At 63.5% G+C, this 54,874-nt stretch carries 58 protein-coding genes (2 of these 58 running past the window's edge); 38 read left to right on the top strand and 20 right to left on the bottom strand.

The annotated features are described in order from the left end of the window. Positions 1–322 carry the 3' portion of a copper homeostasis periplasmic binding protein CopC gene (gene copC / locus EPB08_RS07870; RefSeq protein ID WP_130618496.1) on the top strand. 59 nt of this gene lie to the left of the window's left edge, so 322 of the gene's 381 nt are visible here — the last part of the coding sequence; the start codon falls outside the window, past its left edge; its stop codon occupies positions 320–322. A 7-nt stretch (positions 323–329) separates the two neighbouring features. Beyond that, positions 330–1,256 (top strand): copper homeostasis membrane protein CopD, encoded by a 927-nt coding sequence (gene copD / locus EPB08_RS07865; RefSeq protein WP_205746304.1) that lies wholly within the window; start codon positions 330–332, stop codon positions 1,254–1,256. 103 nt (positions 1,257–1,359) lie between these two features. Here copD and EPB08_RS07860 read toward each other — a convergent pair whose 3' ends face one another. Next, positions 1,360–2,187, bottom strand: coding sequence for a helix-turn-helix transcriptional regulator (locus tag EPB08_RS07860; protein ID WP_130618494.1), 828 nt, complete (start codon positions 2,185–2,187; stop codon positions 1,360–1,362). 540 nt (positions 2,188–2,727) lie between these two features. Between EPB08_RS07860 and EPB08_RS07855 the strand changes: the two genes are divergently transcribed. The 3 genes from EPB08_RS07855 to EPB08_RS07845 all read left to right on the top strand — a co-directional run bounded on the left by EPB08_RS07855 (position 2,728) and on the right by EPB08_RS07845 (position 5,020). Continuing rightward, positions 2,728–3,165 carry a FixH family protein gene (locus tag EPB08_RS07855; RefSeq protein WP_165418439.1) on the top strand — a complete coding sequence of 146 codons (438 nt, stop codon included), beginning with the start codon at positions 2,728–2,730 and terminating at the stop codon, positions 3,163–3,165. 22 nt (positions 3,166–3,187) lie between these two features. After that, entirely contained in the window at positions 3,188–4,453 is a 1,266-nt protein-coding gene (locus EPB08_RS07850) for a cytochrome-c peroxidase (RefSeq protein ID WP_130618493.1), read from the top strand. A 111-nt stretch (positions 4,454–4,564) separates the two neighbouring features. Next, positions 4,565–5,020, top strand: a complete 456-nt coding sequence (locus EPB08_RS07845; RefSeq protein WP_130618492.1) for a hypothetical protein — start codon at positions 4,565–4,567, stop codon at positions 5,018–5,020. On the opposite strand, the gene EPB08_RS07840 is transcribed toward EPB08_RS07845, so the two are convergent. The 4 genes from EPB08_RS07840 to EPB08_RS07825 form a co-directional block, all read right to left on the bottom strand. Then, positions 5,008–5,262, bottom strand: coding sequence for a hypothetical protein (locus EPB08_RS07840; protein WP_130618491.1), 255 nt, complete (start codon positions 5,260–5,262; stop codon positions 5,008–5,010). The genes EPB08_RS07845 and EPB08_RS07840 overlap by 13 nt on opposite strands. A gap of 54 nt (positions 5,263–5,316) precedes the next feature. Then, the gene (locus EPB08_RS07835; RefSeq protein WP_130618490.1) at positions 5,317–5,784 is read right to left on the bottom strand and encodes a nucleoside deaminase; all 468 of its coding nucleotides are present in this window, start codon (positions 5,782–5,784) and stop codon (positions 5,317–5,319) included. A 110-nt stretch (positions 5,785–5,894) separates the two neighbouring features. Further along, positions 5,895–6,365, bottom strand: coding sequence for a cyanase (gene cynS, locus EPB08_RS07830; RefSeq protein ID WP_130618489.1), 471 nt, complete (start codon positions 6,363–6,365; stop codon positions 5,895–5,897). Between the two features lie 31 nt (positions 6,366–6,396). Continuing rightward, positions 6,397–7,056: a carbonic anhydrase gene (locus EPB08_RS07825; protein ID WP_130618488.1), complete on the bottom strand. Its 660-nt coding sequence runs from the start codon at positions 7,054–7,056 to the stop codon at positions 6,397–6,399. Positions 7,057–7,172: 116 nt separating this feature from the next. Between EPB08_RS07825 and cynR the strand changes: the two genes are divergently transcribed. Together cynR and EPB08_RS07815 are read left to right on the top strand one after the other, a co-directional pair. After that, positions 7,173–8,069, top strand: a complete 897-nt coding sequence (cynR, locus tag EPB08_RS07820) for a transcriptional regulator CynR (protein WP_130618487.1) — start codon at positions 7,173–7,175, stop codon at positions 8,067–8,069. 273 nt (positions 8,070–8,342) lie between these two features. Next, positions 8,343–8,795, top strand: coding sequence for a VOC family protein (locus tag EPB08_RS07815; RefSeq protein WP_130618486.1), 453 nt, complete (start codon positions 8,343–8,345; stop codon positions 8,793–8,795). 290 nt (positions 8,796–9,085) lie between these two features. Here EPB08_RS07815 and EPB08_RS07810 read toward each other — a convergent pair whose 3' ends face one another. Then, positions 9,086–9,364: a hypothetical protein gene (locus EPB08_RS07810; protein WP_130618485.1), complete on the bottom strand. Its 279-nt coding sequence runs from the start codon at positions 9,362–9,364 to the stop codon at positions 9,086–9,088. A gap of 156 nt (positions 9,365–9,520) precedes the next feature. On the opposite strand from EPB08_RS07810, the gene EPB08_RS07805 reads away from it, so the two are divergent. The 10 genes from EPB08_RS07805 to EPB08_RS07765 all read left to right on the top strand — a co-directional run bounded on the left by EPB08_RS07805 (position 9,521) and on the right by EPB08_RS07765 (position 16,548). After that, a complete protein-coding gene (locus tag EPB08_RS07805; protein ID WP_165418438.1) occupies positions 9,521–9,994 on the top strand; it encodes an SRPBCC family protein in 474 nt (157 codons plus the stop codon). Positions 9,995–10,100: 106 nt separating this feature from the next. Next, entirely contained in the window at positions 10,101–10,520 is a 420-nt protein-coding gene (locus EPB08_RS07800) for a VOC family protein (protein ID WP_229238252.1), read from the top strand. Positions 10,521–10,619: 99 nt separating this feature from the next. Next, on the top strand, positions 10,620–11,024 hold the full coding sequence (locus EPB08_RS07795) for a hypothetical protein (RefSeq protein WP_165418437.1): 405 nt from the start codon (positions 10,620–10,622) through the stop codon (positions 11,022–11,024). A gap of 143 nt (positions 11,025–11,167) precedes the next feature. After that, positions 11,168–11,920: a hypothetical protein gene (locus tag EPB08_RS07790; RefSeq protein WP_130618481.1), complete on the top strand. Its 753-nt coding sequence runs from the start codon at positions 11,168–11,170 to the stop codon at positions 11,918–11,920. Positions 11,921–12,254: 334 nt separating this feature from the next. Continuing rightward, entirely contained in the window at positions 12,255–12,827 is a 573-nt protein-coding gene (locus EPB08_RS07785; protein ID WP_130618480.1) for a hypothetical protein, read from the top strand. A 246-nt stretch (positions 12,828–13,073) separates the two neighbouring features. Beyond that, the gene (locus tag EPB08_RS07780; protein ID WP_130618479.1) at positions 13,074–13,448 is read left to right on the top strand and encodes a GFA family protein; all 375 of its coding nucleotides are present in this window, start codon (positions 13,074–13,076) and stop codon (positions 13,446–13,448) included. A gap of 171 nt (positions 13,449–13,619) precedes the next feature. Further along, positions 13,620–14,378 carry a hypothetical protein gene (locus EPB08_RS07775; RefSeq protein ID WP_130618478.1) on the top strand — a complete coding sequence of 253 codons (759 nt, stop codon included), beginning with the start codon at positions 13,620–13,622 and terminating at the stop codon, positions 14,376–14,378. A 435-nt stretch (positions 14,379–14,813) separates the two neighbouring features. After that, positions 14,814–15,893, top strand: coding sequence for a GGDEF domain-containing protein (locus EPB08_RS07770; RefSeq protein WP_130618477.1), 1,080 nt, complete (start codon positions 14,814–14,816; stop codon positions 15,891–15,893). Positions 15,894–16,013: 120 nt separating this feature from the next. Continuing rightward, a complete protein-coding gene (locus EPB08_RS21040; RefSeq protein ID WP_165418436.1) occupies positions 16,014–16,154 on the top strand; it encodes a hypothetical protein in 141 nt (46 codons plus the stop codon). A 106-nt stretch (positions 16,155–16,260) separates the two neighbouring features. Then, positions 16,261–16,548, top strand: coding sequence for a hypothetical protein (locus EPB08_RS07765; RefSeq protein ID WP_130618476.1), 288 nt, complete (start codon positions 16,261–16,263; stop codon positions 16,546–16,548). Between the two features lie 317 nt (positions 16,549–16,865). Here the strand turns inward: EPB08_RS07765 and EPB08_RS07760 are convergent, their stop codons facing one another. Beyond that, the gene (locus tag EPB08_RS07760) at positions 16,866–19,391 is read right to left on the bottom strand and encodes an ATP-binding protein (protein WP_165418435.1); all 2,526 of its coding nucleotides are present in this window, start codon (positions 19,389–19,391) and stop codon (positions 16,866–16,868) included. A 405-nt stretch (positions 19,392–19,796) separates the two neighbouring features. On the opposite strand from EPB08_RS07760, the gene EPB08_RS07755 reads away from it, so the two are divergent. Continuing rightward, positions 19,797–20,252: a hypothetical protein gene (locus EPB08_RS07755; RefSeq protein ID WP_130618474.1), complete on the top strand. Its 456-nt coding sequence runs from the start codon at positions 19,797–19,799 to the stop codon at positions 20,250–20,252. A 637-nt stretch (positions 20,253–20,889) separates the two neighbouring features. Continuing rightward, complete coding sequence (locus tag EPB08_RS07750) at positions 20,890–21,201, top strand: HigA family addiction module antitoxin (RefSeq protein ID WP_130618473.1); 312 nt, start codon at positions 20,890–20,892, stop codon at positions 21,199–21,201. Between the two features lie 22 nt (positions 21,202–21,223). Here EPB08_RS07750 and EPB08_RS07745 read toward each other — a convergent pair whose 3' ends face one another. Then, complete coding sequence (locus tag EPB08_RS07745; protein WP_130618472.1) at positions 21,224–21,880, bottom strand: glutathione S-transferase family protein; 657 nt, start codon at positions 21,878–21,880, stop codon at positions 21,224–21,226. A 310-nt stretch (positions 21,881–22,190) separates the two neighbouring features. Further along, a complete protein-coding gene (locus tag EPB08_RS07740; protein WP_165418434.1) occupies positions 22,191–23,384 on the bottom strand; it encodes a winged helix-turn-helix domain-containing protein in 1,194 nt (397 codons plus the stop codon). A 763-nt stretch (positions 23,385–24,147) separates the two neighbouring features. Between EPB08_RS07740 and EPB08_RS07735 the strand changes: the two genes are divergently transcribed. Genes EPB08_RS07735 through EPB08_RS07725 form a run of 3 tightly spaced genes read left to right on the top strand, consistent with a single transcriptional unit; the run spans position 24,148 to position 25,908 of the window. Then, positions 24,148–24,510, top strand: a complete 363-nt coding sequence (locus EPB08_RS07735) for a PadR family transcriptional regulator (RefSeq protein WP_130618470.1) — start codon at positions 24,148–24,150, stop codon at positions 24,508–24,510. Then, a complete protein-coding gene (locus EPB08_RS07730) occupies positions 24,510–25,433 on the top strand; it encodes a sensor domain-containing protein (RefSeq protein WP_130618469.1) in 924 nt (307 codons plus the stop codon). Before EPB08_RS07735 ends, EPB08_RS07730 begins: the two co-directional genes overlap by 1 nt. A gap of 31 nt (positions 25,434–25,464) precedes the next feature. Beyond that, complete coding sequence (locus EPB08_RS07725; protein WP_229238251.1) at positions 25,465–25,908, top strand: DUF1579 family protein; 444 nt, start codon at positions 25,465–25,467, stop codon at positions 25,906–25,908. Positions 25,909–26,125: 217 nt separating this feature from the next. Here the strand turns inward: EPB08_RS07725 and EPB08_RS07720 are convergent, their stop codons facing one another. The 3 genes from EPB08_RS07720 to EPB08_RS07710 form a co-directional block, all read right to left on the bottom strand. Next, the gene (locus EPB08_RS07720; protein WP_130618468.1) at positions 26,126–27,328 is read right to left on the bottom strand and encodes a DUF1501 domain-containing protein; all 1,203 of its coding nucleotides are present in this window, start codon (positions 27,326–27,328) and stop codon (positions 26,126–26,128) included. Between the two features lie 9 nt (positions 27,329–27,337). Beyond that, positions 27,338–28,894, bottom strand: a complete 1,557-nt coding sequence (locus tag EPB08_RS07715) for a DUF1800 domain-containing protein (RefSeq protein ID WP_130618467.1) — start codon at positions 28,892–28,894, stop codon at positions 27,338–27,340. A 240-nt stretch (positions 28,895–29,134) separates the two neighbouring features. Next, positions 29,135–29,422, bottom strand: a complete 288-nt coding sequence (locus tag EPB08_RS07710) for a hypothetical protein (protein ID WP_130618466.1) — start codon at positions 29,420–29,422, stop codon at positions 29,135–29,137. A gap of 104 nt (positions 29,423–29,526) precedes the next feature. Here EPB08_RS07710 and EPB08_RS07705 point away from each other — a divergent pair, with 104 nt between their 5' ends. Then, the gene (locus EPB08_RS07705) at positions 29,527–30,135 is read left to right on the top strand and encodes a class I SAM-dependent DNA methyltransferase (RefSeq protein WP_130618465.1); all 609 of its coding nucleotides are present in this window, start codon (positions 29,527–29,529) and stop codon (positions 30,133–30,135) included. A 460-nt stretch (positions 30,136–30,595) separates the two neighbouring features. Here the strand turns inward: EPB08_RS07705 and EPB08_RS07700 are convergent, their stop codons facing one another. Further along, on the bottom strand, positions 30,596–31,921 hold the full coding sequence (locus tag EPB08_RS07700; RefSeq protein WP_130618464.1) for a carbohydrate porin: 1,326 nt from the start codon (positions 31,919–31,921) through the stop codon (positions 30,596–30,598). 111 nt (positions 31,922–32,032) lie between these two features. Next, positions 32,033–33,883, bottom strand: a complete 1,851-nt coding sequence (gene typA / locus EPB08_RS07695) for a translational GTPase TypA (protein WP_130618463.1) — start codon at positions 33,881–33,883, stop codon at positions 32,033–32,035. 404 nt (positions 33,884–34,287) lie between these two features. On the opposite strand from typA, the gene EPB08_RS07690 reads away from it, so the two are divergent. The 3 genes from EPB08_RS07690 (at position 34,288) to EPB08_RS07680 (ending at position 37,275) form a co-directional block, all read left to right on the top strand. Next, positions 34,288–36,066, top strand: a complete 1,779-nt coding sequence (locus tag EPB08_RS07690) for a D-(-)-3-hydroxybutyrate oligomer hydrolase (protein ID WP_229238250.1) — start codon at positions 34,288–34,290, stop codon at positions 36,064–36,066. Between the two features lie 116 nt (positions 36,067–36,182). After that, a complete protein-coding gene (locus tag EPB08_RS07685; protein WP_130618462.1) occupies positions 36,183–36,689 on the top strand; it encodes a peptidylprolyl isomerase in 507 nt (168 codons plus the stop codon). Positions 36,690–36,846: 157 nt separating this feature from the next. Beyond that, the gene (locus EPB08_RS07680) at positions 36,847–37,275 is read left to right on the top strand and encodes a YidB family protein (protein ID WP_130618461.1); all 429 of its coding nucleotides are present in this window, start codon (positions 36,847–36,849) and stop codon (positions 37,273–37,275) included. A 54-nt stretch (positions 37,276–37,329) separates the two neighbouring features. Here the strand turns inward: EPB08_RS07680 and EPB08_RS07675 are convergent, their stop codons facing one another. Beyond that, positions 37,330–37,587: a GlsB/YeaQ/YmgE family stress response membrane protein gene (locus EPB08_RS07675; RefSeq protein ID WP_130618460.1), complete on the bottom strand. Its 258-nt coding sequence runs from the start codon at positions 37,585–37,587 to the stop codon at positions 37,330–37,332. A 402-nt stretch (positions 37,588–37,989) separates the two neighbouring features. Between EPB08_RS07675 and EPB08_RS07670 the strand changes: the two genes are divergently transcribed. Both EPB08_RS07670 and EPB08_RS07665 read left to right on the top strand, forming a co-directional pair. Further along, entirely contained in the window at positions 37,990–39,189 is a 1,200-nt protein-coding gene (locus tag EPB08_RS07670; protein WP_130618459.1) for an aminotransferase class I/II-fold pyridoxal phosphate-dependent enzyme, read from the top strand. A gap of 75 nt (positions 39,190–39,264) precedes the next feature. Next, the gene (locus EPB08_RS07665; protein WP_130618458.1) at positions 39,265–40,251 is read left to right on the top strand and encodes a malate dehydrogenase; all 987 of its coding nucleotides are present in this window, start codon (positions 39,265–39,267) and stop codon (positions 40,249–40,251) included. Between the two features lie 89 nt (positions 40,252–40,340). On the opposite strand, the gene EPB08_RS07660 is transcribed toward EPB08_RS07665, so the two are convergent. After that, entirely contained in the window at positions 40,341–40,814 is a 474-nt protein-coding gene (locus EPB08_RS07660; protein WP_229238249.1) for a YybH family protein, read from the bottom strand. Between the two features lie 72 nt (positions 40,815–40,886). After that, positions 40,887–41,909, bottom strand: a complete 1,023-nt coding sequence (locus tag EPB08_RS07655; protein WP_130618457.1) for a MerR family transcriptional regulator — start codon at positions 41,907–41,909, stop codon at positions 40,887–40,889. Between the two features lie 116 nt (positions 41,910–42,025). Here EPB08_RS07655 and EPB08_RS07650 point away from each other — a divergent pair, with 116 nt between their 5' ends. Together EPB08_RS07650 and prpE are read left to right on the top strand one after the other, a co-directional pair. Continuing rightward, positions 42,026–42,367 (top strand): hypothetical protein, encoded by a 342-nt coding sequence (locus EPB08_RS07650; protein ID WP_130618456.1) that lies wholly within the window; start codon positions 42,026–42,028, stop codon positions 42,365–42,367. A 128-nt stretch (positions 42,368–42,495) separates the two neighbouring features. Then, a complete protein-coding gene (prpE, locus tag EPB08_RS07645; protein WP_130618455.1) occupies positions 42,496–44,385 on the top strand; it encodes a propionate--CoA ligase in 1,890 nt (629 codons plus the stop codon). Positions 44,386–44,391: 6 nt separating this feature from the next. Here the strand turns inward: prpE and EPB08_RS07640 are convergent, their stop codons facing one another. Continuing rightward, entirely contained in the window at positions 44,392–45,606 is a 1,215-nt protein-coding gene (locus EPB08_RS07640) for a citrate synthase family protein (protein WP_229238248.1), read from the bottom strand. Positions 45,607–45,746: 140 nt separating this feature from the next. Here EPB08_RS07640 and prpB point away from each other — a divergent pair, with 140 nt between their 5' ends. The 7 genes from prpB to EPB08_RS07605 all read left to right on the top strand — a co-directional run bounded on the left by prpB (position 45,747) and on the right by EPB08_RS07605 (position 52,746). Further along, positions 45,747–46,634: a methylisocitrate lyase gene (gene prpB / locus EPB08_RS07635; protein ID WP_130618454.1), complete on the top strand. Its 888-nt coding sequence runs from the start codon at positions 45,747–45,749 to the stop codon at positions 46,632–46,634. Between the two features lie 79 nt (positions 46,635–46,713). Continuing rightward, positions 46,714–47,859: a bifunctional 2-methylcitrate synthase/citrate synthase gene (prpC, locus tag EPB08_RS07630; RefSeq protein WP_130618453.1), complete on the top strand. Its 1,146-nt coding sequence runs from the start codon at positions 46,714–46,716 to the stop codon at positions 47,857–47,859. A gap of 450 nt (positions 47,860–48,309) precedes the next feature. After that, the gene (locus EPB08_RS07625) at positions 48,310–49,350 is read left to right on the top strand and encodes a hypothetical protein (RefSeq protein WP_130618452.1); all 1,041 of its coding nucleotides are present in this window, start codon (positions 48,310–48,312) and stop codon (positions 49,348–49,350) included. 131 nt (positions 49,351–49,481) lie between these two features. Further along, the gene (locus tag EPB08_RS21260) at positions 49,482–49,901 is read left to right on the top strand and encodes a hypothetical protein (protein WP_229238247.1); all 420 of its coding nucleotides are present in this window, start codon (positions 49,482–49,484) and stop codon (positions 49,899–49,901) included. Beyond that, positions 49,898–50,584 carry a C39 family peptidase gene (locus tag EPB08_RS07615; protein WP_130618451.1) on the top strand — a complete coding sequence of 229 codons (687 nt, stop codon included), beginning with the start codon at positions 49,898–49,900 and terminating at the stop codon, positions 50,582–50,584. Before EPB08_RS21260 ends, EPB08_RS07615 begins: the two co-directional genes overlap by 4 nt. A gap of 10 nt (positions 50,585–50,594) precedes the next feature. Further along, positions 50,595–51,185 (top strand): hypothetical protein, encoded by a 591-nt coding sequence (locus EPB08_RS07610; RefSeq protein WP_205746302.1) that lies wholly within the window; start codon positions 50,595–50,597, stop codon positions 51,183–51,185. Positions 51,186–51,285: 100 nt separating this feature from the next. Next, positions 51,286–52,746, top strand: coding sequence for an acetate kinase (locus EPB08_RS07605; RefSeq protein WP_205746301.1), 1,461 nt, complete (start codon positions 51,286–51,288; stop codon positions 52,744–52,746). A gap of 42 nt (positions 52,747–52,788) precedes the next feature. Here the strand turns inward: EPB08_RS07605 and EPB08_RS07600 are convergent, their stop codons facing one another. Beyond that, entirely contained in the window at positions 52,789–53,400 is a 612-nt protein-coding gene (locus tag EPB08_RS07600) for a glutathione S-transferase N-terminal domain-containing protein (protein ID WP_130618450.1), read from the bottom strand. Between the two features lie 57 nt (positions 53,401–53,457). Next, complete coding sequence (locus tag EPB08_RS07595) at positions 53,458–54,141, bottom strand: TerC family protein (RefSeq protein ID WP_130618449.1); 684 nt, start codon at positions 54,139–54,141, stop codon at positions 53,458–53,460. A gap of 290 nt (positions 54,142–54,431) precedes the next feature. On the opposite strand from EPB08_RS07595, the gene EPB08_RS07590 reads away from it, so the two are divergent. Next, on the top strand, positions 54,432–54,874 hold the beginning of the coding sequence (locus EPB08_RS07590; RefSeq protein ID WP_130618448.1) for a bifunctional 2-methylcitrate dehydratase/aconitate hydratase. 1,009 nt of this gene lie beyond the right edge of the window; the window shows 443 of its 1,452 coding nt (coding positions 1–443); its start codon is at positions 54,432–54,434; the stop codon falls past the right edge of the window.

The following is a 54,874-nucleotide window of genomic DNA, read 5'->3' as shown; positions in this document are numbered from 1 at the left end:
TGGCGCTGTGTTTGCCCATCCCAAGATCGTCTCCACCACGCCGACCGATCACGCCGAGGTCAGCGCACCATCGACGATCGAGATAGCGTTCTCGGAAACATTGATGACCCAGCTCTCGGGCGCGGATCTGACCATGACGGAGAAATCCGGCACGACGGGGTCGACAAAGATTGAGGTCAAGACCGCGGCATCGGCGGATGCGAAATCGTTGGTGATTACCCCGGCCCGGCCCCTGAGCCCGGGAACCTACCGAGTCGACTGGCATGCGGTATCCACCGATACACATGCCGTGAAAGGTTCCTTCAGCTTCCGCGTGAAGTGACCCGTTGATGTTCGATGGCTTGTTGGTACTCAGCCGCTTCGCGCTCTATATCGGCCTCATGCTGGCCTATGGTGTGCCGCTGTTCGTCCTTCAGGTCATGGGCATCAACACGTTGGCCTCGCCCGTCGTTCGCCGGGCCATGCGCGTGGCGGCTGCGGCAACGCTAGTCGGCTTGCTGGCATCGGCGACGGCGCTCTGGGCGATGGCGCAATCCATGAGTGCTACCAGCGATCCAGGCGCCGTGTGGTCCGTGGTGCGAACGCTGCTCACCCAGACCACCGTGGGGATGACGTGGAACCTCCGCGTCGCGCTCCTTGTCGTGTGCCTGTGGCTTGGCGTGGTCACCGGCATCCAGGCCCGCATCCGCGTAGCCGCGCTCTCGGTGCTTGGCGCCGTGGCCTTGGCGACGCTCGCATGGGCAGGTCATGGTGCGATGAACGACGGTGCCGTCGGCTGGCTTCATCTCGCTGCTGACATTGCGCATCTGCTTGTTGCCGGCGCCTGGGTGGGTGCTCTGGTCTCCCTCACGCTTATTGCCGGGACCGCATCACGCCAAGGCGGGCGAGAGGCAGTCGTTCTGCTGTCGAGCGCAGCGACCGGGTTTGCCCGAATGGGCACGCTGATCGTGGCGGTGCTGATCGTCACTGGAGCGGTGAACTACACCCTGATCGTGGGCCCGACCCTGTCTGGATTGGTCGAGGCCCCATACGGCCGTCTCCTGCTGATAAAGCTCGGACTGTTTGCGAGCATGCTCGCGCTCGCCGCGACCAATCGTTTTCACCTGGCACCGGCACTCAGTAAGGCGGAACACGACGCAGATGTCGCCGGCGCCGTGTCGGCCCTCAAGCGCAGCATTTACCTCGAAACGACGTTGGTGATCTCGATTCTCGGCCTCGTCGCCTGGCTGGGTACGCTCAACCCGGGAGGAGGGTAAGCGCTAGACGGGCGGCGAGGTGCCGCGTTGTTGCTGGTCCGCTCTACTTTCGTCATGCCGGGTTACCAGCATTCTGCCCGCATGAAATCCATGGGTGACACTGTCACGGGGGCGTCGTGCCCTTGATGGCAGTGGCCTTCTCGAAACCGATCATGGTGGGCGCTACCCCGAACATGCGCCTGCAGGTGCGCGTGAAGTGCGCAGCGTCGGAGAATCCGGCGGCTTGTGCAGCATCCGTCCAGGACAGGCCCTTGGTGGCCTCGACCACAGCGAGTTCAGCGCGTGCCCAAAGCAGCCAGGCGCGGAACGAGGTACCTGTCTGGGCAACGAACAGATGCCGGAATCGCCCCGGGGAAAGGTGGACCGCCGCCGCGACATCCTGCAGTCGGATGGGTGAAGCCAGATGCGCGCGCATCCATTTCAAGGCGGCAGTGATGCGTGAATCGGATCGCGTTGCAACTTGCGGATTTCCGGCAATGCGGCAGATCGCGCCCTTCGCGTACTGGGCCAGGCGCAGGTCGGGTGCACCCGCCAGGTATTCGTTTCGCAGGTACGTTGCCGCCGCCTCGGATTCCTCGTCGGACAACAGCGCGACATCGCTTCCGGCGAATCGCTTTCGCAGGGCGGCGCCCTGCAGGGAGTTGGGTTCGACAAACAGCATGGCGACGGTGGAGCCGCAGCCGTCGAAGCTGTGCGGCCGATCAGGCATGGCGACCATGCCGGCCGTTTCACGCGACTCCGGCCAGGATCGTGCATGGACACGAAAACGCCCTTCGAGCGACAGCGATATCTGGATCGCATGGTGGGCGTGCTCCGGCACCATGCCTACCTGGCGCGCGACCCAAAGGCTGCCGCCGGGCCAGAGGACGATTCGCCCGATGCCAGCCAGCATCCGCTTCCTGGCATCAGTGACAGCTTCAAGTTCGGCCACGACCTTCCCCCGGAGTCAGCCCCAATATTCAAGACCCGCCACCGGAGAGTAAGGAAACTTTGTCGCGCAGGCCAATACCGGCCCGCCACAATCCGGAGGCACTCCCATGAATACCGAAACCAAGACTTGTTCCTGCAATCCCTGCGTGGGCGCTGGCTGCGATTGCGGCTGCCAGACTGCCATCTCGGCCGCGTCCACTTGCGGTTGCGGCTGCCAGCAGGGTGCGCCCTGCGGCTGCGAGCCGAACTGAAGCCTCGAAACCCCCTTTGCTACGAACCGCCGCCTCGTCCCGATCCGGAGCCTGGCGATCCGGCACTCGATGCCGTCCCTGCCGACTCACTGGCAAGGCAGGGTGAGCTACAGCGCGAGCGGAAGGCTCATCCACGGTCTCGTGGGTGAGTGCCTCATGACGCCGACCATGTCCCGGAACCGCAACCGGGCAGTACAGAAACTTTTTCTGCCGAGTTCCCCGAACGTACCGTGCTGTCATGGCCCGTCGGGGGAGATGACTGTGCTCGGCTCATTACGGACGCCACTTCCATGATCCTCCGCACCGCAATCTCACTTCTCCCGCTCGGTTTTGTAGTCGCGGCTCACGCCATGTCGATGCCGGGCGATCTCGACACCGGGATGAAACATGCGACGGCCCACCACGCCTTCGTGGCGGAGCTGGAGCCGCCAGCGAACCCGGCGGCCATCAACCAGATGCACAGTTGGCGCGTCAGGGTGACGTCACCCGACGGGCAGCCGTTGCACCAGGCCCGCATCACGGTCGATGGCGGGATGCCCCAGCATGGCCACGGCCTGCCGACCCACCCCAAGGCGACGCGTGAGCTCGAGGACGGTACCTACCTGCTGGAAGGCATGAAGTTCAGCATGACCGGCTGGTGGGAAATCAAACTCGCAATCGAAGCTGGTGGCGTCGGTGACACGGTGACGTTCAACACCGTCGTCGACCCGCAGGCCTCGGTGCGCTGAGCGCCACGGCGAGTCGAGCGATATGAAACGTCCATGGTCGATCAATGCGCTCTTCGCGCTGGCGGTGCTGATTCCTCTTGCAGTGGTGATGGGGCTCGCAGCAACGCCGATGCGCGCCACCAATGCGTGGGGCGCTGCAGACCTGCAGGTCCTGGGAGGGCTGATGATTGACGCGCTCCCTCCGCCGCCTTTCGATCCTTCGAATGCGTTCGAGGAACAACCTGCCGCGATCGAACTCGGCAGGCAGCTCTTCGGTGACGTTCGCCTCAGCCGGAATGGTGCGGTCGCATGCGCGAGTTGCCATGACTCTCGCAAGGGATTCCAGGATGGCCGGCCTGTGGGGCAGGGGGTGGGGACCGGGCGTCGCCGGGCCATGCCTATCGTCGGCGCCGCCTACAGCCCGTGGCTGTTCTGGGACGGCCGCAAGGATAGCCTCTGGTCTCAGGCGCTCGGCCCGCTCGAGGATGGCGTGGAGCACGGTGGCAACCGCACGCACTATGTCCATCTTCTGTCGACCCACTACGCACGGGAGTATGAAGCGATCTTCGGAGCGCTTCCCGACATGAGCGGTATACCGCTCGATGCCGGTCCGCTGGGAACGCCTGCGCAAAGGGATGCCTGGGCACAACTGGATCCGGCGGAACGGGTGGCCATCAGCCGGGCGTTCGCCAACATGGGCAAGGTCCTGGCGGCCTATGAGCGGACGTTGAGGCATGGCCGCACGCGGTTCGATAGATATGTACAGTCCGCGCTGCATGGCGATGCGACCGAAGCATCCCTGTTCACCGCGCAGGAGGAGAACGGCCTGCGTCTCTTCATTGGGCAGGGGCAATGCATCAGTTGCCACAACGGGCCGCTGTTCACCGATCAGGGATTCCATAACACCGGAGTGCCTGCGCGAAGTGAGGCAGTGCCTGATCATGGACGTCGCGCAGCGCTGGCCCTGGTGAGCCAGGATGAATTCAATTGCCTCGGGCCGCACAGCGATGCGCTCCCCGGACAATGCGAGGAACTGCAGTTCATGTCCGAGGATGACCCGGCGCTCGATGGTGCGTTCAAGACGCCGGGTCTTCGCGGTGTGGTACAGCGGGCCCCCTTCATGCATGCCGGTCAGTTCGGCACGCTCGAGCAGGCCATTCGCCACTACACGCAGGCCCCAGAAGCTCCCGTTGGCCGATCCGAGCTCGTGCACGGCCGCGCGCCGATCAGGCTGTCGGAAGATGATGTGCGCGACTTGGCGGCATTCCTCGGTACTCTTTCCGAATCGGGGGAAGGCGCCTCCTCGTGAGCGGGGGCAAGTGGTCGCCCATCTTGGGCATGGGATTCGACTTCAAAGTGCGTTGCGGGCCGGGAGCTCGACGCGCATGTGTTCAGCCTTCAACTTTGGAGAGCATGTGACATGAGCATCGCCATCGGTATCGCCATGGCCGTGGCCATGTGCCTGGCTGCACGATTCATTGGATTCGACCGTGATCGCGCCTTTTATCCCGTTCTCCTGATCGCCATCGCGTCCTACGACCTGGTCTTCGCGGCGCTCACCCAGGATGCGGGCGTCATCGTGGCCGAATTCCTGCTGGCAATGGTTTTCATCGTCATGGCTGTCATCGGCTTCAGGAAATGGCCGGTGCTGGTGCTGCTGGGGTTGGTTGGTCACGCGGCAGCGGATGTCGTGCATCCGCATATGATCGCCAATGGAGGAATTCCGGCCTGGTGGCCCGGATTCTGTGCTGGGTTCGACGTGGCCACCGCGGTGGTGTTCGGGTTCCTCCTGTACGCCGCTATCCATGCCGAGTCCCACGAAAAAATAGATCCGCTTTCCAAAGTGGCCGTCGAGAGATCAGGTCAAGCTAAATGATTCCACCTCTGTTGGCTTCCATCCTTCGAGACTTCTGTCATGTCGAATGGTATGAAATGACCGAGTTGAAAGCGCTTGCCCTCGAAGGAGACGCCCGGTATGACGTGGCGCTCTTCAGGAGGGAACTGGCTGATTGCATCCTGAGCCATCCAGCGATTCCTGTCGTCCAAATCAACAGCCTTACGGGCAACGAGTTCGAGACGCAGGATGAGGCCCGTCAGTGGCTGGTAGAGATTCAACATGGCCTGTTCGGGACATAGATCGACCGCTTCCAACCGAAAGCGGTCGTCACTACCTCATTGCGCGTTGAGTTCCTTCCAGCGCTGATACACCTTGATCGCGGCGTCGTCCTTCTGCTCGACCATGGGCATGCGCCTCTCGCCGATCGGCTTGCTGAACTCGGTGTAGAACGTGTCGAGTTCGAAGTACTTGCGATCGTCGCGGTAGAACGGTGCGTAGTCCTCGCGCGTGGTGATGTAGATCACCTGGCGCGGGCTGCAGTAGTACATCGAACCCAGGCACATCGGGCACGGGCTGGCCAGGATGTAGATGTCGCAATCGGTCAGATGCTCGGTGCCCAGCTTCCTGCAGGCTTCGCGGACGGCCAGGATTTCTGCGTGCGCAGTCGGGTCCTTGGTCTGAGCCACCATGTTCGGACTCTCGGCGACGATTTCGCCATCGCGAGCAATCACCGTCGCGAACGGGCGTCCACCTTCTTCGACGTTCTTCATGGCCAGTTCGATGGTGCGCTTTACAAAATCCATGGGTTACCTCAGCAAGACGAGCCAAGCGGACGCTCGGCGATAGATAGTGGCGTTCGTTCGCAGCCGGGCAACACCGCACGACGCGGGTTGCCCGGTTGCGGGCAGAGAGATCAGAACGGCTTGGTCGGAAGGTACTTGCCGTCGAGCGTGATCACGGCGCGGGAGCCGCCTTCCGGATCGTCGACCTTCTGTACGTCGAGCTTGAAGTTGATTGCGCTGATGATGCCGTCGCCGAACTTTTCATGGACCAGCGCCTTCAAAGTCGTGCCGTACACCTGCAGCATCTCGTAGAAGCGATAGATGGTGGGGTCAGTCGGCACGCGATCGGGGATGCTGCCTCGCAACGGGATCGTCTGCAGCAGCGCCGTGGCGTCCTCATCGAGGCCCAGCTTCTTCGCAACGATCGCGGCGGCGTCAGCCGGCAGGGCGTGTTGACCAAGCAGTGCGGCCGTTACGAAAGCGATGCTCAGGCCCGTGCCCTGCGTGATCTGCTCAAAGGACAGATCCTTCTTGAGTTTGGCAGCGATGATGGCTTCGGAGAGCGCCTGGCGGGCGGACTGGGTGTGTTGTGACTGGATCATGGAACGGAGGCTCCTGGTGGACGCGGGGGAATTACGCTGCAGTCGCCTGCGAAACGGGCGTGGCGCAGGCGTGGGGATGCTGTGCGAGAGAGACGAAGCGGCCGGTGGTGCCATCCAGCGCGTCGATGCTGCCGGTCTCGATGTCATAGACCCAGCCGTGCAGGGCGAGGCGGCCCTCTTCGAGTGCAAGGCGCACGGCAGGATGCGTCTTGATGTTGGCGAGCTGCGCTATCACGTTCTCGCGGACCATCGACTGCACGCGCTCGATAGGTGTCTTGTGCTGCCTCGCCTCATTGACCACGCGGGCCGAATCGGCATAGCGCAACCAGCTCGCGACGGCCGGCATATGGTCCAGACAGGTGCAGGAGGCGATGGCCGTCATTGCGCCACAGTCGGAGTGGCCGCAGATCACGACGTCCGACACTCGCAGGGCCGCGACGGCGTATTCCACCGACGCCGACACACCGCCCGGCTCCGGCCCGTAGGAGGGCACGATGTTGCCGGCATTGCGAATCACGAAGAGATCGCCGGGCTCGCGCTGGGTCACCAGCTCCGGTACGAGGCGACTATCGGAGCATGAAATGAACAACGCGCGCGGTGCCTGTCGCGTGGCGAGCTCCCGAAACAGGCCAGCCCGCTTGGGGAAGGCGTCGCGCTGGAACTTCAGGAACCCTTCGATGATGTCTTTCATGGCTGCTGCTCCTGGCCCGGGTGGGGCGATGGAGCGCAAGTTACGCGCGGCCGAGCATAAGGTAAAAGACTGATTTATTATGTATGTCATAGGAATAACTTATGTAGTGAGCGTCCATGCTTTCACGACACATCCACTACTTCCTGGCCGTAGCCGAGCACGGTGGGTTCACCCGTGCGGCCGAAGCACTCCATGTCTCGCAGCCGGCGCTATCGCAGCAGATAAAACTGCTCGAGGAAGCGCTTGGCGTACCGTTGTTTGAACGGACCGGCAAGGTCACGCGCCTGACCGATGCCGGCGAGGTGTATCAGCGCTACGCGCAACGCGCGCTGATGGATCTCGAGGCCGGCAAGCGCGCACTGCACGATGTGCAGGATCTCAGTCGCGGCGCGTTGCGCCTGGGCATGACGCCCACTTTCACCTCGTACCTGATTGGCCCCTTGGTCGAGGCATTTCACCGGCGGTACCCCCATATCGTGCTGACCGTGCGCGAGATGCCGCAGGAACGCATGGAGGAACTCCTGAGCAATGACCAGCTCGACGTGGGCATTGCCTTCGATGAGGTGCGATCTCCCGATATCGAGGCCACGGCCCTGCTGGTGGAAACACTGGCGCTCGTCGTGGGCAAGGAACACCCCTATGCAGGCAAGCGGACCATCGGGCTGCAAGCCTTGAATGACGAGTCGTTGGTGCTGCTTTCGAGCGAGTTCGCTACGCGCGAGCAGATTGATCGCTATTGCCTCCAACACGCCGTACAGCCGCATGTCGCGATGGAAGCCAATTCGATTACCGCCGTGACGGAGATCGTGAGGCGCACCAGTCTTTCCACCTTGTTGCCGGCCTCGGTGGCCGAGCAGCATCCCGACCTGTCCGCCATTTCGCTCAACCCCAGCCTGCTGAAACGCACGGCAGTGCTGTTGAGGCGGAAGGGCGCGTACCAAAGCGCGGCGAGCAGGGCGTTTGTGGACCTGACGCTGGAGCATTGGCCCGGGCGCAAGAAGCGACGCGCCTAGCCCGACGTCGCTGGCAGCTGGTTAGTGCCTCTCGGTTCAACGTATCTGGAAAGCGGTATCGGGATGGGGTCCCCTCATGGCGTCGGATGGCGATCTACGCTTCGGTCCGCGGCAGGGAGAGGGACGATGGCTGACCTGAAATGAATTCGGGAGTACTTTCTCGAAGCCGAAGAGCCATGGGCCGTGTTTCGGTACGAAGAACCACTCGCCTTCGATCCAGGCGGGCGCGCCATGCATGGGGATTGGGAAAGGCACACAAACTGGAGGATTTGGATGAAGCGGCAATCGATTTTCCTGCTTTGCGCAACCGTTCTTTCCATTCCCTGCCTGGCGCTGGCCGAGTCGCCGCCGCCAGCAGGACATATCACCGGTGTGGGCGGTATCTTCTTCAAGGCGAAGAATCCCAAGACCCTCGCGGCCTGGTATCGCGATGTTCTTGGCATGCCAGTGGAAGTCTGGGGCGGTGCGGCTCTCCGTTACGACGCGCCGAATCACCCGCCGGCACTGGCATGGAACATGTTTCCCGCGACAACGAACTACTTCGCGCCATCGACCAGCGGATTGATGATCGACTACGCCGTGGATGACATGGATGCGTTGCTTGTGCGCCTGCAGTCCAAGCATGTCACGGTCCTCAAGCGCGACGACAACGACCCCAATGGCCGCTTTGCCTGGATCCTCGATCCCGAGGGCAACAAGGTCGAGCTCTGGGAGCCCAAGCGCTAGGTGCGCCGGGGTTGCCCTCTACCCAGCGTGGCACGTGCATCAAGGGCGAATAAATAAGGGTCGAGGTTGATCGGTGTTGCGGGCCGAGAGATGCTTGCGTGGCATGATCCGTGTTTATTCGATCAGCGCGTCTAATCAGCTTTTTGCGAGCTTTACCGCGGCCATGAGAACGCCGCCAGACACATCCCTCGATGCACCGGCGGCGTCTATCGCCCAAGCCACTGGCTTCGACGGCGAGCGGGCAGGGCCGGCACGGTTGACGTTACGGCCGCCCTGGCTGGCATTCCCCGTCATTCACGCAACTGATGACTATCCGCGGCGGAGAGGTCGAGCTCATAGATACGCTTGAGGTCGGTGATCTTCTTCAGCGTGGCGGCAGAGAAGGGCGGCTTGTTTTCCAGTGCGTGCAGGGCAATGCCTTCCAGCAAGTCACCCAGCGACAGATCAAGCGACTCGGCCAGGCCCTTCAGCACCTTGAGCAGGCGCTTTTCCAGGCGCACGCCGGTCTGGATCCGTTCTATCTGGCGGGCCGGCGAGTGGGCGGTCGTCCTTTTTTTTGCGGCGGGCATGAAAGGATCTCTCTATGACAGCGCATGAGTATAGGCTTGCGCCGAAGTTTTCATGTTGGTAACTTGGTACCAAGTTACCATAGTAGGGTGTGTGCCGCCATGCCGCGACTCCCAAATAGGATGGCCTGCCTCCTACGGGGCAGCTGCATGCTGGGGTTGGCACTGGCCGGCACCGGCGTCGCCATGGCCTCCGAACCTCATTCCAATACCCGTCGCTTTCACCTGGACGCCCCCTGCGCGCGCGTCTTCCCGCTATTCACCGCCGTTGGCGAAAAGCAATGGGCGGAGGGGTGGGATCCGATGCTGTTGAGTGGAAGCGAACATCGGGGCAGTGCATTCCAGACACGCCACCCCGACGGCCAGGTCACCACATGGATCGTCACCGAATACGACCCTGCTGCGGGTCGTGTCAGCTATGCGCGTCTGGCGGAAGGCTCCAACATCGGGCTGGTCGATGTGCGCTGCACGAAAGACGGCAACGGCAGCGCTATCGACGTGACCTACACGCTGACCGGCTTGACCCCCAAGGGCGAGACTTTCGCAGCGAACTTCACCGCAGACGCGCATTACGCAGCCATGATCGACGAATGGCAGGGCGCACTGGTGAAGGCGCTGGTGGCAAAGCCCTGACGCTCATGGAGAAATGGGTTCCTTGATCGGATGAAACCGCTACCGTGGTAGACATCAAGGATCAGACCACCGGCAGATAGAGAGGAAGAGCATGGTGCTTAAGCGAATGGACAACGTCCTCATCGTGGTCGATGACCTGGACGCCATGAAGTCGTTCTTCACCGAACTGGGACTTGAGCTTGAGGGTCAGACAACCGTTGAAGGGCCTTCGGTCGGCAGCCTGATCGGCCTCAAGGACGTCCGGGCCACCATCGCCATGATGCGCACTCCCGATGGACAGGGCATCGAGCTGGACAAGTTCCACAGGCCCGACGCGGTCAGGTTCGGGCCTATAGACGCGCCGGTGAACGCACTAGGCCTGCGCCGGATCATGTTTGCTGTTGACGAAATAGATGCTGTCGTCGCGCACATGCAATCTCACGGCGCCGAACTCATTGGCCAAATGCAGTACGGGGCCTCGTACCGCCTCGCCTACATCCGCGGGCCTGAAGGCATCATTGTCGGGCTTGCCGAGCATCTTGGCTGAGTAACGGTAGTTCGCCCGCGCGCACGCCAATCACTGTGGCCTAATGGACTGTAGCTGCCCGATGCCTTGCCGCCGGCCGCCGGGATTGCCATGCTGAGGGTGTCCGCATTCGACCCGGAGCGGACCTTTGCCGTTGAGCGTCAGGCTTCATGGAATTCAGAGAAATATCCGGACTTTCACAGGTGCAAAATGATCAAGTACCCCGTTGTAGACATAGGCGAGCTGCGCAGGGTTGTGAACGATCTTTTGGACCACGTTGAAGCCATAAACGGCCCCGAACTTCGACTTGACCAGGATTACTACTGGGACGTCGACAGCGATCTCTTGTATGACATGACCAAAGATGTGCCAAAGGCCGATCTAGTGGGAAGTCTTGGTGACAGCTGGGAATTCCTACTTAACTTGCGAAAGCAAGGAGGTGACATCAAGGTCGAGGGTCCTTCGCTCATGCTTATCCATGCGGCGCCACTATTGCGCTACATCGGAGAGAAGGTCGGTCAGTAGGAAGTACTAAAGGTCCGCTCTCGACCCGGAGCGGACGAAAGGGCGCATGGGTTCGTCACCTGGATTAGGCGAGTGGTCCGCTTTCGATCCAGGGTGGATGGGAGCGTAGGTTTCATGCCGTGGAAACGGCGAGGGGGGGGGCAGTGCGGCAGAAGTTTTTCGTCGCGGGAATCACCTTGTTGGCTGGAGCGTCGATCATTCCGGCGACGGACGGTCATGCCCAGGTCGCTGACTCGGTATCCAGCAATTACGCCAAGGCGATCTTTACGGTCATCCAGTGGCACTGGGAGCGTTATTCCTTCAGCGCCGAACTGGAGCCGGGCTCAGCCTGCACGGCGCGGATCATCCAGTTGCGTGGAGGCGACATTCAGAGCGTCGAGATTTTGCCGGAGTGTGATTTCAACGAGGTAGGTCGCACGGATCTCGTCGACGCTGTGCGCCAATCCGGACCTCTTCCTTACCACGGCTTTGAGAGCGTCTATCAGCGAGAGATCCAGATTGTCTTCCATCCTGCCACCGCCAGTGATCGCGAGGCTAGGGCGGCAAGCCAGGCGTCAGAAGCCCAGATAAAGAATGATTCCGCCGAGTCGGACAAAAAGTGGGAGGCAACGGTGGGGCTGCCCATGCGGCGTGCTGAGTACGCCAGGCGATGTTCCTTTCATCTTCTGTGGGAGATGCCAAGGTTCAAGTTGCAGCATCCTGTCGAGGTTGTCGTTTCCGTCGATGAGTCCGGTAAGGTGGTGCGTGCGACAGGAGCCAAGGGCGAGCCGATAGACCAGCCATTGCTCGCGGCGCTTAGTGCTACGCCACCTTGCGACCATGTTCCGGCCGATCTGATGTCGGGGGCAGACACCCTCACGGTGGGGCCCATGACGGTGCGTAATTCCGGGGAATGATTCACCTGAGGCAGGGCTTGTCCGGCCTTGATACTTCGGTGGGTCGATCGGTGAGAGAAATGGGGCCAGAGGGCTGATAAGAGATTCAGTGATCGCAACATTGAGTCAATGCTGGCGCTTAATGTCCGCTATCGACTGCGGATTCAGCCGGTCGTTGCAACACTCCTACTGCTCGCGCAGTCTTCAGTGCGTTGCAACGACCGGCTGAATCCGTAACCCAAGGCAGACAATCCGCCGCTTTCGGTTCCTTGATCGCAGGCTCTGACGGCTTGATTGTCGTGACAGCTAACTGGGTGCTAACGTCTGCCGCACCCAACCCCGCAAAGGAAAACGCATGACCTCCGTATCGCCGGAAGCCGTTGATGTGCGTCTGACCCAGCTTGAGCGTTCGTTGCGACGCGCACGCTGGGGTATGGTCGGTTTGCTGTTGCTTGTGGTGGCGATGTTCCTGGCTTGGTACGGCGTTGGTGGCATCGTCCAGCGCGAGATACGTGTCCACCACATTTATGCCGTGGATGACGCGGGTACGGTGCGCGTGCGAGTTGGCGAGGATCCGGCGGGCGGGAACCGTAAGAGCCGCGTAGCCGGCTTGGTCGTTTACGACACCACCGGAATCGAGCGTGGCGGCATGGCCACCATGGCCAATGGCAGCGTGGCGATAGGGCTGGATGCGCAGCATTCCGAAAAAGGCGTGCCCCGCGACCGCATCGGCATGATGGTCGACGGCAAGGGCAACACGGTGTTCATACTGGAGGACGGCCAGGGTGCCCCCATCGTGACGGCCAAGGGGGCTGCCGCCAACGGTGGTGCCTTGCAGGTTTCAGAGGCCACGCCTGATGGCAAACAATTGCAGGTACGCACGCTAGGTGTGCACGGCGACACGCAGTCGACTGAAAGTGGCGAGTGACCAGCGCTTTATCCTCGTCGCCAGCGACGTGGGTCGGGAGTCAGGCAAGGGGCCGTTGTGGCGGCTCCTTGCTGTTCGTTGCAGCCCAGTATCCGCTACTGGACCTTGGCGGACAGTTTAGAAGCCAGGCTTTAGCGGGAGGTCACCTCAGCGATTGACAGAATTTGGGTCGTCGCTTGTGTGCTGCAGGAGTTTTCCACCGCGCTTGCGCTCAAGCAGCTGCCATTATCCCTGGGAGGTCACGCCATGGAGTACCTTGCTCGCTGCCATTGCAAGCGCGTGCACTTTTCGTTCCGCAGCACCGAGATCACGGCAGGCAAACGCTGTAACTGCTCACTGTGCATACGCAGAGGCGCGGTGCTGTCGCCGACCTACATTCCGGACGCCGACTTCACGCCGCACGCCGATGAGAGCGACCTGGCCGTGTACCTCTGGAACGACGAAGTTATTCGGCACTATTTCTGCAAGACGTGCGGTATCTATACATACGGTGTCGTTACTGGCGAGGACGGCAAGGACCGTTACCGAGTCAACCTCGGTTGCGTGGAGGGCCTCGACACGCTCGCGCTCGACATCACGATCGTCGACGGTAAGGCATTGCCACTCGCTGATGCGTCTTGAGTCCCCTGGCGCCGAGTAAAGCGAGGTCAACGGCATCGGCGAGCGCGGCATGTCCGCACGACGTTGTGCTAGCAGGATCGATCAGATAGCTATCCGCTTTCAATGTTCTCGGCAATGTCCGCTATCGACTCAAAGTGGCATTTGGGGGCCACGGATGATCAAGGGAAGGGTATGAAAGAGCGCGTCAAGGATGATGTACTCACGCTAGCGGCCATCGGAATACTCGTCTCGATGGTTGCATCGTTGGCCCATGAGGCCATCGGGCATGGCGTGGGCTGCGCGGTAGATGGCGGGCGCATTTCTCTTATTACATTTCTCGTATTCCGATGCGCGGGAGCTGGCACGATGGCCGATGGTGGCGGCCCGGTTGGCGTGCTTCTGGCAGGGTGCGTAGCGTTGACGTCAGTGCGCGTCTTTCAATCCAAGGGGCTTACGGGGCGTCTGTTCCTGCTGAACTTCGGTGCTATCACGCTGCTTTGGGTTTGCGGCCAGGCTATGGAAGAGGCCTTTGATGGTAGCGACGACTGGGGACACGTCGCTCATGACCTTGGCTGGTCCAGCCAATGGCATTGGCTGCTGGCCCTGGCCGGCCTGCTTGGCTACATCATCACCCTGCGGATGGTCAGCCGCCTGGGCAGCGTCCTGGCGAATGGACGCCCGGCGCGGTTGCTTCTTCCTTATGCGACGGCAACGCTATCGGCTGTCGTGCTGGGTGCTCTCTGGCACGGTGGTCGCGCTGCTTCGGCGCTGGACGGCTTTCTTTCCTTCGGAGTTGCGCCTGTCGGGCTTTTGCTCATCGCTAGACGGTTAGCACCTATGGAGCCGGCGCCAAACGTGGTTTCCCGTAGTGTCGGATTCGTCATTTTCGCTGGGGTCATCTGGCTAGCCTTTGCCCTGACCGTGGCGAGGGGGTGGGGGCCGCTTTCGTGATGTCTGGCGCTTTTTGATAGGTCCGCCTTCGACCCATCGAGGACATCATGCTTTTGGTGGGCGAACCACGCAGATGGCCACCGGCGCCAGTAAAGCGCTGGAGAAGTTGTATGGCACGAGGGGACGCTCCGGATTGCGAGAATCAGGTCGCGCCTGGCTACCTGGGTTAGCGGCGACCCTCTGGGGCGGATGCGTAGGGGGCCTTTGCCAACGTTCCCGCCTTCGAACCATGGCTGCCCACGCAGTGTAGAGTGGATTGGCCGCTGCCCCTCCTTTACTGCGCCATACCAAGACACCATCATCGCGGAGGCGCCTCTGCCCACCGGGAGCTCGGCGGGTGCTGCGTCGATCACACGCGTCACAATCCCTGTCTATCCTGCTTACTGCGCGTCTACTGCGTGGGTGGCGACCACCTGACCCAGGCTGTACCGATCCATGAATCACCCGAGTTCCACCAGAACTTCCACGTATGGCTTCGAGCGCAGCTTGCCGATGGCCATCATCGTGTTGGCGCTGCTGAGCACGTCCTGTGGCTGGTGGATCATGGGGGCGCAAGGCCTGCTTTCTCCCGTGCTGCGCGGGATGTTCGGCACCTGCACCGTGGTGCTGGTGGTCCTGTTCGTAGTCGCATGGCGACGGTGGCTGGAAGCTCGCGCCATTGCGCTGGCCTGCCTGCTGTTCGCCGCCACGATTTGCGCGCTGTGCATGGCCTTGCGCCTGTATTCTCCCCGCTACGGCGCGGGACTGGACTTGCAGCCGCTGTATCTGTGGATCCCGCTCATCTATGTGTTCGCATTCACGCTGACGGGCCACAAAAGCAGCCTGGCCATTTCACTGGGCGTGCTTGTGCTGTTCGTTCTCATCAGCCTGCATTACCTGGTGCGTGACATACATGCGCCTTATGCCAACTTCACCGTGCAGCTGCATATCGTTTCCGCGGCGCTGGTTGCCTCCCTGTATTTCTTTTCCAGCTTTCAGCGGCGCTACCGGCTCGCGGAGCGCACGGTTGGCCAGCTCGCGGAGCTGTCCAATACCGACGAACTCACCAAGCTGAGCAACCGGCGCCGCATGGCCAGCCTGATTGATGCCGAGCTGGGGCATCTGCGGGAACGAGGGGCGATGTTCGCAGTGTTGCTGTTCGACATCGACCACTTCAAGGTGGTCAACGACCGCTACGGCCACGGCACGGGCGACGAGGCGCTGATTGCGCTGGCCCAGCGTGCCGCACAGGTGTTTCGAGGCATGGACACCCTGGGACGCTGGGGAGGCGACGAGTTCGTGGCACTGGTTCGCAACGTCGATGTCGCAGAGGCGCTCCACATTGCAGATGTACTTTGCCGGCACGTGGCGACCGAACCGATGGACGGAGGCCACGCCATCACGATCAGCTGCGGGGCTGCGATGGCCCTGGAAACGGACAACGTCGACAGCGTGCTGCAGCGCGCCGATGCAGCGCTATACGCGGCCAAGCGCGCCGGGCGCAATCGCGTTGAGGGCATGTCGCCAACGGTCTGAGTCGTGGCTTTCATGGCCGGCTTGCTGTTGAAGCTCAAGCTTGGCTAGATTTCCGCAGGCTGGAGGCCATTGCAGGCCCTCAGCAATGCCTACGGAGCCAAGCCATTCGGAGCGGGTTGAATGAAGCTGACATGGAAAGTCGTGCTGAAAGGGCTGATTCGCTTGCTACTGTTAGTCCTCGGCTGCGTCATTGCCGGCGGTGTGGCGTACATGATCCTCATAAAGCTGCTCATGGCGGCGCACCTCAAGGCGCTGCAGTAGTCCGCTGCCCCATGTCCACCTTCGAAACAAACGACATCGCCGACACACTCATGCGCGCATCTGCTAAAACCCCAGTCCTGGTCCGACGCACGGGAGGGACGTCACGATGACCTACAAGCAGCCACCGCTTAGTCGCGGCGTGTACCCCCAGAAAATGAACTGGCTATGGCGGCTGGTCTGCGAAGCGGGCTACATCACCGTCGATGACGTGGTGTCAGCCTTGCGCGCGAAGGGCTTGGAGGTGGAGCAGGGCCGAGCCATGGGCTGGCTTCGCGCCGAGGGTGATGACGGGTATTTCCCGCTGAGCATCGCCGAGCTGGAACAGAACCTGCGGTCCATCCTTTCTGCGCGTGCGGAGGCCACGCAGCCCGGCGAGGCCAGCGATGCGGAGTAATCGCGAAACGCAGGATAGGAAGTGATTTCGCAAGGGGGCGTGGGCGCGCTTTCGAGGGTAGGTCAATCGGGGGCAGCGGCCGGACCCGAAGAAAAAAGCGATGGACCAGGTGATCGCGCGTCGAGTTGGTGCCGCTGAGATTGGGACATGCGGCTTCGGAGAAGACAGGATCTATCCTGTCGCGCGCCACGTACAGGGAAATAGCGGGTTCCCCCGTCTTCGAGCCAATCTTGGGCAAGTCATTGAGACCTCGGTCCTAAGCTCCGTTTTCGACCCATGGCAGGCCCCGTAGGGGCACGACCGGCCCCAGGGATACTTCATCCGTCAGCCTGATAGACATCCAATGGGTTCCGCACGGCGCTGGCGCTAACCACGTCTTCAAGGGTTGCGCGTGCTTCGGACGCGATGTCCTCGAAGCGCGCCGAATATCCTTCCTGTTGGGTCTGTGCAAAGGCTTTGCCAAGTTGGCGGCGGGCCCTTTGCTCGGCAATCGCCTGAGCCTTGCGCCACTGCGGCATGAGGGGAGCGGCGCTGGACTTGCGCACACGTGCGGCGGCAGCCATGAAGCGTGCTGCGCGCTGGGCTTCTCCGCGCTCGCTCGAGAGGTAGGCCGCGCCCTCGACGCAACCTGCGACGCCGCGCCAGTGTCGCAGGCCGATGAACGCATCGAGATCCGCGAGCCAATCGCCTGCTGCGCCTCGCAGTTGCCCGAGATAGAAGCGCTGGAGAGCACGGTTTTTCAGGATATACGCGCGCTGGAATAGATCCCTCCCTAGCACCGACACCGCACCGTAGGCCTCGCCCAGGCAGGCCTCCGCTTCGGCATGGCGTTCGGTCAGCGCCAGCGAGATGCCATGCCCAAGCAGGGCCATGGAGCGTAGCCAAAGGTCGCCCTGTTCCTCAGCGAAGGCCTGGGCGGAGGCCGCGCAGGCCTCGGCCTGCACCAGATCTCCACAGGTGGCGAGCTCGAACGAGAGCACCGCCTGGCCGGCGGCGGCGAGCGACTGGATTTCCAGGCGGGTTGCCAGGCCGATGCCTTCGCGAAGTAGCGGTCCGGCATGCTCGTGGAGTTGCGACTGGTGATTCACGGTGCCGCAGGCGATGAGGGCCTTGGCGCGCTGGCGGGTCTGCCCCTGTCCGGCGTTCAGGGCCCGGTCGATGCGCCGCGCGGCGTCGTCGTAGTGGGAGCACATCCTGTAGTACCAGCAGAGATTGCCGCTCATGGTCAGCGCGTGCTCGACCCGGTCCTGGCGTGACATGGCGTAATCGAAGGCCACATGCAGATTTGACCATTCGCGCCTCACGCGATCGCACCAGAAATGTTCGCGATCGCTGTTCATCGCACGATCGACGTACTCCGTGAATTGAACAAAGTGGGCCAGGTGTGCGTCCCGAACGAGCGGTTCCTCGCCGCTTTCGGCAAGCTTCTCCCGAGCGAACCATTTCACGCTGTGCAACAGGTGATAGCTGGGTGGATGCATGGTGGTATCCGCCACCAGCAACGACTTGTCCACCAAGCCGACCAGCAGCTCCAGTACTTGCTCCTCGTTCAGGCCAAACACCTTTCCGACCGCGTTGGCGCCGGTCATCGTGCAACCTCGCGCGAAGACACTAAGGCCGGCGAGAAGGTATTGCTCGTCCTTGGACAGCAGTGCAAAGCTCCACTCGATCAACGCGTGCAGGGTTTGATGGTGCGCTGGCCTTCCGGGACTCGCTTCGGCAAGGTTGAGCAGGTGCGCCTTCATGCGTTTCAGCAGCTGCTCCGGATTCAGCAGCCGAAGATGCGCCGCTGCGATTTCCAGCGCCAGCGGAAGACCATCCACGCGGCGACAGATCTCGGCGACCGCGGCCGCGTTCGCCTTGGTCAACGAAAACCCCGAGGCGAAAGAACGCAGACGTGTCAGCAGGAGCTGTACTGACGGCACCTGCGCGAGACGAACAATATCCTCGTCGGTCGGCCATTCGCCCGAACCGGGTACGTCCAGCGGCAGCAGCCAATAGAGTGATTCGCTCGCACAGTTCAGGCGTTGCTGGCTGGTCACGAGCACGTGCGGCCCCACGCTGTCCTCGAGCAGTGCTTCGACGACCTTGCCGAGGTGGGCGGCGACTCGCTCCCCGTTGTCCAGCACCAGAAGCACATGACGCTCCCTCAACAGCTCAATCAAGCTGTCCATCAGTGCGTCGGTGCCGGCCGGGTTATGGATCTCGAACATGCCCGCCAATGCGTGTGTCAGTCCTTCTTCGTCGGTCAGCGAGGTGCAGTCGACCAGCCAGACGCCATCCGGGAAGTCCGCCGTGATCCTTCGTGCGACTTCCAATGCAACCTGGGTCTTGCCCACGCCGCCCGCGCCGGCGATGGTCACCAGCCTGCTGTCGACCACCAGTCGCTCGAGGCTGGCGATGTCGTGCTCGCGAGCTATAAGCGCGTGGGGCCCGACCGGGAGGCGACCTCGTATCGGCGGTGCGAATTGCAGTGTCGCTGCTCCCTCTGCCTCCGCGTTTATCAGAGGCGCGATGAAGCGATAGCCAAGGCTGTGGACGGTCTGGATGTAGCGTGGCTGCTCCTGGTCGTCCGCCACGGTTCGCCGCAACTGCGAAATGACGCGACTGAGTGTGGAGGGTGTCACGCAGCTGTGGCCCCAGACGGCGTCGAGAAGGTAGTCGCGGCTCAGCAGCTGGCCAGGGTGTGTCAGGAACTCGACCAGGACGGAGAAGACCTTTGGTTCGACTTCCAGCTCACGATCGCCGCGCAACAGGCGGTGGGCGCCCGTGTCGACAACGATGTCTCCAAAGGCGTACTCAGCTGGCTTGTCGCCCTTTCCCGAATGCTCGCCGATGCCCATGATCTGGCACACCCTATGTGGAGCCCGCTTTGGCGATGCGGGCAGAGACCCCACCTCGATGCTCGCGTCACACCTGCCGACATTCAGAGCCTGCGAATGGCAGCAAACCACTATGCGCTCACCCTGATTTGGTCGGCTATCGGCCAAGAGGGGTAATAGGGCGGTGAACTGCAAGATTGATGCCCGCGGGCGTTGCTGTTCGTGGCGTGGACTCATCATCCGGTGGGAGGGTAGTTTCTCGGCTGGATGGGGCGAAGATAAGCTGTGGCCCGTGGCTACCTCCATTCGCTCATTGCTGTCGTGGTAAGCGATGCGAAACCGTGAAAATTGAAGGACACGAGATTGCTTTCGAACCATGACGGATGCGCGAAAGCGGCTTCAAGCCAATTTATAGGGAGGGAGATGATGGCGCGAAAGATGTCGCTAGAGCGGGAGCGTGAATTCGATGAACTCCGCGCTTATCTTGGCTTTTACGCGACCTGCATGTTGGGGATCGATCCGGCCTCGGCAACTCATCCGATCAATGAGCTGGCGCGCATCGTGGAAGATTTTGGCAGATCACGTGCTCTCGAAGGTCTGCGCCAAGCAGCCAATGACACCATCGAGGATGCCGCACGTTTTTCGCCGGCGGAGATGGAGGCGATCGATGGCAAGTTTCGGTCCGCTGGAGTCGTCACCGTTTCCGAAATCAGGCGGCGCTATTCGAAGTCCCTTCGCCGTATCGTCGAGCGCGGAATCATTCGCAACGAAACGGAATACTATCTGGTGAATGGGGTGATCGTTGATCAATCCAACGGCACTTCAGGTGGTGAGCGCGAGGTCTTGCAGCGCCTGCTTGATACGTGCGAAACGCGGCCATGACGATATTGGCAATGTCTGCCTTCGGCCCAATGCGGACGTGTCAAGATCAGCTGGATCCACAAAGTCATTGCGTGCCGACACGTGCGTCGGCACTTGGTCTGATAGTTGCGTGGTGATCGCTGACAGGCTGGTCGAACGCGCTTTGCTAATTTCGGCAGGCCACTTCGGCGTTGGCAACGACGCAGGCTGGTGGCCTCGACAGCGATGTCGTGAAGCGCGGGTCGCGGTGCTGCAAACACCGACGACCCGCTGACCATAACCAACGATCATGGAGTTGATCATGGCTGCACGCGATCATACGGGACGCATTCGCCCGTCCATTCCCCTCGATGGCACCCTCACTTCCCATCACGCGGCATCGCGCCGTGCGGGCCGGGCGGTACATGGTGACCCGCGTCGGCGCTCGCCGACAGCCACCAGCGGCAACGCTTGCATGCCGCTTGTTGACCCAAAAGCTTGATATCAAGCTGGAAGTGAGCATTTCTCGCACCCGTTGATCGTTTCCGCAGCGCACCGGCCTGTCGGTCGGTGCGCTGTCCCTCAGTGATCACGGACACCCATCCCTGGCGTGTGCTTACACGGAAGCCTGTAGGGCTTGATCCGTCATTGGGCCGTGCCTGACAGGAAAGGAAGCCCCATGTGCCTCATCAAGATCGATCCGCTGATGGACTTTGACACCTCGATGTTGCTACGCAGCCCCGGTGACGTGTTATGGAACGACTACCTTCAACCCAACGCCATTCCGCTGTCGCGATTTGCGCGCCGCACCGGCATCTCGTTGACGACGCTGCGGCAGATCACGCTCGGGCGTCGGCGCATCAATGCCGAGTATGCGCTGCGCCTGTCCCTGGTGATGGACCCGACGCCTGCCTACTGGCTGGTGCTGCAGGCGCGCTATGACCTGGCGATGTTGAGTGTGGAACGACACGCGCGGCGGCGGGCCAGGTAATGGCCCGGCCGTTTCGCCCTTGTCAGCCGGGCGCCGGATGGCTTGCCGTGTTGAACGCCAATTGGGCGGCAAAAGCGCGCTGGTAGGCGGGGCGTGCCTCGCCTCGGGCGACATAGGCGGCCAGGCTGGGAAACTCGTTCAAGATGCCGGACGGCCGGGTCCTGAGCAGCACCGACACCATGACCAGGTCGCCCGCACTGAACGCGCCATCCAGCCATTCCGCATCACCCAGGCGCGTGGAGAGCTGGCTCAGCCGGTGACGGATGCGATCCGCGATGAGAGGCATGCGCTCCTTGCTCCACGGCTTGTCGCCCTCGGTGAACCTGGCGACGACGGTTTCGAGGATGGGCGGCTCGACCGTGTTGAGCGCGGCAAACATCCAGGTGATGGCCCGTGCCCGGGCGTTGGCGTCGTCCGGCAACAAGCCCGGATGGTGCGAGGCGATGTGGAAAATGATCGCGCCTGATTCGAACAGCGCAAGATCGCCTTCCTCATAGGTGGGGATCTGGCCGAACGGATGGACGGCCAGATGCGCCGGCTCCTTCATTGCGGCGAACGACACCGGGCGCACCTCGTAAGCTTGGCCGGTTTCTTCCAGCGCCCAGCGAACGCGCGTATCGCGTGCCAGCCCCATGCCGCTATCCGGCGAGCGTTCAAAAGCGGTAATGGTGACGGTCATCGGGGTTTCCTGTGACTGGGTTGCTCGGCACTCTCCTGGGAAAGGATCGTGCCGACGGTGGGCTTTGCCCAGGGGCGATGTTCTGGCCCTCCTTGAAATGACGACGAACGGCCGGTTGCCGAATCGACATGGCCATCGCCAAAGCTCATGACTTTGGCGCGATACGCAGGCCAGGGAGAGGCGGCACGCGATACCGCCGAGGCGCGGTCGACGCTTGGCTTGCGGCGCATCGATGATGGCTGTGCGCGTGGGATTGTCGGCAGGAGGGTGGGCGGCGAAGGGACTTCCGCCAAAGTTCGAAAGGGAGGTTTCATGGATTGAGGCGCTTGAGAGCGTTGGGGACGCTGGTACTCTGCGGGTCGACCTTGCGCACGTCGTTGAACACGCGCTGCGCATCTTCCCGGCGTCCCTGCTTCCAAAGCACCTCGCCCAAGTGCGCGCCAATGGCCGCGTCCTTGTTTGTCGCCCACACGCTGCGCAGGGTCTGCTCCGCCTGGTCAAGATGGCCCAGGCGGTATTGCAGCCAAGCCCAGGAGTCTTCGATGGCAGGGTCGCCTGGGCGGGCCAAGCGGGCCGCTTCAATCAGCCGCTGCGCTTCGGGCAGCTCACGGTTGGCGTCGGCCAGTGTGTAGCCGAGCGCGTTGCGCGCATCGGTATCGTTGGGTTTCAGCGCCAGCAAATGACGGAAGTCGTCTACGGCCTGGTCGATCTTGCCTTCGTCCGCATAGGCAGAGCCACGGCCATAGAGCAACGCCGGTTCATCGGGCGAGACCTGCAGGGCTCGGGTGAACGCTTGCTCGGCCTGTGCGTACAGCTGTTCATCCATATAGAACGTGGCGTCCGCCTCGTAAACGCGACGCAACTTGGCTGGCTGGTCGCGGTAGTCGGTCTGCATCTGAGTCAGTCGCTCGTGCGCTTCAGCACCGCGGCGAGTCTCGTGCATCAGCACGGCGCTGTGCAGGTCGCCGTCGAAAGCATAATCGTCGTTTTGGCGGGCGACGTGCCAGTGAGCCATGGCCATCAGCAGGCCCAGGGCGGCCACCGCAGCGCCCCATCCGACAAGCCACACGCGGGACCGTTTTGTGGCGGAGCGCGCACGACGGGTGTCCAGCATCGTCGCCAGTTCCTGGCTTGTTGCTGCGGCAATCGGCGCCGATGAAAGAACTGATGTCTCCGCGATGGCCTGTCGGCGTTGGACGTTGCCTATGAAGCGATAGCCAAGCGTATGAACTGTGGCGATATAACGAGGCTCGCCGACCGAGTCGCCTAGCGCATGTCGCAACTGAGAGATGACGCGACTGAGCACTCCCGGCGTGACGTGCCGGTGTCCCCACGCAATGTCCAGCAGCAAATCCTTCTCTACCACCTCGCCCGCGTTCTCAAGCAGCGCCACCAGCACGGCATAAGCCTTTGGCTCCACCGACACGTCTTCATGCGCGCGCTCAAGCCGATGAGTGTGTGGCTCGACGATGATGTCATCGCACTGGTAGATCCAGTGGATCATGGGCTCGCTCTGGGTCATATCTGCGACCACGTGAGGTTCCCTGAGCGAATGAGCATGCGCGCCGCGTGAAAAATAGCTATCTGCCAGAGGTTATAAACGGCATACAAATGCCGCGAGGCAACGGGCAGTACGGTCCATGACCTTGGCGCGCGTGTCGACAGGATCAAGCGTTTCCTTGGAGCCAATCAGTCCTGCCACACCCGCGGACGGCTACTTCGACCACGCTATATCGCTGGCGTCCATACATTTGGCGACGCGGTGGAGGCGATTCATAAGGCGGGACTGTTTCATCTCAAGTGGGTTGATGGTCACATGCACCATGTGCGGACGATCTCGAGGGATACAGTTGAAGCCATCACCGATCGTGGCGCACGGCTCATCGCCGGCTATCTGAAAGGCGGGTCGTGAGAAGGCTGGCGAACGGGCATGACGGCAAAGTACGGGCGCGTCTGGGAAGCAAAGCCTGTACCGCTTGGTCCTACGACGCACTGATCTTTGCCTGGTGTAGGAATGCAACGTATGTGCGCCCCCAAGTAAATCAAATGCCTCGATGGGTGACGTCGAGGCCTGCCGTGGTATGCCGATAACTAAAGCTTGTGCGCGAAAAGCCCACAAAGCGATCTCAAACGCCCGTTCGGGCCGCCCTCGGGGTACGCCTACTAACACCAGGCCCCCAGCCGGCCCCTCATGACTTCAGGCCCATGTACTACTGTTAACTTCGCACTATGGTTCACTCCAAGGTAACCAGCAGTGCGGGTGAGCTGTGGACGACAATGCCAGCCATCTGAAGAAATTCCAGAAAGAGCTGTCGGCGGGCACCGTGTCCCTGGTGCTGCTGGCGGTGCTTGGGCAGTCGCGTCAGCCGATGTACGGCTACCAGATCGCCAAACGTCTGGAAGATGTGGGGGAGGGGGTGCTCTCGGGGAAACAGAGCGCGCTTTATCCCGTGCTGCGCAATCTGGAGGCCGCCGGGCTGCTCGACAGCGAGGTGGAGCCTTCCGTGAGCGGGCCGCCGCGACGCTATTACCGCATTACGAAGCCGGGGCGCGAGGTCTTGCGCGACTGGGTGGATGCCTGGAACGCCACGCGCGCTTCCGTCGATGCCGTCTTGCAAGGAGGGGTGTAATGAACGCACCACGCACGATTGCCGAGTACCTCAAGCAGCTGCGCGACGCACTGCGTGGGGCCGATCCGGCATTGATCCAGGATGCGCTGTACGACGCGGAAGAACACCTGCGCGCGGAGCTGGCCGAGAACCCGCGACGCACCGAGGCGGAGATGCTTGCCCACGTGGTGGGCAGCTATGGCGCGCCCGACGAAGTGGCGGACATCTATCGCGACCAGGAGATCAAGATCCAGCGCGCGCTGCGCACGCCGCCGCCGCCCAAGCGCCGCTCCGCGCTGGGGCGCTTCTTCGGTGTCGCCGCGGATGCACGCACTTACGGCGCGTTGTTCTACATGCTGCTGTCGCTGGCGACCGGCATCTTCTACTTCACCTGGGCGGTCACCGGCATTTCGCTGTCGGCCAGCCTGTCGATCCTGATCATCGGCCTGCCGTTCATCGTGCTGTTCTTCGGCAGCGTGCGCGTGCTCTCGCTGATGGAAGGGCGCATCGTGGAGACCATGCTGGGCATGCGCATGCCGCGCCGCCCGGTGTATCCGTCGCCGCCGATGGGGTTGATGAAGCGCATCGGCCGCATGTTCACCGACCTGCATACGTGGACCACGATCTGCTACATGTGGCTGATGCTGCCGCTGGGCATTGTGTACTTCACGCTGGCGGTGACCTTGCTGAGCGTGTCGGTGGCCTTCATTGCCTCGCCGCTCGCACTCGCTGTCGACCGCAGCCGGTTCGGCGGCGTGTTCACGGATGGCCAGCCGCTGATCAGCTGGGGCCTGGGCTTCCATGAAATCGGCTGGACCGACGTGACCATACTTTGCATGATCGGTATCGTGCTGCTGTTCGCCACGCTGCACCTTGCACGCAGCCTCGGCATCATGCACGGCCACATCGCCAAGGTCATGCTGGTGCCGCGCGACGGCGACTGAGGCAGGACCTCGGGCCATGGGAGGCTATGACATGACGATGTTCGACGCGTTGGCCGGTGAGTGGACTGGCGACGAGGAGATCGCGACGACCCGCTGGGGACAGGGCGGCCCGGCCAGGGGTTCGGTTCGCGCGGGGCTGGAGCTTGGTGGCCGGACGCTTGTGCAGGACTATCGCCAGGAGCGCGACGGCAAGGCGGTGCTGCAGGCACACGCGGTCTTCGTGGCTGGCCCCGAACATGACCAATACGCGCTGTACTGGTTCGACAGCTACGGATTCGTGCCCGCCAACCCCGCCCCCGGCCTGTGGGACGGGCAGCGCCTCACCTTCGTACGCAGCTCGTCGCGCGGTCAGACGCGGCATGTCTACGCCTTGGAAGGCGGAGATGTCTTCACGCTGCGCCTGGAGAGTTCGTTCGACGGCGGCGTGAGCTGGGAGCGTGTGATGGATGGGCGTTACCGCCGCCTGGGCGCGTAACCGGAGAGCATTCTGTGGGAGCGCACCCTGTGCGCGACAAGCCTACGGAGAGGAAGCACTGGAGCTCTGCGGTCGCGCACAGGGTGCGCTCCCGCATAGTGATGATGTGGCAAGTGGTTTTGTAGGAGCGCACCCAGTGCGCGAAAAGCCGACGGAGCGTTGGGCCCATGGTCCGCGGTCGCGCACTGGGTGCGCTCCTACAGTTTTGCGAGGGGCACTACGCCAGCTGCAAATCCCGCGGCCGCGAACCGGGGAACACGCTCTGCAGCTGGCTGCCCGATAGTCCCCAGGTGCGCCCCAGCAACCCGCCCAGCATGTCGCGATAGTTGGTGAGCACCGGGTAATCACGATTCTGCAGCAGGCTCTGCGCATTGATCGCGACCTGGTCGCCGGCGATGCGTCCGCCGTTGACCTTGCCACCCAGCACCCAATAGACCGTGCCGTGCCCGTGGTCCGTGCCTTTGTTGCCGTTCTCGCGGAAGGTGCGGCCGAACTCCGACACCACGACCACCACGGTGTTGTTCCATTCGTCGCCGAGTGCATCGGCGTAGGCAGCCAGGCCCTTGCCGAGGTTGCCGAGGTTGTTGGCGAGCCCGCCGGTGACGCTGCCCTGGTTGACGTGGGTGTCCCAGCCGCCGACATCGACGAAGCCGAGCCGGTACTGGTCGCGCATCATGGTGGCGATGCGTTGCGTTTCCGCCGCGAAGTTCTTCGCGTTGGGCGCGCCGCGGTTGGCCTTCATCATCTCGTCCTGCAGTTCCTTGGACACGGTCTGGCGCAGTTCCAGTCCGTCAGCGGCCGCGGAGGCGAGGCTGGTGTCCTTGTACATGCCGGCGAGGATGCCCGCCTGACGTTCGTCGAACACCGGCTTGGTGTTGCCGCGCAGCGAGATGTTGGGGATGTCATGGTTGCCGCCCTGGAAGCTGAGCGGCAGCGCATCGGTAAAGGCGATCGACGGCACGCTGCGCATCTGGCCCGACAGGCGTGCCATGAAGCCGGAGCGATAGTCGCTGCGCTGGTTGCTGGGCTCGCCCGACTCGATGTTGTCCTGCGTCTCGAAGTGGCTGCGCGAGAGATCGTCGGTACCGGCGAACGGTACGAAGGCCACCTGGCGCTTCTGCCAAAGCGGATAGATCGAGTCGCGCAGCACGGGGTTGAGGCCCCAGTGGCTGTCGAGCGCGATCGCGCTGTTGGGGTTGTTCGCATCCGGACGCGCGATTGCCAGCGTCGGGCGCGATTCGTAATAGAAGTCGCTGCCGTAGGGCACCAGCAGGTTGTTGCAGTCGTAGCCGCCACGCAGGAACACCAGCAGGAATCGCGGGCTGCTGGCCGGCGCCGCGAACAGGCGTCCGGAGAACGAGAACGCTGGTGCAGCGATGGCAGCGGCTGCCGCGGAACGAAGAAAGTCGCGTCGGTTCATCGATACACCTCAGCGGTAATTGAAGTCGGGCGAGGAGAGCAGGAAGGTGTTCCATTCCTGCTGGGAAATGGCCTTGGCGAGCGCGTCGCGCGTGGGGGCGCTCAGGCGCGGGTCGACCGTCTCGTAGTAGAGCTTGGTGGTCAGCATCGGGAAGTCGCCGCCGGAGCGCGGCATGCCTTCGGGCGTCAGCAGGCGGTTGTTGCCGGTGCCGATGGCGCCGGCGATCTCGAAGCGTTTGGCCATCTGGCCGGAACTGGACCAGCCACTGCCGTCCAGCGGCCAGCCATCGGGCGTGAGCCGGCCGAATACCGGTTCGCCAAGCTGGTTGAGCCAGTTGATGAGCGGCTTGGCATTGGCGATGGGCTTGCCGTCGTAGGCGACGCGCACGGACGACACCACGAACTGCATCGGGTCCTTGAACTTCTTGCCGTAGCTTGAGGCCAGCTCTTTCGACTCGAGCATGGTGCGCAGTACTTCGGCGATGTCGCCGTCGGTGCGCTGGAAGGTGTGGGCCATCTTCGCCACCAGTTCCGGCGGCGGCTGATCGGCCACGAAGTATTCCGCGAGCTCGCGCGAGATGAACTGCGCACAGGCAGGCTGGCGGGTGATCAGGTCCACCGCCTTGGTCACTTCGTCAAAACCCGAACCCCTGATCTTCTGGCCCAGCAATACCTTGTCGCTGTAGTCGTGGCGCTTGGGGTTGAATTCGAACAGACCATTGCGCACGAACATGGCGGCGAAACGCGGATGTTCGCGCAGGGCAGGGCGATCGCGCAGAGGCGCCACGCCCGAGCCGGTAAGGATCAACGCTAGCTGCTGCACGTCCTGCTGCGTGTAGCCCGAACCTACCCCGAGCGTGTGCAGCTCCATCAGCTCGCGCGCGTAGTTTTCGTTGACGTGGTCCTTGGCGTTCTGCGCGTTGTCCAGGAACTCCATCATGGCCGGGCTCTGCAGCGTGGCCATCACCAGGTCGCGGAACTTGCCCAGCGCGTGCGGACGGATGGTGTTCTGTACGTAGTCGGCGGCCACCCAGCGCACGCGGCCCTTGGCGCCGTAGATGCTGAAATGGTTGAGCCAGAACCACACCATCTGTTCCTTCAGCTGGTTCTGGCCGTAGACGGCATGCAGCAGCTCGATCTGCTGCGCCTGCTGCAGCAGCTGGTTGGCGTGCTCCTGCTGGGCCTTCTTGGCGGCGGTCTTGTCGTCGCCGTCGGGCATGTTCTTGATCTTTTCCTGCTCGTCGCGAAGGTTCGCCAGCAACTGCTCGGTGGGCGTGTTGGCGACTTCGTAGCCGGCGATCAGGGCGGTGATCGGCTGGGGCAGTGCATCGCTGCCATGGTCGTCGAGCTGTTCGTCGAGGAAGCGGGAGCGTCCCAGTTCGCGATAGTGCTCGACGGTCGCGCTGTCGAGGTCGAAGCCATCACGGCGCAGCCACTCGACGTCGTCCTGCGACAACGGATGGGCACTTCGTGCGATGGCGCCTGTGGGCGCTACCGCGACGACGAGCGCAAAGGCAGCCAGCAGCGGGCGGAGGGCAAGGCGAACCGGCTTGGGTGTAAAGCGCATGCGTCGGGATTCCTGGCGGTGAGGGCAAGCGACGGCGTGGATATGGCTGTGTGAACGCAGGAAGTGGCGTCCGGACTACCGGCACGCAGCGAATTTATTCGACGGGGATTCATCCGGCGCGGGCTGGATGGCGATCGACAGGATGGCGCAAGCGTGGCGTTCACTCCATGCCCTCCTCGCTCCCCAGCGTCGAGGCCGTGCATGGTCGCTTCCTGGAGGTTCCGGAAGGAGCAAAGGAACTCAGAACTCGTCGACGAATTCCACGACGGCCCCGAGGATGGTGGCTTCCACTTCGGTGACGGCACGCACGGCGTCGGCGTGCAGATTGTCGCCAGCCTGCACTTCGATCAGGAACAGCTCGCTGCCGTTGTCGTCGACCAGCTCGCTCGAGCTGGAGTCGTCGCGCAGGAAGTTCGAAGGCTCTTCCAGTTCCTCGATGTGTTCGATGCCATCGATGCCGTGCAGCGTTGTGAGCAGGGTATCCGCGTCGTCGCGGCTGCCGGTCATGCGGATGCGGATCATGGGCATGGTGGGCGGCTTCCAGTTTCCAGCGACCCCATGCTCGCCCAAGCCATGTTCAGGGCAGGTGAGCGCTCCTGCTGGGCTACCATTCATGCTTTGAGGAGAGCCCCGTGCCCAAAGTCTACGATCGCGCCTATTTCGACAAGTGGTATCGCCATCCGGATCACTCGGTGGCTTCGCCGGCCGAATTGCGGCGCAAGGTGGCGATGGCCGTGGCACAGGCGGAGTACTACCTGGGACGCCCCGTGCGCAGCGTGCTCGACGTGGGCTGCGGAGAAGGCGTGTGGCGGGCACCTCTGCGTGCATTGAGACCCGACGTTCACTATCAGGGCGTGGATGCGAGCGAATACGCGGTGGCGCGCTATGGGCGAAGCCGCAATATCGGTCTGGCGCGCTTCGGCCAGCTTGAATACCTGCGCTTCGATCACCGCTTCGACCTGATCGTGTGCACCGATGTGCTGCACTACCTGAAGCCGGCAGAAATCCGCGCGGGGCTGGCGGGTATTGCCGACATGCTGGAGGGCGTCGCCTTCCTCGAAGTCTTCACCAGTCGTGATGGTGTGGATGGTGATCTGGAAGGTTTTCATTCCCGCGCGCCGTCGTGGTACCTGCGCGAGTTCACGGGCGCAGGACTGATGCCGTGTGGTTCGCATTGCTATCTGGGGCCAAGGCTGGAGCGCCGCATCGCCGCGCTGGAGCTGGCGCAACTGCCGTCCTGATCATCAACACCTCAGCTTTTGTGGGAGCGCACCCTGTGCGCGACAAGCCTACGAAGCGGAAACCCTGAGGCGTTGCGGTCGCGCATAGGATGCGCTCCCACAACACGGCTCCACTTCCGCACGGGACCACTGCCCGCTTTTGTAGGAGCGCACCCTGTGCGCGACAAGCCTACGAAGCGGTAGCCCTGAGGCGCTGCGGTCGCGCATAGGATGCGCTCCCACAACACGGCTCCACTTCCGCACGGGAGCACTGACCGCTTTTGTAGGAGCGCACCCAGTGCGCGATAAGCCTACGAAGCGGCAACCCTGAGGCGCTGCGGTCGCGCATAGGATGCGCTCCCACAACGCGGCTCCACTTTCGCACGGGAGCACTGACCGCTCTTGTAGGAGCGCACCCAGTGCGCGATAAGCCTACGAAGCGGCAAGCCCGAGGCGCCGCGGTCGCGCACTGGGTGCGCTCCTACAGTTCGAGGTGGGCTCGTAAACCTGCGAAACGCGCTGGGCCGCGATCGTGGTTGTAGCCCGGGTTGCGGATGTACTGGAAGTCGGGACTCAACGTGAGGTGCTTGAACGGCACGAAGTTGTAGTACGCCTCCACGATCTGCTCGCGAGCGTAGTTCAGCGCGCCGTCGCCGAGCACGAAGCCGCTGCCGCCGAGCGCGAGATAGTCGCGATGGGCGGATGACAGGCCATCGATCGCCACGGCGACGGCAAAGTGATCCTGCGAGCGTCCCCAGTGCGCGCCTGACAACTGGAAGCCGCCGCTCAGCGTGCGATCCACCTCGGTGAAGGCGAAGGATTCGGTGCGCCCGTCGTTCCAGCCGGCACGTATGAACACGCCGGTTTCGCCCTGGTCGGCCAACGGCAGTTCACCATTGGCACCGAAGCCGTACTTGTGACGGCCGCGTATGTCGTCAGCGGCGATGTCGGGACGCATCCCGGTGGCCATGGCCGTGGCGATCGCTTCGCGATAGTCACCCATGTGCGCGTCGTTGCGGAACGCCATCAGGCGCACGACGAAGCCGTCGGCATGCGGCTGCAAGGTCAGTTCAACCTGCTGGCCGTTGGAGTCGCCGAGCGACGAAACCAGTTCCTGCCCGTTGGCGTGGTAGGGCATGCGGTAGATGCCGTAGCGCAGCGCCCAGGTCGGGTTGATCCAGGCGAGCATGATGCCGTCGGTGTAGCCGCGGGTATCGGCGGCGAAGTCCCACGCGGTGTTGTTGAACAGCGACCAGTTCATGAACTGCGTGCGCGTACCGTTCGCGTAGCGGTTCTTGTCGAAGTCGTCGCTCGCGGCCATCTTGCCGATCTTCACCTCGACGCGGCGCGTGGCCTCCTTGCCCGGCAACTGGTCCTGGCCGCGTTCGACATCGTCGGTCTCATCGCCCAAGGGCAGCGCCCAGCGCAGGTAGCGGCGGGCGACGTAGGGCTTCTTGGGCAGGCCTGCGCTGCCGGCGCGGATCACGTCGCCGTTGGTGAGGCCGCCCAGACCGGTGGCGTTGGACACGCCTTCACCCTTGAACATCTCCACGTCGAAGTAGAACTGCAGGTGCAGCGGCAGGTTCACGCCGAAGTAGGCGCCGAAGGTGTGCGAGCGCTCGGTGTCGCCCTGCGGACGCAGGCTCAGCTCACCCTGGTAGGGCGAATGCAGCGAGTACTGGTGCTGGTCGACAAAGGTGTACTGCGCGCCCAGCCATTGGGGTATGAACAGCCGATCGTCGTCCGCGTGCACGGCGAACGAGGCGAGCAGCAGCGAGATCGTGGGCAGGACGGTCTTCAGTCGCATGGATGGCGCTGCGCGTGAGGGCAGGGAAGCCGTGCCACCTTAGCGGAGATGGGTGACAGGACTCAAAAAAAGAGCCGCCTTGCGGCGGCTCTTTTTGGCTTGCTGGAACGATCAGTTGACGCCGCGCGAGGCCTTCTTGCGGTCGTTTTCCGTCAGGTGCTTCTTGCGCATGCGGATTTCCTTCGGGGTGACTTCGACCAGCTCGTCGTCGTCGATGAAGTCCAGCGCCTGCTCCAGCGAGAACTTGGTCGCCGGGGTCAGCTGGATCGCATCGTCCTTGCCGGAGGCGCGCATGTTGGTCAGCGGCTTCGGCTTGATGGCGTTGACGGTAAGGTCGTTGTCCTTGGCGTGGATGCCGATCAGCTGGCCTTCGTACACCGAGTCGCCTTCAGCAGCGAACAGCTTGCCGCGATCCTGCAGCGGTCCAAGCGAGTAGGCCGGGGTGGTGCCGCCAGCGTTGGCGATCATCACGCCGTTGAGGCGCTTGGCGATGGCCACCGGCGTGTACGGACCGTAGTGGTCGAACACGTGGAACAGCAGGCCCGAACCCTGGGTGAGGGTCTTGAACTGGTTCTGGAAGCCGATCAGGCCACGGGCCGGGATCAGATACTCGAGGCGCACGCGGCCCTTGCCGTCCGACACCATGTTCTTCAGGTCACCCTTGCGGATGCCCAGGCGCTCCATCACGCCACCCTGGTGCTGCTCTTCGATGTCGACCACCAGCTGCTCGATCGGCTCCATTTTCTGGCCGTCGATTTCCTTGATGATCACTTCCGGACGCGACACGGCCAGCTCGTAGCCTTCGCGGCGCATGTTCTCGATCAGCACCGACAGGTGCAGTTCGCCACGGCCCGAGACCAGGAACTTGTCGGCGTCGGAACCGTCTTCCACGCGCAGTGCCACGTTGTGCACCTTCTCGCGGTCCAGGCGCTCACGCAGCTGGCGGCTGGTGAGGAACTTGCCGCCCGACAGGTCCTTGTTGCCGACGAACGGCGAGTTGTTGACCTGGAAGGTCATGCTGATCATCGGCTCGTCGACGCTCAACGCCGGCAGCGCTTCCGGCACTTCGAGCGAGGTGACGGTATCGGAAATGGTCAGCTCGGGGATGCCCGAGATGGCGACGATGTCGCCGGCTTCGGCGCTGTCCTGCTCGATGCGCTCGAGGCCGAGGAAGCCGAGCACCTGGCCGACCTTGCCCTGGCGCTTCTTGCCTTCACGGTCGATCACGGAGACCGGCATGCCCTTCTTCAGGGTGCCGCGCTGGATGCGGCCGATGCCGATGACGCCGACGAAGTTGTTGTAGTCCAGCTGGCTGATGCGCATCTGGAAGGCGCCTTCCGGATCGACGTCCGGCTTCGGCGCGTGCTGCATGATCGCTTCGTACAGCGGGGTCATGTCGCCTTCGCGGGCGTTCTCGTCCAGCGAGGCGTAACCGTTCAGCGCCGAGGCGTAGACGATCGGGAATTCCATCTGCTCATCGGTGGCGCCGAGCTTCTCGAACAGATCCCACACCTGCTCGACCACCCACTCCGGACGGGCGCCCGGACGGTCGACCTTGTTGACGACGACGATGGGCTTGAAGCCCATGGCGAACGCCTTCTGGGTCACGAAGCGGGTCTGCGGCATCGGGCCGTCCATCGCGTCGACCAGGATCAGCACCGTGTCCACCATCGACAGCACGCGCTCCACCTCGCCGCCGAAGTCGGCGTGGCCTGGGGTGTCGACGATGTTGATGCGGTTCTTCGCACCCGTCTTCTTGTTTTCCCAGGTGATGGCCGTGTTCTTGGCCAGGATCGTGATGCCACGCTCCTTTTCCTGGTCGTTGCTGTCCATCACGCGCTCGGCCAGTACGGTGCGCTCATTGAGCGTGCCGGACTGTTTCAGCAGCTGATCGACGAGCGTGGTCTTGCCGTGGTCGACGTGGGCGACGATGGCGATATTGCGCAGATTTTCGATGGACATGAGATGGGCTCGGGCGGCCGGGGGCCGTCGCGTGAAGTTTCAGTAGGGATAACTCCGGAATTATACGGGGTTATGTGACAACTTGTCTGAAGAGTCGCCTCTGAGTGTGAGAATCTGCCTTTTCCCTGGTGGGGCACACCCCAAAAAGGCGACGAGGCCCGGTTTCGCCGGCCCCGTCCGGCAGCTTCCCGTCGCATAGTCGGATGCGACCCACCCCCGGGGAGGCCGCGTGGCTGCCCATCATCACCCGGCGCCGACCCGCCCTGTGCTGAAGTTCGCCGCGGCCGCAGGGGCACGCCACTTTCACAGGTGGACGCATGACCCTGCGCCTTTCTCAATGGATACTGCTGCTCGCGCCAATGTTGGCGTCGTGCGCCGTCGCGCCCGTCACCAAGGAACCCGGCATGCACGCCCCTGATTTCGTCCGCGGCGACGTGCGGATTACCGATCACCGTGGCGACGATGACCTGCTCAGTGCCGGCCTCGGCCTGCCGGGCCTGGCCGGCGAGCCCGCGCCCATGGCGCAGCCGCTGAAGCCGACCGCCGCCGAACTGCGGCGCAGGGCGATCCAGGCCAGTTGGAAGGGCATTGCGGACCTTGGCCCGCTGGGTGGGTACGGCAGCGTTTATGGCGCCGTCCCGAATGTCCCGGGCCGGGAGTACCAGGCCTTCGCCTGGATTCCGAACGCACAGTCGCCGCATCGCGTGCTGCTGCAGGTGCCGGACGGTTTCGACCGTTCGCGCCGCTGCCTGGTGGTCACCGCGTCATCCGGGTCGCGTGGTGTGTACGGCGCCATTGCATTGGCCGGGGCCTGGGGCCTGCCGCGCGGTTGCGCCGTGGCCTATACGGACAAAGGTACCGGCGCGGGTTATTTCGACCCCACCGATGACACGGGTGTCGCGCTCGATGGTGGCCGTGCCAGGCGTGGTAGCACGCAACTGGAGTTCGAGCCCGCATCCGGCATGCGCCATGACCGCCTTGCCGTGAAGCATGCCCACTCTGGCGACAACCCCGAGGCCGACTGGGGGCGCCACGTGTTGCAGGCCGCGCGATTCGGCCTGGCGATGCTGGATCGCGCTTTTCCCGACCAGGCGCCTTTCACGGCGCAGAACACGCGCATCATCGCCACCGGCCTTTCCAACGGTGGCGGCGCGGTGCTGCAGGCAGCCGGGCTGGATGACGAACGGATGTTCGCGGGCGTGGTGGCGCTCGAACCCAACGTGCGGGTGCCGGAGCAGGGACGTGCCTTGTTCGACTACGCGACCGAGGCTTCCATCTGGTTGCCGTGCGCGCTATCCGATGCGCGTTTCGACGACACGCCGCTTGCGCGCACCGCGACAGGCGAGGTGCCGCCGGCCTGGGCACAGCGCTGCCATCAGTTGCACGAGCACGGTCAGGTCAGTGGTACGCGTGTCGCCGCTCAGGCGGCCCAGGCGTATGAGCATTTGCGCGCAGCAGGCTGGACCGACGAAGTGATGGCCACGGCCGCGTCGACCACCACGTTCGACCTGTGGCGCGCGGTGACGGCCGCCTATGCCTCGGCTTATATGCGTCGAGGCCCGGATGACATGCCTTGCGGATTCCATTACGCGGCCGTCGGGGCGAAGGGTGCGCCGGGCACGGCCGATCCTGCGATCAGGGCCAGCTGGTGGGCCGACGCTTCCGGTATTCCGCCGGGCAATGGCGTGGGATTGTTCGGCGGCACCGATCATTCGGCGGATGCCACCTTGCCGGGAGCCCGCTGCCTGCGCGCCTTGTGGGAGGACACCGATACGAGCACGCAGGCGTTGCGCGATGGTGTCGCCGCCACGGTGGTGAAGCCTTCGCGTGCAAGCCTGCCCGTGTGGGTGGTGCATGGCGCGGCCGACGGGCTGCTGCCTCCTGCGTTCACGTCCGAGCCCTACGTGGACTGGCTGCGCAGCAAGGGCGGGCATCCTTTGTATTGGAAGGTGCCCTATGCGCAGCATTTCGATGCGTTCCTCGCACTCCCCGGCTTCGGTGACAAGCACGTTCCCCTGTTGCCTTACGGCTACGCGGCACTGGACCGCCTGTGGGCGCACCTCTACGACGGCGCGCCATGGCCGGCCGTGGTGCCGGCGCCGACGCCGCAACCGCGGGGCAGTGGCGAGTTGACCATGGCCGCGTTGGGCATGCCTGCGGCCTGGACGCTCGGGCCCAAGTAGGCGCACTCCTGGCCTTTTTCCCATGGAGACCTGCGCGTGACCTTGCCTGGGGTATCCTTGCGGCCCCGCAGGGCGCCCCAGGCTTGCGCGCTGCCTTTGTGAACCAAGGAATTCAGATGACCATCAACGTCACCATGACCACCAACCGCGGCCCCATTCATCTGCGCCTGCACGATGACAAGACCCCGGTGACGGTGGCCAGCTTCGTCAACCTGGCTCGTCGCGGTTACTACGATGGCCTGTCGTTCCATCGCGTGATCGCCGATTTCATGGTCCAGGGTGGCTGCCCGGAAGGCAGCGGCCGTGGCGGCCCGGGCTATCGCTTCGAGGACGAGTTCGACGCCTCGCTGCGCCATGACAAGCCGGGCGTGCTGTCGATGGCCAATGCCGGTCCGCGCACCAATGGCAGCCAGTTCTTCATCACCCATGGCGCGACGCCGTGGCTGGACGGCAAGCACAGCGTCTTCGGCGAAGTGGTGAGTGCGGAAGACCAGGCCGTGGTCGACGCCATCCGCCAGGGCGATGCCATCGAGAAGGTCACCGTGGAAGGTGATGTCGATGCACTGCTGGCTGCGCACGCCGATCGCGTGAATGAATGGAACGCGGTGCTCGACCAGCGCTGAGCGCATTCGTCTGCGTAACGTGAAGAAGCCGCCGTTCGCGAGAATGGCGGCTTTTTTCACGCCCGCTGTCATGGAGATGCGGGAAGCAGCGGCCTAGAATCGAAGGGCTCCACGCAGCATCCGATGTGCGTCATCCCATTCCCAAGGAGATGTGGTCATGTCATTCCTCAACGATCTGCTCGGCGGTGCCCAGGGCGGCCAGGCCGGTGGCTCTTCGCTCGTTTCGATCGCGGGCCAATTGATAGAAAAGGCGGGCGGTATCCAGGGCCTGGTGGCCATGCTGCAGCAGCATGGGCTGGGCGATGCCGCGCAGTCGTGGGTAGGCACCGGCGCCAACCAGCCGGTGTCCGGCGACCAGTTGGGCCAGGCGCTGCAGAATGGCGGGCTGGGTCCCCTGGTGCAGGAGGCGGCGGGCAAGCTGGGCGTTGACCAGAACCAGTTGCTGGGCCAGCTCTCGCAGGTGTTGCCGCATGCGGTCGATCACCTCACGCCTGACGGCCAGGTACCGGCGCAGGGGCAGGGTGGTTTCGACCTGGGTTCACTCGCCTCGCTGGCGGGCAAGCTGTTTGGCGGCAGCGCCGCCTGACGGGGAAGGTTCATGGCCCCGACGGTGCGCAAGGCACCGCCGGGGACGGGCGTGTCACGAAGTGACGTTTCGCCGGAACAACGCGTGGTAGATGACCAGCAGTACCACCGCGCCGCCGATCGATCCGAGGAAATGCACGAAACCGGTCTCGCCCCACCAACCCAGCTTTTCGCCGAGGTAGGTGGAAATGAAAGAACCGGCGATACCGAGGATGGCGGTGATGATGAAGCCCATCGCCTCCTTGCCAGGGGTCAGCGCCTTGGCAATCACACCTACGACCAGACCGACAATGATCACCCATAGCCAGTGCATATTCGTATGTCCTTGGTGAGCGTTCGTAAGGGTTCCTGAGCGGTCCTGCCGGGACGCCTCCGTGGTCCCGCTGCCGCCGTGTCCGCACTCGTTCCGGCCAGCTCTCCAGCGGCTAGCGCATCATGCGCCCGGGCGAGGTGGTGTGCACGTGAGCCTGCCCGCAGGTCCCCGAGGGCATGCTTCTGCGGTCGTCCATAACGGGCGCGAGTCGGGTATGGCGCCTTTGCTTTCAAAGACTTCGCGCTTGGTCGCGGTATCACAGGCCCCTCGATGGGCGCGGGCATGGCGGCCCATCTGCCATTTCTGAAGGGGGCAACCCCCGACTATCGGACGGGGGATGACGCGCCGCCACATGCTAAAATCGCCAAGTTTGCTGTCTTCGTCCCCCATCAAGAGGAAGTCATGCCCCAGCTCGCCCAGCGTGTCGGTCGCGCCAAGCCCAGCGCGATCATGGTCATCGCCGAAAAGGCCAAGCAGCTCAAGGCTGCCGGTCGCGACATCATCAGCTTCTCCATCGGCGTTCCGAACTTCCTTCCTGGCGAGCATGTGTATGCCGCCGCACGCGAAGCGCTCCAGCACGACTCCGGTCAGTACGGCAGCAACCGCGGTGCCGATGCGTTGCTCGACGCGTTCCTGGTGCACATCGAAAAGCTCGGCTTCACCGGTTACGGCCGCACGAACCTTTCGATCGGCATCGGCGCCAAGCACGTGTTGTACAACCTGGGCGAGGCGCTGCTGAACGAGGGCGACGAAATCGCCTTCGCCGCGCCGTTCTGGACCACCTACCGCGACATCGCCGACATCCTCGGCGCCAAGGCCAACATCCTGCATTGCGGCCCGGAGCAGAACTACAAGCTCACGCCCGCACAGCTCGATGCCGCGCTGGCGCGCAAGCCCAAGGTGTTCCTGTTCAACAACCCGTCCAATCCGACGGGCATGGTCTACACGCGTAACGAAATCGCCGCGCTGGCCGAGGTGCTGGCGAAGTATCCGGACACCTGGATCATCACCGACGACATCTACAACTCGATGGTGTTCGACGGCATCGGCTACCACAACTTCGTGCACGTGAAGCCGGAGCTGAAGGATCGCCTGATCTTCGTCGACTCGGTGTCCAAGACCTATGGCATGCCGGGTTGGCGCGTGGGCCTGATCGCGGGCCCCGAGAACGTGGCGAAGGCCATCACCACGCTCAACTCCAACCACATCACCAGCGTGCCGGAAGTGATCACCGCCGCGGCGGTGGCTGCATTCGCCGGCCCGCAGGACGTGCCTGAAGCGAAGTGCAAGGAGTTCGCGGGCAAGCGCGACGTGGTGGTGAATGCGCTGCGCGCGATCCCCGGCGTGGTGTGTCCGTATCCGCAGGGCGCGTTCTACGCGTTCCCCGATATTTCCGTGGCCTTCGGCAAGAGCCACAACGGCGTGCGCATCAACAACGACGTCGAGCTTTGCGCCGCACTGCTCGAAGCCAAGGGCGTGGCCTGCGTGCCGGGCTCGGCTTTCGGTGAAGAGCGCGCCATGCGCATTTCCTATACCTGCCCGACCGCACAATTGCAGCCCGGGCTGGAACGCATCCAGGCGTTCTTCGCAGAACTGACCTGATGGTCTTGGGGCCCGCGTCGCGTGACGTGGGCCTTGTCTTTTGTAAGTCCTAGCCAAGTTGAAGGAGTTTCCCCGATGAAAGCCCCTGTTCGTGTTGCCGTTACCGGCGCTGCCGGCCAGATCGGTTACGCCCTGCTGTTCCGCATCGCCGCGGGCGACATGCTGGGTCCGGACCAGCCGGTGATCCTGCACCTGCTGGAAATCACCCCGGCGCTGCCCGCGCTGCAGGGCGTGGTGATGGAACTCAACGATTGCGCGTTCCCGACGCTGGCTGGCGTGGTCGCCACCGACGACCTCAACGTCGCCTTCAAGGATGTCGACTACGCACTGCTGGTCGGCGCGCGTCCGCGCGGCCCGGGCATGGAGCGCAAGGATCTGCTCGAAGCCAACGGCGCCATCTTCGGCCCGCAGGGCAAGGCGCTGAACGATCACGCCAAGCGTGACGTGCGCGTGCTGGTGGTCGGCAATCCGGCCAACACCAATGCGCTGATCGCCCAGCAGAACGCCCCCGACCTGGATCCGAAGTGCTTCACCGCGATGGTCCGCCTGGACCACAACCGCGCGCTGTCGCAGCTGGCCGAGAAGACCGGCAAGCACAACACCGACATCAAGAAGATGACCATCTGGGGCAACCACAGCTCCACCCAGTACCCGGACCTGCACCACGCCACCGTGGGTGGCAAGCCGGCGCTGTCGCTGGTCGACCAGAGCTGGTACGAGAGCGATTTCATCCCGACCGTGCAGCAGCGCGGCGCGGCCATCATCAAGGCTCGTGGCGCTTCCTCGGCCGCGTCGGCTGCTTCGGCCGCCGTCGACCACATGCGCACCTGGGCGCAGGGCACCGCGGAAGGTGACTGGGCTTCGATGGGTATCCCGTCGGACGGTTCGTACGGCATCGAGCCGGGCGTGATCTACGGCTACCCGGTGACCGTGAAGGACGGCAAGTACGCCATCGTGCAGGGCCTGGAAATCAATGATTTCTCGCGCGCCCGCATGGACGCCACCAACAAGGAACTGCGCGAAGAGCGCGCCGGCGTCGAGCACCTGTTCGCCAAGAAGTAAGCTGGCTTACGCCGGTACGAAAAAGGGCGGCCTCGGCCGCCCTTTTTCTTTGTGATCGTCAGTGCATCGTGAACGGCGAGGCGGCAGGTTCAGCTGCTGTGGTCGAGCACGATTTTCCAGCCGGCGGGCGTGCGCTCCCACAGCAGTGAATACACGCCATCATCCTTGGCCGCGCTGCCGTGTTCGTTGCGATCGAGGTGGAAGCGGCCGGTGACCATCGCATAGCTTGCCTGGCCGTCGGCGCAGGGCAGCAAACGGACTTCGATGTCCGAGTACGAAAGCGTGCCCATCTGTTCCTTCGACGCGTAGTTCTTCTTGTAGTTTTCGAGGATGGGGCGATAACCCTTGCGGATCTTCGATCCGATGAAGGTGGTATCGGGCGCATCCTTGTAGGGCTGCATGAAGGCGTCGATGTCGCCGCGGTTCCACGCGGTCTGCTGGTCGGTCATGATCTGGCGGATCTGCGCGGCATCGTCCGTGGCGCTGCGTGCCATGGGCGCGACGATCGCCAGCGCCACTGCCAGCATCCATCCGCCCAGCCGTGAACCTTTCCGGTGCTGCATGTTGTCCCCTCGCATGAATGAAAGCGCGCCCCCAACCTAGCACGTCGTCATGGATGGGGGCGGCGCCGGCGCTCATCGTGGCGGCTGGTGGGTCCATGCCTTGCGCAGATAGGTCATGAAGGCTTCGTCCACCGCGCTACCCCGGCGCAGGTCCGGTTCCCTGGCATAGGCCTCGCGGATGCGTTCGTGGGTGGCGGGGTCATCGCCGGCATAGGCGCGGAACAAGGTCATCCAGCGCTGTGCCAGGGCCTGCACGTGCGGATCGTCGGGCGGGCGGTTATCTGCCATGGCCGTGCGCAGTTCGACGATCAGTGCAGGCCAGTCGTACATCTGGTGACCGTAGTTCGCGCGCACGCGCTGCATCTCGTGCTCGTCCAGGTAGCGCGCGAAGATGGCCAGGCGTGCCGAGATCACCGCCTGTTCCACGAAGCGTTCCAGCTCCCGGGTGATGCCACTGCGCACGCGCATCTGCGGCTCCTGTTCGTTGATCGCATGCAGGCGCAACAGGAACGCCGGGTTGTTGCCGGTGCCGCGTTCGAGCATCGCCATCCAGCTGAAGGCGAGCAGATGGACGTCTGCATCATCGACGGTTGCGCCGCGGTCCATCGCAGACTGCACGGCGGTCACAAGCGCGCTCCATTGCGGCAGCACGTCCGGATCGGCATGCAGCGGCAATGCCTTCAGTTCCTCGGGTGAGAAGTATTTCTCGTAGAGCGACATGGTTTCCAGGGTCTCCAGCCAATCGGCAAGGTCGGGAGTCTGTCCGGAGGCGAGCTGGGAACGCAGGCGTCCCAGCTGGTCGCGCAGGCGGGTGGCGTTGACGATCTCGTGATCGAGCTGGGCGATCTGCCGCTCGATCACCTCGGCCAGCGGTGCCTGAGGCCCGGACAGGGCGGTTCCGATGTCGGCCAGCGACAGGCCCAGCTGGCGCAGGGCCTGGATACGGTGCAGGCGTTCGATATTCGCCCGGTCGTAGAGCCGGTAGCCGGCAGCGGAACGCAGCGAGGGAGCCAGCAGGCCGATGGCGTCGTAGTGGTGCAGCGTGCGGATGGTGAGCCCGCTGCGACGGGCGAGTTCTCCGACGGTCAGTTCCATGGCATGTCCTTGTTGCGTGCCGGGCACTGTGGGCCCTCACGTGACGTGAGGGTCAAGCCTCTCCACAGCATGGCGCTTCATGGTTAAATCTGACGATCCTCGACTGGAACATCCCAATGAAGCAACTCCTTGCGATCGCCACCTGCTGCGCCTTGCTGACCGCCTGCGGCGGCACCCATGGGCTCCATGACACGCCGGCAAAAATGAGCAGCCGCACCAACAAGGACATCCCGACCTATCTGGAATGCGTGCGCGCCAAGTGGGCCGAGACGGCCGAAGTGAGCGCATCGCACAAGGATCAATCGGGTACGTTGTCCGCCAACGACAAGGAAGGCGCGCACGAACTGGTCGAGGTGACGGCTGATGGCACGGGTGCACTGGTGATGATGTACGAGTCCAGGGACATGAAGAAGGAATACAACTCCGCCTATCGCGACGCGGCTGTTTCCTGCCTCTGATGATCCAGGAAGCGTGACCGCCGCCAGCGGCGGTCGCGCACGGTACGGCTCGACCAAGGTCGCAAGGCCCGTTTTGCGCTGCTGATCTAGGCTAGGCCTGGTCAGCAGACTGAGTCGAGGTGTGAGCGATGCGCTATGAAGATTTCTATCAGCGTTCGGTAGATCAACCTGAGGCGTTCTGGGCCGAACAGGCCACGCGCATCCATTGGCACACGCCGCCCCAACAGATCCTCGACACTTCGCGTCCGCCGTTCCGCCGCTGGTTCGTCGGTGGGACCACCAATCTCTGCTACAACGCGGTCGATCGTCACCTTGAAGAGCGTGGCGGGCAGCTGGCGCTGGTGGCGATCTCCACCGAAACCAACATCACGCGTGAACTCACCTATCGTGACCTCTATCGCGAGGCGAACACCTTCGCCGCCGTGCTCGTTTCGCTGGGCGTGGGCAAGGGCGATCGCGTGGTGATCTACATGCCCAACATCGCCGAAGCGGTGTTTGCCATGCTCGCCTGCGCCCGTATCGGCGCCATCCACTCGGTGGTGTTCGGCGGTTTTGCCTCGCACAACCTGGCGCTGCGCATCGATGACGCACAACCCAAGCTGCTGATCGCGGCCGATGCCGGCATGCGCGGCGGCAAGGTGATTCCCTACAAGCCGCTGGTCGACGCCGCGCTGGAGGAGTCGACCAACAAGCCGCCGCATGTGCTGATCGTCGATCGCGGTCTCGACCCGCGGATGACGCGCGTGGCCGGCCGCGACCTCGACTATGCGAGCCTGCGCGCCTCTTACGAAGGTGCGGAAGTACCCGTGACCTGGCTGGAGTCGAACGAACCGAGCTACCTGCTCTACACCTCCGGCACCACCGGCCGACCCAAGGGCATCCAGCGCGACGTGGGCGGCTACGCGGTGGCGATGGCCCTGTCGATCACGACCGTGTTCGACATCGCACCGGGACAGGTGATGTTCTCCACCTCCGACGTGGGCTGGGCGGTGGGGCATTCGTACAACGTGTATGGCCCGCTGATCGGCGGCGCCACTTCATTGCTTTACGAAGGACTGCCCACGCATCCCGATCCGGGCATCTGGTGGCAACTTTGCGAACGCTACGGCGTGCGCACCATGTTCTCTTCGCCCACCGGCATCCGTGTGCTGAAGAAGCAGGATCCGAGCTGGCTGAAGAAGTACGACCTGTCCAGGCTGAAATGGCTGTTCCTCGCGGGCGAACCGCTGGACGAACCCACGGCCCACTGGATCACCGAAGGTCTTGGCGTGCCGGTGATCGACAACTACTGGCAGACCGAAACCGGTTGGCCGGCAATCACCTTGATGCCGGGACTCGACCTGAAGCCGGTGAAGTTCGGATCGCCCGGCCTGCCCAGCCCCGGTTACCGCATGAAGGTGATCGACGAAAGCACGGGCGAGGAATTGCCGCCTCATCAGAAGGGCGTGCTGGTGTTCGTGCCGCCGCTGCCGCCTGGCTGCCTCACCACGGTATGGGGCGACGACGAGCGTTATGTCACCAGCTACTTCAGTCATTTCAACGAGCTGCTCTACAGCTCGCTGGACTGGGCTATCCGCGACGAAAACGGCTATACCACCATCCTCGGTCGCACCGATGACGTGATCAACGTGGCCGGCCATCGCCTGGGCACGCGTGAAATCGAGGAGTCGGTGTCCACCCATCCGGCCTGCGCCGAAGCCGCTGTAGTGGGCGTGCAGGACGAGCTGAAAGGGCAGGTGCCGGTGGTGTTTGCCACGCTCAGGCAGGGAGTTTCCGAGACATCAGGCGACGTGGCGCGCGCGATGCAGCAACGCGTGGTGTCCCAGCTCGGCGGTGTGGCGAAACCGGCACGCGTGTACGTGGTCAACGCCTTGCCCAAGACGCGCTCCGGCAAGCTGCTGCGTCGCTCGCTGCAGGCATTGGTGCAGCACACCGATCCGGGCGATCTTTCGACGCTGGACGATCCGAATGCGCTCGAAGAAGTCCGGCGCGCGCTGGAGCGCGGCTCGGACGTCTAGGACGGATCAGTCGCGCCGGCCGGGCAGGGTGCCGGCGTAGTTGGCGCGCGGGCGGATCAGCCCGCCGTAATCCTGCTGTTCCAGCGCGTGGGCCAGCCATCCGGCCATGCGACCCGCGGCGAATAGAGACAGGGCGGCGTGCGCACCGAGCCCGTACAGCGTCGCAATCGCGGCCAGCGCAAAATCGAGGCTCGGCGGGCGACCCACGCTGTCGTGCACGGCATCGATCAGCTGGCGGATGCGCAGCAGCCCGCCCAGGCGTGGACGCATGTCGTCGAGCATGCGCAACAGCAGCGCCGCGCGTGGATCGCCGTCCGGATAGAGCGGGTGTCCGAAGGCTGGCAGCTCGTCGCCGCGGCGCAGGCGTTCACGCACGTGGTCGGCCGGGCGACGGTCGCGCTGCGCTTCCTGGATCAACGCGTAGGCGCGGGCGGCGGCGCCGCCATGTTGCGGTCCGGACAGCGCAGCCAATCCGGCGCTGACCGCCGCGTGCAGGCTGGCGCCGGTCGAGGCGGCCACGCGCGTCGCAAAAGCGGAGGCGTTGAGTTCGTGATCGGCGCACAGCACCAGGGTGCTGCGCACGATCTCGGCCAACCCTTCATCGCCGGCACGCCAGCTCTCCGCCATCACGCGGTGAATGGGCTGGTGGCTGGGCCGGGTGCCACACAGCAGGGCAGCTGTCTCGCGCAGCAGGCGTGCCGCACATTCCTTGCGTTGCTGGGCGTCAGAGCTGTGGGTAAACGGCGAGGTGAGGGCGATCAGGGGCAGGGCCGCCGCGGTACGTTCCTGCGGGGGGATGTCGTCCCTGCGCATCAGGCCGGCCACGGCGCTGGGCCACGTGCGCGGCGGCATGGGGGCGAACGGATCGACATCGCCACCCCACAGCAATCGGGCCACGTCTTCCAGGCTGGCGCCTTGCGTGGCCAGCGCGATGGCCGATTCGCCGCGGTAATAGTGGCCATGTGGCCGGATGAGCGAAATGCGCGTCTCCAGCACCGGCAGACCCCAGGTAAGGCTATCCGCCGCGGCCTTTGCCGCGCCCCGGCCGGCCTGGCGGCGTTTGATCAGGCGCTCGATGTCGTCAGCCAGGTACTCGCGGCTGCGTCCGTCGGCGCCGGGGCGTGAATCGATCTTGCCGCGGCTCACGTAGGCGTAGAGCGTGGCGGCGCTTATGCCTAGGCGTGTGGCGGCTTCCTGGGCGGAAAGGTAATCGGCTCTCATGGCGACATATTGATCCTGTGGATCAAGATTGATCAATACATCGGCCGGTGACAGCATGTCCGCCATGCCTCGGCGCCTACTGCGCCGCGACACGGCGTAGTCATCGCATCACCTAGAATATGAGGTTTCGGAGAACCACCATGTCCCACACCGAATCTGCTGGCGCACGTTTCCGTGCTGCCGTTGCCGCCGAAAGTCCTCTCCAGGTGATGGGCGCCATCACCGCCTATGCCGGCCTGATGGCCAAGCGCGTGGGCTATAAGGCGCTGTACCTCTCGGGTGGCGGCGTGGCCGCCAACTCGCTGGGCATGCCGGACCTGGGCATCTCCACCATGGAAGACGTGCTCACCGATGCCCGCCGCATCGTTGATGCCACCCAGATGCCGCTGCTGGTCGATATCGATACCGGTTGGGGCGGTGCATTCAACATCGGCCGCACCATCCGCTCGTTCATCAACGTGGGCGTGGCGGCGGTGCATATCGAGGACCAGGTGGGCCAGAAGCGTTGCGGCCATCGCCCGGGCAAGGAAGTGGTGCCCAAGGAAGAGATGGTCGACCGCGTGAAGGCGGCCGTGGATGCCCGCACCGACGCCGGCTTCGTGATCATGGCGCGCACCGATGCGGCTGCCGTGGAAGGCATCGACGCCGCGATCGATCGTGCCTGCGCTTACGTCGAGGCCGGCGCCGACATGATCTTCCCGGAGGCCATGAAGACGCTGGACGATTATCGTCGCTTCCGCGCCGCCGTGAAGGTGCCGATCCTGGCCAACCTCACCGAGTTCGGTTCCACGCCGTTCTTCACCACCGATGATCTGCGCACCGCCAACGTGGACATCGCGCTGTATTGCTGCGGCGCCTATCGCGCCATGAACAAGGCCGCGCTCAACTTCTACGAGACGGTTCGCCGCGAAGGCACGCAGAAGAACATCATCGACACGCTGCAGACGCGCGCGGACCTGTACGACTACCTCGGCTACCACGCCTACGAGGACAAGCTCGACGCCCTGTTCGCCAACAAGAAGGCCTGAGCGGGCCGATCCATTTGCCAGGCCGTGGCGAGGGGGTCACGGCCGGCCATAGACGCATGCATTTGAGGAGACGTATCCCATGAGCGAGCAAACCCTTCCCAAGCCCAAGAAATCCGTCGCGCTGTCGGGCGTGGCTGCAGGCAACACCGCGCTGTGCACGGTGGGCCGCAGCGGCAACGACCTGCATTACCGCGGCTACGACATCCATGACCTGGCGGCCAAGGGCTGCTTCGAGGAAGTGGCTTACCTTCTGGTCCACGGCGTGCTGCCGAACTGGGCGGAACTGAATGCCTATCGCGCCAAGCTCAAGCGCCTGCGCGGCCTGCCTGCGCCGGTGAAGAACGCGCTGGAGCTGCTGCCGGCTGCCACCCACCCGATGGACGTGATGCGCACGGGTTGTTCGGTGCTGGGTACGGTGCTGCCGGAAAAAGACGACCACAACCTCACCGGCGCGTGTGACATCGCCGACCGTCTGATGGCCAGTTTCGGCTCGATGCTGCTGTACTGGTTCCACTTCAGCCACAACGGCAAGCGCATCGAGACGGAGACCGACGACGAGTCGATTGCCGGTCACTTCCTGCACCTGCTGCACGGCAAGAAGCCGAGCGAGCTGCATGCGCATTCGCTGGACAAGTCGCTGGTGCTCTATGCCGAGCACGAGTTCAACGCGTCCACCTTTACCGCTCGCGTCATCGCCGGTACCGGTTCGGACATGTACTCGGCCATCACCGGCGCCATCGGCGCGCTGCGTGGTCCCAAGCACGGCGGCGCCAACGAAGTGGCGATGGAAATCATCGCGCGCTACCGCAATGCGGCTGAGGCGGAAGCGGACATCCGTGCGCGCGTCGAGCGCAAGGAAATCATCATCGGCTTCGGCCACCCGGTGTACACCGTGTCCGATCCGCGCAACGAGATCATCAAGGAAGTCTCGCGCAAGCTCTGCACCGAGGGTGGTAATCCGACCCTGTTCGACGTGTCGGAGAAGATCGAGAAGCTGATGTGGGAACAGAAGAAGATGTTCCCGAACCTCGACTGGTTCTCGGCCAGCGCGTATCACATGATGGGCGTGCCGACGGCCATGTTCACCCCGCTGTTCGTGATCGCCCGCACCTCCGGCTGGAGCGCCCACGTGATCGAGCAGCGCATCGACGGAAAGATCATCCGTCCCAGCGCCAACTACACGGGCCCTGAAGACCAGGTCTACGTACCGATCGAAAAGCGCTGACACGACACGCCGTCGTCATGAAAGAAGGGAGCCCGCAAGGCTCCCTTCTTTTTTCCTTAACTTTCGTTTGGGTTCATGAGCCTGTACGACATTGCTATCGTTTTGTGTGCACGGGTGTAAAGCAATTGATACAGCTGTCACGCACTGCGGAGTTCGCCTCAAAAGGTGCCACAACGTGCTGATTTTTCGAGCGATGCCTGCGGGTCTAAAGAGCACGTTCTATACCGGTCTTCCTATCGCGCGTAACAGGTATGAATCAGTTTCGCTCCTGGCACCCTGAATAGAGCTGCGACTCACTGCCAGTGAGTCTCTTCAACCGCCTGATTTCATGAGGTTCCCGAGCCTGAACAGGCGAGTGGGCGTGGTGGCACGCATGTTGCGTTTACAACTTGCTGGATCAGCAACACCAGCTACACAGGGGGTCACCGCATCGTTCCAGGAGTAATAACCATGCGTAAGACTCTAATTGCGACCGCGATCGTATTGGGACTGGGATTGGCACTCCCGGCTTTCGCGGATGACAACACTTCCCATGGAAGCAGCAATCTGACCGATTCAAGTACGCACAGCAATACCAACTCGAGCACACATACCAACTCAAGCACGCATACCAAGACCTTCACGGATGCGTTCAACTCGGGCGATGCGGCCGCAGCCGGTGCAGGTACCGCGGCAGCCAATAACGGCGGAACTGCTACCGCTTCGTTCTCCGACGCATTCAACACCAGCACTGCCGTTGCCAACAGCGATCTGAGTGGCACCGTCAGCAAAGTCAGCGTGAGCGACATCGGCAACTCCGCGACCAATAACGGCAATGCCAATGGCGGCCGTGGCGGAAGCGGCGGTGACGGCCGTGGCGGCAAGGCCATTGGCGGCAACGGCGGCGACGGCGGCGACGGCGGCAGCGCTCACGCACGTAGTGGCCGGGCCGGTGGCTCCGGCAGTTCGTCGGGTGATTCGGGCGCTCTCGGTGCATCGCTTGCCGGCGGCGGCAGTGGCGCCAGCGGCGGCGGCGGCAACGACGGCGGCGACGCCAATGCCAATAGCCACAGCCGCGCTCGTGCAGGCGGCGGCAGTGGTATGGCCGGTGGCGGCACCGCAACTGGCGGTACTGGCGGTGCCGGTGGCGCCGGCGGCGCTGGCGGTGCAGGCGGTGCTGGCAGCTCGGGTGCTGCATCGCCGAGCAGCTACAGCGGTTCGTCGTCCGCCACGGGCGGTACCTCGGGCTACGCCTCCAGCACGGGCGGTGCGGCTGGAGCGGGCGGTTCAGGTACGGGCGGCACGGGTGGCGCAGGTACCGGCGGAGCCGGTGGCGCCGGTGGCGCAGGCGGCACGGCTTATGCCACGACGGGTGCGTTCGACATGTCGAACCAGATGAACGGTTCGGCCGCGGCAGCGGCAGGCGTGTCGATTCTTGCCCAGAACAGCGGCGCAGCCTCGCTGGTACAGCAGAGCGTGAACGTTCAGGCCAACCTGAATCTGGGTCACTAAGTGTGAGGAGTCCACGCACGATGGGGCGTTTGCCCCATCGTGCGCGGTGCTGAAAGACGGCCGTCTTCAGGGACGACTGATTGATGCGTGCTTCGATCGAATGGGTGCCTCGCGCCCGGGGAGATTGTGCCGTGCGATCGTTCAAGTGGATGCTTGGTATTACCGCATGCTGCGCCTTGGGCGCACCCGCGGTGCTTTGCGCGAAAGACGCGGAGATTCCTTCGGCTTATCTGGCCGATGGCGCCGACTCGCCGATAGCCGTGTATGTCGCCGCGACGCGCATCGAGCACGAGAACGTCGTGGGCGATCTCGGGGCCAGCGTTGACAACGCCACCCTGGCTGACCTGAGCGGAGGAACGCTGGTCCAGCAGAACACCACGCTGACCGGCACGGTGTCCGACAATAGTGTCGAAAACACGGTGTCTGGAAGCAACCTGATCACAGGCAATTCGCTCAGCGGCGCTACCGGTTTTCCGACGGTGATCCAGAATTCAGGCAACAGTGTCCTGATCCAGAACGCCACCGTCCTCAACGTCCAGTTCCAGCCATGAGCAAGTGGGCAGCGCTGTGGATCCTGATCGCGGCGCTCCCGCTGGAAGGCCACGCCACCACTCCCGTCGCCGTGGCGGGTGGTTCGACCGGCATGTATACGGTGCACCTGACCAGCGTGAAGGAAGCGCGCTACAAGGCCACCATCCACCAGAAGTACGACTTCAGCTGCGGCTCGGCCGCCGTGGCGACGCTGCTTACCTATCAATACGGTTATCCGATCAACGAGCAGGTCGCGTTCGAGCAGATGTATACGCATGGCGACCAGGCCAAGATCAACCGCGAAGGTTTCTCGCTGCTCGACATCAAGCGCTTCCTCGAGGCGAACGGCTTCCAGGCGGACGGTTACAAGGTGCCGCTGGACAAGCTGGAGCAGGAGAACCTGCCTGCCATCGTCCTGATCGATGAAAAGGGCTATCACCATTTCGTGGTCGTGAAGGGCATGCGCAATGGCCGCATTCTCGTTGGCGATCCGGCACGCGGCACGCGCGTGCTTTCGCAGACGAAGTTCATGTCGATGTGGAAGAACGGCTTGGTGTTCGTCATCCACAACCGCCGCAACCTGGCGGTATTCAACAGTGCGAGCGATTGGAGAGTCGCACCGGGAGCGCCGCTCAGTAATGCGATCGACCGCAACGGTCTCTACAACACTGTGATGCCCAAGTACGGGCCGGACGACTTGTGAGGACGGGACGATGAAACCGGTCACACGCATAGCTGGCCTTGCTGCCCTGATCGTGGCATGCGGGCCATGGATGCCGGGTGCAAGCGCCCAGGATGGCGCCGCGCAGATGCCTGTTACTGCGGCCCCCGCAGCACCGGCTGCAGCGCTCGCCAACGTGGTTGCCGTCCCCGCAACGGATGACATGGCGAGCTGGACGCCGGTGAGCCAGGAAACGCTGGACGATGCGCGCGGTGGCTTCGATCTCGGCAACGGACTGGTCGCATCGTTCGGCATCGATCGCGCGGTCTACGTCAACGGCAACCTTGTGACGTCCACCAGCTTCAACATTCCTGACATCGCGCACATGACCACCGCGCAGGCGACGGCCATGCAGACGGCGATCAATACGGTCACGGTGACCCAGATAGGGCCGAACAACAGTTTCGATCCATCGTCGCTCGGACCCAACGTGGGGGCGACGGTGATCCAGAACACGCTGAACAACCAGCACATCCAGAGCATCACGACGATCAATACGTCGGTCAACACGATCAACGCATTCCGCCAGGCGAATTTCCAGGATGCGTTCCAGCAGGCGCAACTGCAGGCCCTTGGGCACTGACATGCGATGCGCTGCACCAGTGTCGTATCCACCCGCGAACGCGCCGAGCACCGTCTCCGCGTTCGTCCGCAGGACTTCGAACCCCGGATCATGAGGAAGCATGATGCGACACTCAGCGTGGCGATACGTATGGTCGGCAGGATGTGCGGGGCTGGTGATGCTCGGCCTGCCTGTCGCGGCCCAACAGGTGGGAGCGCCTGCGGGTGCGGCGACGGGTACGCCACCACCGGTGGCGGCGAACCCCATCCCGGCGGCTCCCACTGGAGCGCCCGCGGCGGCGGACCCGACTGACATTCGCAAGAAGGTGGTCGAGCAGGGCGAACGCATCGATGCCATGCGCAGCCAGATCAGCGCGCAGATGGCCCAGCTTGATGAGATGAAGCGAGCGTTGGCGCAGCAGGAGGCCGACTATCAGTCGCTGCGCCATGCCGTGGGCATCGACGTGCTGGACAAGCAGCGTGCCGGCAGCATCGCCGCCGGTGGGCCGGGTGCATCCGCGTTGCCCATGCCTGCCGCCGAAGCGGTGGCGGCCGACGCGCCTCAGCAGCAACCCGTCGGTGAAGCACCGAAGCCCGATACGCGTCCTCCCGAAGTGGCCCCCATTTTCCAGCAGCCCGGCGTGCTCACACCCAAGGGGAAATTCGTCATCGAGCCGGCTTACCAGTTCGGTTATTCCTCGGTCGATCGCGTCGCGCTGGTCGGCTATACGGTGATTCCCGCGATCCTCATCGGCCTGATCGATGCTCGAGAGGTGAAGACCACCACGCAGATCGGCTGGCTGACCGGCCGCTACGGCATCACCGATCGGATGGAAGTGGAACTTCGCGTGCCCTATGTGTGGACCAACGAAGACACCATCAGTCGCGAGATCTTCACCGGTACCGCGGCCGACAACGCGTTTGGCACCAGCGGGCATGGCCTGGGCGACATCGAGGCGACGATACGCTACCAGCTCAATGTCGGCGGTCCGGACAAGCCGTTCTACGTCGGCTGGTTCCGTGTGAAGTCCAACACCGGCAAGGACCCATTCCAGGTCACCACCGATTGCATCCAGCGCTGCGTGGAGAACGTGCTGTCGGAAGTTCCGCTGTCGGTCACCGGCACCGGGCTGCCATTGCAGCAGCCTACGGGCACCGGCTTCTGGTCGCTGCAGCCGGGTGTCACCTGGCTCTATCCCACCGACCCCATCGTGCTGTTCGGCAACTTCAGCTATCTGTACAACATACCGCGCGACAACGTCGAGCGGCATGTCCTGCTGGGCGGCGTCGAGCAGCTCGGCAAGGTGCAGCCGGGCGGCATCGTTGACCTCAGCCTGGGCATGGGCCTTTCGCTCAACGAGAAGGCCTCGATGAGTATCGGCTACGAGCAGGCCTTCGTCGGCCCCACCAAGCAGAACGGGTCGCGCGTACCCGGTTCGACCAAGATCGTCCTGGGCACGCTGCTTATCGGTGGATCGTGGCGCTTCGACGAGAAGCGCACGCTCAACTTCACGCTCGGCGTGGGCGTCACCCGCGACACGCCGGACGCGACGGTGACCGTGCGCGTCCCGATGATGTACTAGAACCCCCTGGGAGCGGGCGTGCCAGCGACGCTGCCGACCCGATTACAGGCCTTCCTGCTGCATGGCCGACTTCACGCCGGCATCTTCCAGCATGCGCTGGTGGAAGCGTGCGAGGTTGTCCAGGCCGCCGAGGTCGACGCCCTTGGCCGTGGCCCAGCGCAGCACGACGAAGAGATACGGGTCGGCGTACGAGCGGGAGCCGGTCAACCAGTCCTTGCCTCCGAGTTGTGCGTCGAGGCGTTCGTAATAGGCGCGCAGTCGCTCAACGGACTTCACGCGCAACGCTTCCTGGGCCGTTGCGTCATCGATGAAGCGATCCGGACGAAATACCGGGCGGAACAGCGGGTGCAGGTCGGAATTGATATAGGCCAACCAGCGATTCACCTCGGCACGCGCACGCACGGAACCATCGCCGCCCAGCCCGGCTTCCGGATGGAGGTCGGCGAGGTAGTTGAGGATCGCGGCGTTTTCAGTGAGCACCCAGCCATCGTCTTCCTGCAGCGCCGGTACCGCACCGGAAGGATTGATCTTCAGGTATTCCGGCGAGCCGAGTTCCTCGCGCGCCACCCGGTACGTTTCGTACGGCTTGCCGATCCATTCGAGCACGATGTGGTCGGCCAGCGAGCAGGCACCGGGCAGGTAGTACAACTTCATGGGGTCATTCCTTGGTCTGCGGAAACCACGCAGTTTCACCTGCGTGGCTTGTGCGCCTCAAGCCTTTGCGTCAAGACGCGTGCGTCGTCGCTGGACCAGCCAGCCACCGAGGCAGACGCCCAGCACCAGCACGGCGTCGAGTGTGTAGGTCGCCCAGCCATGTGCGTCGAACCACGGCGACAGCCAGTGGTCGTGCGAGATCATGCGTGCCGACGTCCAGGCAATGGCGGCCGCGCCGATATAGATGATGATGGGGAAGCGCTCTATCAGCCGCAGGATCAAGGTGGAACCCCACACCACCAAGGGCACGCTGATGGCCAGGCCGATCACCACCAGGGACATGTGCCCCTTGGATGCGCCGGCAATCGCCAGTACGTTGTCCAGCCCCATCAGGGCATCGGCCACGATGATCGTGCGCATGGCTGCCCAGAAGTTGGCGGCCGCACCGACATCGTGTGGCTTGTCGTCGGACTTCAGCAGCTTCCAGGCGATCGGCAGCAACAGGAGGCCACCGGCCAGCATCAGGCCAGGCAGCTCCAGCAGATAGACGACGATGCCCGTCATCGCCAGGCGCACCGCGATGGCGCCGACGGTACCCCAGAGCACGGCCTTCTTCTGGATGTCCCTGGGGAGATTGCGCGCGGCGAGCGCGATCACGATGGCGTTGTCGCCCGCGAGCACGAGGTCCAGCAGCACGATGGCCAGCAGGCCGGAGAGAAAATCGGTACTCATCAGTTCCATGTACGTGTCTCTGCGCGTGGGACCAATGCAGCAACAACGGACACGCGCAGCCCGTCGTTACCGCAAAAGTCTCGTTCACGGCAAAGCCGCTGCGGTAACCGGGGCAGTGTGCTGCCCGTGATGACGACGACCGCAAGGACACGCGAATCATCGGTGTCCGGAACTACTCCCTTTTGGGATAAGTGTCCGTCCATTGTCCGGGTGCAGGCGCTGGCCGGTCAAGCAAGAACACCTGAGCCATGCATAGGGCGGGGCTACCATCGCTTCCCTGTCGCCTTAGGAATCACCGGATGAGCGAGCCTGATCTTCGTTCCGCCAAGCGCCCCGATCCGGACCAGCCGATGGTCGATGTCGCCGACTACGTCGTCGACTACCGGATCGAGTCCGCCGAGGCTTACGACACCGCGCGCTACATGCTCCTCGACTCGCTGGGCACCTCGATGCTCGCGATGAAGTTCCCCGAGTGCGTCAAGCATCTGGGGCCGGTCGTGCCCGGAGCCGTACTGCCGGGAGGCGCCCGCGTACCGGGCACCAGCCACGAGCTGGACCCGGTGCAGGCGGCTTTCGCGATCGGGACGCAGATCCGCTGGCTGGACTTCAACGACACCTGGCTGGCTGCCGAATGGGGCCACCCGTCGGACAACCTTGGCGCCATCCTGGCCGTCGCCGACTACCTCAGCCGCAAGGCGGAGCGGGAGGGCGGTACGCCGATGACGGTGCGCCAGGTGCTCAC

The sequence above is a fragment of the Dyella amyloliquefaciens genome (genome assembly GCF_004296575.1).
GTDB lineage: Bacteria > Pseudomonadota > Gammaproteobacteria > Xanthomonadales > Rhodanobacteraceae > Dyella > Dyella amyloliquefaciens.
Note: the sequence above shows the minus strand (reverse complement) of the source record. Positions and strands in the feature narration are given on the sequence as shown.

What these genes read in the sequence shown, in the direction of transcription:
- copD (WP_205746304.1), top strand. Translation starts at nt 330, where the DNA reads ATGTTCGATGGCTTGTTGGTACTCAGCCGCTTCGCGCTCTATATCGGC.
- EPB08_RS07855 (WP_165418439.1), top strand. Translation starts at nt 2,728, where the DNA reads ATGATCCTCCGCACCGCAATCTCACTTCTCCCGCTCGGTTTTGTAGTC.
- EPB08_RS07850 (WP_130618493.1), top strand. Translation starts at nt 3,188, where the DNA reads ATGAAACGTCCATGGTCGATCAATGCGCTCTTCGCGCTGGCGGTGCTG.
- EPB08_RS07845 (WP_130618492.1), top strand. Translation starts at nt 4,565, where the DNA reads ATGAGCATCGCCATCGGTATCGCCATGGCCGTGGCCATGTGCCTGGCT.
- EPB08_RS07840 (WP_130618491.1), bottom strand. Translation starts at nt 5,262, where the DNA reads ATGTTGAATCTCTACCAGCCACTGACGGGCCTCATCCTGCGTCTCGAA.
- EPB08_RS07835 (WP_130618490.1), bottom strand. Translation starts at nt 5,784, where the DNA reads ATGGATTTTGTAAAGCGCACCATCGAACTGGCCATGAAGAACGTCGAA.
- cynS (WP_130618489.1), bottom strand. Translation starts at nt 6,365, where the DNA reads ATGATCCAGTCACAACACACCCAGTCCGCCCGCCAGGCGCTCTCCGAA.
- EPB08_RS07825 (WP_130618488.1), bottom strand. Translation starts at nt 7,056, where the DNA reads ATGAAAGACATCATCGAAGGGTTCCTGAAGTTCCAGCGCGACGCCTTC.
- cynR (WP_130618487.1), top strand. Translation starts at nt 7,173, where the DNA reads ATGCTTTCACGACACATCCACTACTTCCTGGCCGTAGCCGAGCACGGT.
- EPB08_RS07815 (WP_130618486.1), top strand. Translation starts at nt 8,343, where the DNA reads ATGAAGCGGCAATCGATTTTCCTGCTTTGCGCAACCGTTCTTTCCATT.
- EPB08_RS07810 (WP_130618485.1), bottom strand. Translation starts at nt 9,364, where the DNA reads ATGCCCGCCGCAAAAAAAAGGACGACCGCCCACTCGCCGGCCCGCCAG.
- EPB08_RS07800 (WP_229238252.1), top strand. Translation starts at nt 10,101, where the DNA reads ATGGACAACGTCCTCATCGTGGTCGATGACCTGGACGCCATGAAGTCG.
- EPB08_RS07785 (WP_130618480.1), top strand. Translation starts at nt 12,255, where the DNA reads ATGACCTCCGTATCGCCGGAAGCCGTTGATGTGCGTCTGACCCAGCTT.
- EPB08_RS07780 (WP_130618479.1), top strand. Translation starts at nt 13,074, where the DNA reads ATGGAGTACCTTGCTCGCTGCCATTGCAAGCGCGTGCACTTTTCGTTC.
- EPB08_RS07775 (WP_130618478.1), top strand. Translation starts at nt 13,620, where the DNA reads ATGAAAGAGCGCGTCAAGGATGATGTACTCACGCTAGCGGCCATCGGA.
- EPB08_RS07770 (WP_130618477.1), top strand. Translation starts at nt 14,814, where the DNA reads ATGAATCACCCGAGTTCCACCAGAACTTCCACGTATGGCTTCGAGCGC.
- EPB08_RS21040 (WP_165418436.1), top strand. Translation starts at nt 16,014, where the DNA reads ATGAAGCTGACATGGAAAGTCGTGCTGAAAGGGCTGATTCGCTTGCTA.
- EPB08_RS07765 (WP_130618476.1), top strand. Translation starts at nt 16,261, where the DNA reads ATGACCTACAAGCAGCCACCGCTTAGTCGCGGCGTGTACCCCCAGAAA.
- EPB08_RS07760 (WP_165418435.1), bottom strand. Translation starts at nt 19,391, where the DNA reads ATGGGCATCGGCGAGCATTCGGGAAAGGGCGACAAGCCAGCTGAGTAC.
- EPB08_RS07755 (WP_130618474.1), top strand. Translation starts at nt 19,797, where the DNA reads ATGGCGCGAAAGATGTCGCTAGAGCGGGAGCGTGAATTCGATGAACTC.
- EPB08_RS07750 (WP_130618473.1), top strand. Translation starts at nt 20,890, where the DNA reads ATGTGCCTCATCAAGATCGATCCGCTGATGGACTTTGACACCTCGATG.
- EPB08_RS07745 (WP_130618472.1), bottom strand. Translation starts at nt 21,880, where the DNA reads ATGACCGTCACCATTACCGCTTTTGAACGCTCGCCGGATAGCGGCATG.
- EPB08_RS07740 (WP_165418434.1), bottom strand. Translation starts at nt 23,384, where the DNA reads ATGATCCACTGGATCTACCAGTGCGATGACATCATCGTCGAGCCACAC.
- EPB08_RS07730 (WP_130618469.1), top strand. Translation starts at nt 24,510, where the DNA reads ATGAACGCACCACGCACGATTGCCGAGTACCTCAAGCAGCTGCGCGAC.
- EPB08_RS07725 (WP_229238251.1), top strand. Translation starts at nt 25,465, where the DNA reads ATGACGATGTTCGACGCGTTGGCCGGTGAGTGGACTGGCGACGAGGAG.
- EPB08_RS07720 (WP_130618468.1), bottom strand. Translation starts at nt 27,328, where the DNA reads ATGAACCGACGCGACTTTCTTCGTTCCGCGGCAGCCGCTGCCATCGCT.
- EPB08_RS07715 (WP_130618467.1), bottom strand. Translation starts at nt 28,894, where the DNA reads ATGCGCTTTACACCCAAGCCGGTTCGCCTTGCCCTCCGCCCGCTGCTG.
- EPB08_RS07710 (WP_130618466.1), bottom strand. Translation starts at nt 29,422, where the DNA reads ATGCCCATGATCCGCATCCGCATGACCGGCAGCCGCGACGACGCGGAT.
- EPB08_RS07700 (WP_130618464.1), bottom strand. Translation starts at nt 31,921, where the DNA reads ATGCGACTGAAGACCGTCCTGCCCACGATCTCGCTGCTGCTCGCCTCG.
- typA (WP_130618463.1), bottom strand. Translation starts at nt 33,883, where the DNA reads ATGTCCATCGAAAATCTGCGCAATATCGCCATCGTCGCCCACGTCGAC.
- EPB08_RS07690 (WP_229238250.1), top strand. Translation starts at nt 34,288, where the DNA reads ATGCACGCCCCTGATTTCGTCCGCGGCGACGTGCGGATTACCGATCAC.
- EPB08_RS07685 (WP_130618462.1), top strand. Translation starts at nt 36,183, where the DNA reads ATGACCATCAACGTCACCATGACCACCAACCGCGGCCCCATTCATCTG.
- EPB08_RS07680 (WP_130618461.1), top strand. Translation starts at nt 36,847, where the DNA reads ATGTCATTCCTCAACGATCTGCTCGGCGGTGCCCAGGGCGGCCAGGCC.
- EPB08_RS07675 (WP_130618460.1), bottom strand. Translation starts at nt 37,587, where the DNA reads ATGCACTGGCTATGGGTGATCATTGTCGGTCTGGTCGTAGGTGTGATT.
- EPB08_RS07670 (WP_130618459.1), top strand. Translation starts at nt 37,990, where the DNA reads ATGCCCCAGCTCGCCCAGCGTGTCGGTCGCGCCAAGCCCAGCGCGATC.
- EPB08_RS07665 (WP_130618458.1), top strand. Translation starts at nt 39,265, where the DNA reads ATGAAAGCCCCTGTTCGTGTTGCCGTTACCGGCGCTGCCGGCCAGATC.
- EPB08_RS07660 (WP_229238249.1), bottom strand. Translation starts at nt 40,814, where the DNA reads ATGCAGCACCGGAAAGGTTCACGGCTGGGCGGATGGATGCTGGCAGTG.
- EPB08_RS07655 (WP_130618457.1), bottom strand. Translation starts at nt 41,909, where the DNA reads ATGGAACTGACCGTCGGAGAACTCGCCCGTCGCAGCGGGCTCACCATC.
- EPB08_RS07650 (WP_130618456.1), top strand. Translation starts at nt 42,026, where the DNA reads ATGAAGCAACTCCTTGCGATCGCCACCTGCTGCGCCTTGCTGACCGCC.
- prpE (WP_130618455.1), top strand. Translation starts at nt 42,496, where the DNA reads ATGCGCTATGAAGATTTCTATCAGCGTTCGGTAGATCAACCTGAGGCG.
- EPB08_RS07640 (WP_229238248.1), bottom strand. Translation starts at nt 45,606, where the DNA reads ATGAGAGCCGATTACCTTTCCGCCCAGGAAGCCGCCACACGCCTAGGC.
- prpB (WP_130618454.1), top strand. Translation starts at nt 45,747, where the DNA reads ATGTCCCACACCGAATCTGCTGGCGCACGTTTCCGTGCTGCCGTTGCC.
- prpC (WP_130618453.1), top strand. Translation starts at nt 46,714, where the DNA reads ATGAGCGAGCAAACCCTTCCCAAGCCCAAGAAATCCGTCGCGCTGTCG.
- EPB08_RS07625 (WP_130618452.1), top strand. Translation starts at nt 48,310, where the DNA reads ATGCGTAAGACTCTAATTGCGACCGCGATCGTATTGGGACTGGGATTG.
- EPB08_RS07615 (WP_130618451.1), top strand. Translation starts at nt 49,898, where the DNA reads ATGAGCAAGTGGGCAGCGCTGTGGATCCTGATCGCGGCGCTCCCGCTG.
- EPB08_RS07610 (WP_205746302.1), top strand. Translation starts at nt 50,595, where the DNA reads ATGAAACCGGTCACACGCATAGCTGGCCTTGCTGCCCTGATCGTGGCA.
- EPB08_RS07605 (WP_205746301.1), top strand. Translation starts at nt 51,286, where the DNA reads ATGATGCGACACTCAGCGTGGCGATACGTATGGTCGGCAGGATGTGCG.
- EPB08_RS07600 (WP_130618450.1), bottom strand. Translation starts at nt 53,400, where the DNA reads ATGAAGTTGTACTACCTGCCCGGTGCCTGCTCGCTGGCCGACCACATC.
- EPB08_RS07595 (WP_130618449.1), bottom strand. Translation starts at nt 54,141, where the DNA reads ATGGAACTGATGAGTACCGATTTTCTCTCCGGCCTGCTGGCCATCGTG.